This is a genomic window from Kosakonia sp. N21, from assembly GCF_050587465.1.
Classification (GTDB): domain Bacteria; phylum Pseudomonadota; class Gammaproteobacteria; order Enterobacterales; family Enterobacteriaceae.
In genome coordinates, this window is the sequence record NZ_JBOBHR010000001.1 from 515,802 (window position 1) to 573,472 (window position 57,671).

General features: G+C 54.4%; 45 protein-coding genes, 1 pseudogene and 1 riboswitch (2 of these 47 cut by a window edge). Of the genes and pseudogenes, 27 read left to right on the forward strand and 19 right to left on the reverse strand.

The window, feature by feature from the left end:
• The 6 genes from ACQ3G7_RS02330 to ACQ3G7_RS02355 all read left to right on the forward strand — a co-directional run.
• Nucleotides 1-523 carry the end of an extracellular solute-binding protein gene (locus ACQ3G7_RS02330; protein ID WP_430888685.1) on the forward strand. The gene continues 713 nt to the left of window position 1, outside the view, so the window shows 523 of its 1,236 coding nt (coding positions 714-1,236); the start codon falls outside the window, past its left edge; the stop codon is at nucleotides 521-523.
• Between the two features lie 56 nt (nucleotides 524-579).
• Nucleotides 580-1,887 (forward strand): carbohydrate ABC transporter permease, encoded by a 1,308-nt coding sequence (locus tag ACQ3G7_RS02335; protein WP_263100147.1) that lies wholly within the window; start codon nucleotides 580-582, stop codon nucleotides 1,885-1,887.
• A gap of 10 nt (nucleotides 1,888-1,897) precedes the next feature.
• Nucleotides 1,898-2,749, forward strand: a complete 852-nt coding sequence (locus ACQ3G7_RS02340; protein ID WP_263100148.1) for a sugar ABC transporter permease — start codon at nucleotides 1,898-1,900, stop codon at nucleotides 2,747-2,749.
• Between the two features lie 4 nt (nucleotides 2,750-2,753).
• A complete protein-coding gene (locus ACQ3G7_RS02345) occupies nucleotides 2,754-3,953 on the forward strand; it encodes a glycoside hydrolase family 53 protein (RefSeq protein WP_430888686.1) in 1,200 nt (399 codons plus the stop codon).
• Nucleotides 3,954-3,983: 30 nt separating this feature from the next.
• Nucleotides 3,984-6,041, forward strand: coding sequence for a beta-galactosidase (locus tag ACQ3G7_RS02350; RefSeq protein ID WP_430888687.1), 2,058 nt, complete (start codon nucleotides 3,984-3,986; stop codon nucleotides 6,039-6,041).
• 66 nt (nucleotides 6,042-6,107) lie between these two features.
• The gene (locus ACQ3G7_RS02355; protein ID WP_430888893.1) at nucleotides 6,108-6,419 is read left to right on the forward strand and encodes a PTS sugar transporter subunit IIB; all 312 of its coding nucleotides are present in this window, start codon (nucleotides 6,108-6,110) and stop codon (nucleotides 6,417-6,419) included.
• A 228-nt stretch (nucleotides 6,420-6,647) separates the two neighbouring features.
• On the opposite strand, the gene ACQ3G7_RS02360 is transcribed toward ACQ3G7_RS02355, so the two are convergent.
• Nucleotides 6,648-7,913, reverse strand: coding sequence for a maltoporin (locus ACQ3G7_RS02360; protein ID WP_430888688.1), 1,266 nt, complete (start codon nucleotides 7,911-7,913; stop codon nucleotides 6,648-6,650).
• Nucleotides 7,914-8,181: 268 nt separating this feature from the next.
• Here ACQ3G7_RS02360 and ACQ3G7_RS02365 point away from each other — a divergent pair, with 268 nt between their 5' ends.
• Nucleotides 8,182-9,255 (forward strand): LacI family DNA-binding transcriptional regulator, encoded by a 1,074-nt coding sequence (locus tag ACQ3G7_RS02365; RefSeq protein ID WP_263100152.1) that lies wholly within the window; start codon nucleotides 8,182-8,184, stop codon nucleotides 9,253-9,255.
• Between the two features lie 119 nt (nucleotides 9,256-9,374).
• Entirely contained in the window at nucleotides 9,375-10,346 is a 972-nt protein-coding gene (locus ACQ3G7_RS02370) for an Rpn family recombination-promoting nuclease/putative transposase (RefSeq protein ID WP_263100153.1), read from the forward strand.
• Between the two features lie 114 nt (nucleotides 10,347-10,460).
• Here the strand turns inward: ACQ3G7_RS02370 and ACQ3G7_RS02375 are convergent, their stop codons facing one another.
• Together ACQ3G7_RS02375 and ACQ3G7_RS02380 are read right to left on the reverse strand one after the other, a co-directional pair.
• Complete coding sequence (locus ACQ3G7_RS02375; protein WP_430888689.1) at nucleotides 10,461-10,721, reverse strand: hypothetical protein; 261 nt, start codon at nucleotides 10,719-10,721, stop codon at nucleotides 10,461-10,463.
• The gene (locus ACQ3G7_RS02380; protein WP_090133805.1) at nucleotides 10,696-11,226 is read right to left on the reverse strand and encodes a DUF2778 domain-containing protein; all 531 of its coding nucleotides are present in this window, start codon (nucleotides 11,224-11,226) and stop codon (nucleotides 10,696-10,698) included. Before ACQ3G7_RS02380 ends, ACQ3G7_RS02375 begins: the two co-directional genes overlap by 26 nt.
• Nucleotides 11,227-11,426: 200 nt before the next feature.
• Nucleotides 11,427-11,523: riboswitch (TPP riboswitch) on the forward strand.
• Nucleotides 11,524-11,557: 34 nt separating this feature from the next.
• Here ACQ3G7_RS02380 and thiM point away from each other — a divergent pair.
• The 9 genes from thiM to ACQ3G7_RS02425 all read left to right on the forward strand — a co-directional run bounded on the left by thiM (nucleotide 11,558) and on the right by ACQ3G7_RS02425 (nucleotide 21,028).
• Complete coding sequence (gene thiM, locus ACQ3G7_RS02385; protein WP_430888690.1) at nucleotides 11,558-12,346, forward strand: hydroxyethylthiazole kinase; 789 nt, start codon at nucleotides 11,558-11,560, stop codon at nucleotides 12,344-12,346.
• Entirely contained in the window at nucleotides 12,343-13,143 is an 801-nt protein-coding gene (gene thiD, locus ACQ3G7_RS02390; RefSeq protein ID WP_430888691.1) for a bifunctional hydroxymethylpyrimidine kinase/phosphomethylpyrimidine kinase, read from the forward strand. Before thiM ends, thiD begins: the two co-directional genes overlap by 4 nt.
• 151 nt (nucleotides 13,144-13,294) lie before the next feature.
• Entirely contained in the window at nucleotides 13,295-14,347 is a 1,053-nt protein-coding gene (fbaB, locus tag ACQ3G7_RS02395) for a class I fructose-bisphosphate aldolase (RefSeq protein ID WP_263100156.1), read from the forward strand.
• Between the two features lie 238 nt (nucleotides 14,348-14,585).
• On the forward strand, nucleotides 14,586-15,740 hold the full coding sequence (locus tag ACQ3G7_RS02400) for a mandelate racemase family protein (protein ID WP_430888692.1): 1,155 nt from the start codon (nucleotides 14,586-14,588) through the stop codon (nucleotides 15,738-15,740).
• A 104-nt stretch (nucleotides 15,741-15,844) separates the two neighbouring features.
• Nucleotides 15,845-17,473, forward strand: a complete 1,629-nt coding sequence (locus ACQ3G7_RS02405; RefSeq protein WP_430888693.1) for an ABC transporter substrate-binding protein — start codon at nucleotides 15,845-15,847, stop codon at nucleotides 17,471-17,473.
• Nucleotides 17,470-18,507 carry an ABC transporter permease gene (locus ACQ3G7_RS02410; RefSeq protein ID WP_430888694.1) on the forward strand — a complete coding sequence of 346 codons (1,038 nt, stop codon included), beginning with the start codon at nucleotides 17,470-17,472 and terminating at the stop codon, nucleotides 18,505-18,507. The genes ACQ3G7_RS02405 and ACQ3G7_RS02410 overlap by 4 nt, the downstream gene beginning before the upstream one ends.
• Nucleotides 18,504-19,409 carry an ABC transporter permease gene (locus tag ACQ3G7_RS02415; RefSeq protein ID WP_430888695.1) on the forward strand — a complete coding sequence of 302 codons (906 nt, stop codon included), beginning with the start codon at nucleotides 18,504-18,506 and terminating at the stop codon, nucleotides 19,407-19,409. Before ACQ3G7_RS02410 ends, ACQ3G7_RS02415 begins: the two co-directional genes overlap by 4 nt.
• Nucleotides 19,381-20,244, forward strand: a complete 864-nt coding sequence (locus ACQ3G7_RS02420; RefSeq protein ID WP_430888696.1) for an ABC transporter ATP-binding protein — start codon at nucleotides 19,381-19,383, stop codon at nucleotides 20,242-20,244. Before ACQ3G7_RS02415 ends, ACQ3G7_RS02420 begins: the two co-directional genes overlap by 29 nt.
• Before the next feature lie 10 nt (nucleotides 20,245-20,254).
• The gene (locus ACQ3G7_RS02425) at nucleotides 20,255-21,028 is read left to right on the forward strand and encodes an ABC transporter ATP-binding protein (protein WP_430888697.1); all 774 of its coding nucleotides are present in this window, start codon (nucleotides 20,255-20,257) and stop codon (nucleotides 21,026-21,028) included.
• A 51-nt stretch (nucleotides 21,029-21,079) separates the two neighbouring features.
• Here ACQ3G7_RS02425 and yegS read toward each other — a convergent pair whose 3' ends face one another.
• The 13 genes and pseudogenes from yegS to ACQ3G7_RS02490 form a co-directional block, all read right to left on the reverse strand.
• On the reverse strand, nucleotides 21,080-21,979 hold the full coding sequence (gene yegS / locus ACQ3G7_RS02430; protein WP_430888698.1) for a lipid kinase YegS: 900 nt from the start codon (nucleotides 21,977-21,979) through the stop codon (nucleotides 21,080-21,082).
• A gap of 267 nt (nucleotides 21,980-22,246) precedes the next feature.
• On the reverse strand, nucleotides 22,247-23,605 hold the full coding sequence (trhP, locus tag ACQ3G7_RS02435; protein ID WP_430888699.1) for a prephenate-dependent tRNA uridine(34) hydroxylase TrhP: 1,359 nt from the start codon (nucleotides 23,603-23,605) through the stop codon (nucleotides 22,247-22,249).
• Between the two features lie 117 nt (nucleotides 23,606-23,722).
• Nucleotides 23,723-24,463 (reverse strand): tetratricopeptide repeat protein, encoded by a 741-nt coding sequence (locus ACQ3G7_RS02440; protein WP_430888894.1) that lies wholly within the window; start codon nucleotides 24,461-24,463, stop codon nucleotides 23,723-23,725.
• A gap of 267 nt (nucleotides 24,464-24,730) precedes the next feature.
• On the reverse strand, nucleotides 24,731-25,453 hold the full coding sequence (gene baeR / locus ACQ3G7_RS02445) for an envelope stress response regulator BaeR (RefSeq protein WP_430888700.1): 723 nt from the start codon (nucleotides 25,451-25,453) through the stop codon (nucleotides 24,731-24,733).
• The gene (baeS, locus tag ACQ3G7_RS02450) at nucleotides 25,450-26,967 is read right to left on the reverse strand and encodes an envelope stress sensor histidine kinase BaeS (protein ID WP_430888701.1); all 1,518 of its coding nucleotides are present in this window, start codon (nucleotides 26,965-26,967) and stop codon (nucleotides 25,450-25,452) included. Before baeS ends, baeR begins: the two co-directional genes overlap by 4 nt.
• A complete protein-coding gene (locus tag ACQ3G7_RS02455; RefSeq protein ID WP_430888702.1) occupies nucleotides 26,964-28,379 on the reverse strand; it encodes an MFS transporter in 1,416 nt (471 codons plus the stop codon). Before ACQ3G7_RS02455 ends, baeS begins: the two co-directional genes overlap by 4 nt.
• Complete coding sequence (gene mdtC, locus ACQ3G7_RS02460; protein ID WP_430888703.1) at nucleotides 28,376-31,453, reverse strand: multidrug efflux RND transporter permease subunit MdtC; 3,078 nt, start codon at nucleotides 31,451-31,453, stop codon at nucleotides 28,376-28,378. Before mdtC ends, ACQ3G7_RS02455 begins: the two co-directional genes overlap by 4 nt.
• Nucleotides 31,454-34,576 (reverse strand): MdtB/MuxB family multidrug efflux RND transporter permease subunit, encoded by a 3,123-nt coding sequence (locus tag ACQ3G7_RS02465; protein ID WP_430888704.1) that lies wholly within the window; start codon nucleotides 34,574-34,576, stop codon nucleotides 31,454-31,456.
• Nucleotides 34,576-35,838, reverse strand: a complete 1,263-nt coding sequence (locus ACQ3G7_RS02470; protein ID WP_430888705.1) for an MdtA/MuxA family multidrug efflux RND transporter periplasmic adaptor subunit — start codon at nucleotides 35,836-35,838, stop codon at nucleotides 34,576-34,578. The genes ACQ3G7_RS02465 and ACQ3G7_RS02470 overlap by 1 nt, the downstream gene beginning before the upstream one ends.
• A 181-nt stretch (nucleotides 35,839-36,019) precedes the next feature.
• Nucleotides 36,020-37,372, reverse strand: coding sequence for a molecular chaperone (gene yegD, locus ACQ3G7_RS02475; protein ID WP_430888706.1), 1,353 nt, complete (start codon nucleotides 37,370-37,372; stop codon nucleotides 36,020-36,022).
• A 246-nt stretch (nucleotides 37,373-37,618) separates the two neighbouring features.
• On the reverse strand, nucleotides 37,619-38,275 hold the full coding sequence (locus tag ACQ3G7_RS02480; protein ID WP_430888707.1) for a hypothetical protein: 657 nt from the start codon (nucleotides 38,273-38,275) through the stop codon (nucleotides 37,619-37,621).
• 1 nt (nucleotide 38,276) lies between these two features.
• On the reverse strand, nucleotides 38,277-39,035 hold the full coding sequence (locus tag ACQ3G7_RS02485; RefSeq protein WP_430888708.1) for a RipA family octameric membrane protein: 759 nt from the start codon (nucleotides 39,033-39,035) through the stop codon (nucleotides 38,277-38,279).
• A 201-nt stretch (nucleotides 39,036-39,236) separates the two neighbouring features.
• Nucleotides 39,237-39,823: pseudogene (locus tag ACQ3G7_RS02490) on the reverse strand (integrase core domain-containing protein); the annotation flags it as partial.
• A 267-nt stretch (nucleotides 39,824-40,090) separates the two neighbouring features.
• Between ACQ3G7_RS02490 and ACQ3G7_RS02495 the strand changes: the two are divergent.
• Entirely contained in the window at nucleotides 40,091-41,083 is a 993-nt protein-coding gene (locus tag ACQ3G7_RS02495; RefSeq protein WP_430888709.1) for a hypothetical protein, read from the forward strand.
• 282 nt (nucleotides 41,084-41,365) lie between these two features.
• The gene (alkA, locus tag ACQ3G7_RS02500; protein ID WP_430888710.1) at nucleotides 41,366-42,214 is read left to right on the forward strand and encodes a DNA-3-methyladenine glycosylase 2; all 849 of its coding nucleotides are present in this window, start codon (nucleotides 41,366-41,368) and stop codon (nucleotides 42,212-42,214) included.
• 101 nt (nucleotides 42,215-42,315) lie between these two features.
• Here alkA and ACQ3G7_RS02505 read toward each other — a convergent pair whose 3' ends face one another.
• Entirely contained in the window at nucleotides 42,316-45,645 is a 3,330-nt protein-coding gene (locus tag ACQ3G7_RS02505) for a diguanylate cyclase (protein ID WP_430888711.1), read from the reverse strand.
• Between the two features lie 355 nt (nucleotides 45,646-46,000).
• Between ACQ3G7_RS02505 and udk the strand changes: the two genes are divergently transcribed.
• The 3 genes from udk to asmA all read left to right on the forward strand — a co-directional run bounded on the left by udk (nucleotide 46,001) and on the right by asmA (nucleotide 49,188).
• The gene (udk, locus tag ACQ3G7_RS02510; protein ID WP_061494053.1) at nucleotides 46,001-46,642 is read left to right on the forward strand and encodes a uridine kinase; all 642 of its coding nucleotides are present in this window, start codon (nucleotides 46,001-46,003) and stop codon (nucleotides 46,640-46,642) included.
• An 85-nt stretch (nucleotides 46,643-46,727) separates the two neighbouring features.
• Entirely contained in the window at nucleotides 46,728-47,309 is a 582-nt protein-coding gene (dcd, locus tag ACQ3G7_RS02515) for a dCTP deaminase (RefSeq protein WP_061494054.1), read from the forward strand.
• Nucleotides 47,310-47,334: 25 nt separating this feature from the next.
• Nucleotides 47,335-49,188 (forward strand): outer membrane assembly protein AsmA, encoded by a 1,854-nt coding sequence (asmA, locus tag ACQ3G7_RS02520; protein ID WP_430888712.1) that lies wholly within the window; start codon nucleotides 47,335-47,337, stop codon nucleotides 49,186-49,188.
• Nucleotides 49,189-49,254: 66 nt separating this feature from the next.
• Here the strand turns inward: asmA and ACQ3G7_RS02525 are convergent, their stop codons facing one another.
• A complete protein-coding gene (locus ACQ3G7_RS02525; protein ID WP_430888713.1) occupies nucleotides 49,255-49,839 on the reverse strand; it encodes an NUDIX hydrolase in 585 nt (194 codons plus the stop codon).
• Between the two features lie 83 nt (nucleotides 49,840-49,922).
• On the opposite strand from ACQ3G7_RS02525, the gene ACQ3G7_RS02530 reads away from it, so the two are divergent.
• Nucleotides 49,923-50,678 carry a DeoR/GlpR family DNA-binding transcription regulator gene (locus ACQ3G7_RS02530; protein WP_430888714.1) on the forward strand — a complete coding sequence of 252 codons (756 nt, stop codon included), beginning with the start codon at nucleotides 49,923-49,925 and terminating at the stop codon, nucleotides 50,676-50,678.
• Between the two features lie 25 nt (nucleotides 50,679-50,703).
• On the opposite strand, the gene ACQ3G7_RS02535 is transcribed toward ACQ3G7_RS02530, so the two are convergent.
• The gene (locus ACQ3G7_RS02535) at nucleotides 50,704-52,287 is read right to left on the reverse strand and encodes a TerC family protein (protein ID WP_430888715.1); all 1,584 of its coding nucleotides are present in this window, start codon (nucleotides 52,285-52,287) and stop codon (nucleotides 50,704-50,706) included.
• Nucleotides 52,288-52,978: 691 nt separating this feature from the next.
• Here ACQ3G7_RS02535 and ACQ3G7_RS02540 point away from each other — a divergent pair.
• From ACQ3G7_RS02540 to wcaA, 4 genes are all read left to right on the forward strand, one after another.
• A complete protein-coding gene (locus tag ACQ3G7_RS02540) occupies nucleotides 52,979-54,118 on the forward strand; it encodes a polysaccharide export protein (RefSeq protein ID WP_263100179.1) in 1,140 nt (379 codons plus the stop codon).
• A gap of 6 nt (nucleotides 54,119-54,124) precedes the next feature.
• Nucleotides 54,125-54,568, forward strand: a complete 444-nt coding sequence (gene wzb / locus ACQ3G7_RS02545; RefSeq protein WP_263100180.1) for a low molecular weight protein-tyrosine-phosphatase Wzb — start codon at nucleotides 54,125-54,127, stop codon at nucleotides 54,566-54,568.
• 2 nt (nucleotides 54,569-54,570) lie between these two features.
• A complete protein-coding gene (gene wzc / locus ACQ3G7_RS02550; RefSeq protein WP_430888716.1) occupies nucleotides 54,571-56,739 on the forward strand; it encodes a tyrosine-protein kinase Wzc in 2,169 nt (722 codons plus the stop codon).
• Nucleotides 56,740-56,848: 109 nt separating this feature from the next.
• Nucleotides 56,849-57,671 carry the 5' portion of a colanic acid biosynthesis glycosyltransferase WcaA gene (gene wcaA / locus ACQ3G7_RS02555; protein ID WP_263100183.1) on the forward strand. 23 nt of this gene lie beyond the right edge of the window, so 823 of the gene's 846 nt are visible here — the first part of the coding sequence; its start codon is at nucleotides 56,849-56,851; the stop codon falls past the right edge of the window.

The window sequence follows — 57,671 nt, forward strand, 5'->3', positions numbered from 1 at the left end:
CGGCCTGAACGCCATTGATTCCCTGTTTACCGAGAAAAAAGCCGCCGCGGTCATTAACGGCCCGTGGGCTTTCCAGCCGTATGAGGCTGCGGGCATTAACTACGGCGTTGCGCCGTTGCCCAACCTGCCGGACGGCAAACCGATGAGCTCTTTCCTTGGCGTGAAAGGTTATGTCGTCTCCACCTGGAGCAAAGACAAAGCGTTGGCCCAACAATTTCTCGAATTTATTAACCAGCCGCAGTACGTGAAAACCCGCTATATCGCCACCCGTGAGATCCCGGCGCAAAAAGCGATGATTGACGATCCGGTTATCAAAAACGATGAGAAAGCTAGCGCGGTTGCCGTTCAGGCGGCGCGGGCGACGGCAATGCCGGGCATCCCGGAAATGGGCGAAGTGTGGGGACCGGCGAACGCCGCGCTGGAGCTGAGTCTTACCGGCAAACAAGCGCCGCAGGCCGCGCTCGATGCCGCGACCAAACAGATCCATATGCAAGTCGAAGCCATGCAGGCCAGTAACCAGTAACCGCTTGTGGTAACAGAACGGGAGGGCCGCCTCCCGTTTGTGAAAAGGAGTCGTACGTGATTATCAGTCCCAGCGAAAATTTTGCCAAAGCGCGCGGCGCAGGGCGTCATGCGTGGTGCGGGCTGCTGTTGGCTATCGCGCCGGGTTTTGGCCAGTTCTATCATCGTCAGTGGCTGAAGGGAGCGATCTTCCTGGTGCTGCTGGCCAGTTTTATGGGCACATTTTACGATTTTCTGCGGGAAGGATTGTGGGGGTTATACACCCTTGGCGAAGAAGTCCCGCGCGATAACTCTATCTTTCTGCTGGCGGAAGGCATTATCAGCGTGCTGGTGATCGCGTTTGGCCTGACGGTCTGGTACCTCTCGCTGCGCGACGCCTGGCTGAATGGCAAGAAGCGTGATGAAGGCAAGCCGCTGAACAGCGTACGCAAACAGTATCAACTGTTGCTGAGTGAGGGATTCCCCTATTTGATGATCACCCCCGGCTTTATCCTGCTGGTTTTTGTGGTTATTTTCCCGATCCTGTTTGGTTTTGCCATCGCCTTCACCAACTACAACCTCTACCACACGCCCCCGGCAAAACTGGTGGATTGGGTGGCGTTTAAGAACTTCATCAACATTTTCACGCTCTCTATCTGGCGCTCCACCTTCCTGGATGTGCTGCAATGGACGGTGGTGTGGACATTGCTAGCCACCACCTTGCAGTGCACCGTTGGCGTTCTGCTGGCGATCCTCGTTAACCAGAAAGATCTGCGCTTTAAGCCGCTGGTGCGCACCATTTTTATTCTGCCGTGGGCGGTGCCGGGGTTTGTCACCATTCTGGTGTTTGCCGGGATGTTTAACGACACCTTCGGGGTGATTAACAACGCCATTCTCGCGTTCTTTGGCATTGCGCCAAAGGCCTGGTTAACGGACCCGTTCTGGACGAAAACGGCGCTGATTATGATGCAGACCTGGCTGGGCTTTCCGTTTGTGTTTGCCATGACCACGGGCGTTTTGCAGGCCATTCCGGACGATTTGTATGAAGCGGCGAAAATGGACGGGGCCGGAACCTGGACGCGGCTGCGCACCATTACGCTGCCGCTGGTTCTGTACTCCATCGCGCCGATCATCATTACGCAGTACACCTTCAACTTTAATAACTTCAACATCATTTATCTGTTCAACAACGGCGGTCCGGCGGTGGCAGGCGCGAACGCGGGCGGGACAGACATTCTGGTGTCGTGGATCTACAAACTGACGATGTCCTCTTCGCAGTATGCCATTGCGGCGACCATCACCATTCTGCTGTCGATTTTTGTCGTCGGCGTGGCGTTGTGGCAGTTCCGCGCCACCAAATCCTTCAAAAATGATGACATGGCATAAGGGAAGAAAAATGGCTAAATCACAAAGCATCCGCCGTGAGAAGTGGATCCGCCTGACGCTCTCCTGGCTGGTGATCGCGCTGGTGTCGCTGCTGATTATCTACCCGCTGGTCTGGACGGTGGGGGCGTCGCTTAACGCGGGCAACAGCCTGCTCAGTACGTCGATCATTCCGGAAAACCTGTCGTTCCAGCACTATGCCGACCTGTTTAACGGCCAGGTGAACTACATGACCTGGTACTGGAATTCGATGAAGATCAGCCTGCTGACCATGGTGCTGACATTAATCAGCGTCAGCTTCACCGCTTATGCATTTTCCCGTTTCCGCTTTAAGGGGCGGCAAAACGGGCTGATGCTGTTTCTGTTATTGCAGATGATCCCGCAATTCTCCGCGCTGATTGCCATTTTTGTGCTGTCACAGTTACTTGGATTGATCAACAGCCATATGGCGCTGGTGCTGATCTACGTCGCCGGCATGATCCCAATGAATACGTATCTGATGAAGGGCTACCTTGATGCCATCCCGCGCGATTTGGATGAATCCGCGCGCATGGATGGCGCGAGTAATTTCCGCATCTTTATCGAGATCATCATGCCGCTGTCGAAGCCGATTGTGGCGGTGGTGGCACTGTTCTCTTTCACCGGGCCGCTGGGCGATTTCATCCTCTCCAGCACCATTTTACGCACCCCGGACAAATTCACGCTGCCGATCGGGCTTTATAACCTGGTGGCGCAAAAAATGGGCGCCAGCTACACCACCTATGCGGCAGGAGCGGTGCTGATCGCCGTGCCGGTGGCGATCCTCTATCTGGCATTACAAAAATACTTCGTCTCCGGCCTGACCTCCGGCAGTACCAAAGGATAAGCACATGAAACGATTTACACCCGCTCTGCTTGCGGCATGTCTTTGCAGTTTTTCCGCAAGCCTCGTTGCCGCCGATACCCTGACAACACGCACGTTTACCAACATGCCCGCGGATTTTATTAAAGGGGCGGATATTTCCACGCTGCTGGATGCGGAAAAGCACGGGGCGAAATTTTACAACGCTAACAACCAGCAGCAAGACGCGATCGCCATCCTGAAAGCCAATGGCGTGAACTATGTCCGCCTGCGTCTGTGGCTCGATCCCAACGATGCGCAAGGGCAGGCTTACGGCGGCGGTGATAACGATCTCGCCACCACGCTTGCGCTGGCAAAACGGGCGAAAGCGCAGGGAATGAAGCTGCTGCTCGACTTTCACTACAGCGATTTCTGGACTGACCCGGGCAAACAGTTCAAGCCAAAAGCCTGGGAAAAAATGGATTACCCGCAGTTGAAAACAGCGATTCATGACTATACCCGCGACACCATCGCCCGCTTTAAGCAGGAGGGCGTGCTGCCGGATATGGTGCAAATTGGCAATGAGATCAACAGCGGCATGCTGTGGCCGGAAGGCAAAAGCTGGGGGCAGGGCGGCGGCGAGTTTGATCGGCTGGCGGGCTTGCTGAACGCGGCGATCGGCGGGCTCAGAGAGAACCTGAAAAACGGTGAGCAGGTGAAAATCATGCTGCACCTGGCGGAAGGCACCAAAAATGACACCTTCCGCTGGTGGTTTGATGAAATCACCAAACGTAACGTGCCGTTCGATGTGATTGGTCTGTCGATGTACACCTACTGGAACGGCCCCATCAGCGCGCTGCAAGCCAACATGGACGACATCAGCAAACGCTACAACAAAGATGTGATTGTGGTGGAAGCGGCCTATGGCTACACGCTGGCCAATTGCGATAACGCAGAAAACAGCTTCCAGGCAAAGGAAGAGAAAGACGGTGGTTATCCGGGCACGGTGCAGGGGCAATATGACTTTATCCACGATTTAATGCAGTCGGTCATTAATGTTCAGGGCCAGCGCGGTAAAGGTGTTTTTTATTGGGAGCCAACGTGGATTGCGGTTCCCGGAAATAGCTGGGCCACGCAGGCAGGAATGAAATATATCAACGACAAGTGGAAAGAAGGCAACGCGCGCGAAAATCAGGCGCTTTTTGATTGCCAGGGAAAAGTACTGCCGTCGGTACACGTCTTTAATTAATGTGGTGTGGTCATTTCCAGGATATTTAATATGAATAAATTTGCGCCTTTAAGCCCGAAGGTCGTCTCGCTATTGCACGGCGCGGACTATAATCCGGAGCAGTGGGAAAACTATCCCGATATTATTGATAAAGACATTGCCATGATGCAGCAGGCAAAATGCAATGTGATGTCTGTGGGTATATTTAGCTGGTCAAAACTCGAACCGCAGGAAGGGGTATTTAATTTCGCCTGGCTGGATACCATTATGGAGAAATTATATGCGGCGGGGATCCACGTATTTCTGGCGACGCCAAGCGGCGCGCGCCCGGCATGGATGTCGCAACAGTACCCGGAAGTCCTGCGCGTTGGGCGCGATCGCGTGTCTGCGCTGCATGGCGGGCGACATAATCACTGTATGAGTTCCCCGGTTTACCGGGATAAAACTTTCAAAATCAACACGCTGTTGGCGGAGCGTTATGCGCAACACCCGGCGGTGCTCGGCTGGCATATTTCCAATGAGTACGGCGGCGAATGTCACTGTTCATTATGCCAGCAGCGATTCCGCGACTGGCTGAAAGCCCGCTACCAGACGCTGGAGAACCTCAATCACGCCTGGTGGAGCGATTTCTGGAGCCATACCTATAGCGACTGGTCGCAGATCCAGTCGCCGTCACCACAAGGCGAGGTGTCAATTCACGGTCTGAACCTTGACTGGCGGCGCTTTAATACCGCACAGGTTACCGACTTCTGTCGCCATGAAATTGCACCGCTGAAAGCCGCGAACGCCGCGTTGCCGGTGACCACCAACTTTATGGAGTATTTCTACGATTACGATTACTGGCAGCTTGCTGAACCGCTCGATTTTATCTCTTGGGACAGCTACCCGATGTGGCACCGGGATAAAGATGAGACTCAGCTTGCCTGCTATACCGCGATGTATCACGACATGATGCGCACCCTGAAAGGGGGCAAACCGTTTGTGTTGATGGAGTCAACGCCGAGCGTCACTAACTGGCAGCCCACCAGTAAGCTCAAAAAACCGGGCATGCATATTTTGTCATCATTGCAGGCGGTGGCGCATGGCGCCGATTCGGTGCAGTACTTCCAGTGGCGGAAAAGTCGCGGTTCGGTGGAGAAATTCCACGGCGCGGTCGTTGATCATGTCGGGCATCTCGATACCCGCGTGGGGCGTGAAGTCTGCGCGCTCGGCGAGATACTTAACACACTGACGCCGGTGATGGGTTGCCGCACGGAGGCGCGGGTGGCGATCATCTTTGACCAGCAGAACCGCTGGGCGCTGGATGGTGCTGAAGGCCCGCGCAATTGCGGTATGGAGTATGAGAAGACGGTCAATGAACATTACCGTCCCTTCTGGGAACAGGGCATCGCGGTGGATGTGATTAACGCCGATGCGGATCTGAGCCGTTATCAACTGGTGATTGCACCGATGCTGTACATGGTGCGTGAGGGGTTCGCACAGCGCGCCGAGGCGTTTGTCGCCAGCGGCGGGCATCTGGTGACCTCGTACTGGACCGGGATCGTGAATGAATCTGACCTCTGTTATCTCGGGGGCTTTCCGGGACCACTGCGTAAGCTGCTGGGCATTTGGGCGGAAGAGATTGACTGTCTGGCCGAGGGGGAACGCAACCTGGTGCAAGGGCTGGCGGGCAATCAGGCCGGACTCCAGGGGCCTTATCAGGTGCGTCATCTCTGTGAGCTTATCCACACTGAAAACGCCCAGGCGCTGGCAACCTACCGTGATGATTTCTATACCGGACGCCCGGCCGTGACGGTGAATCATGTCGGGAAAGGCAAGGCCTGGCACGTGGCGTCGCGCAACGATCTCGCGTTTCAGCGCGACTTCTTCTCTGCGCTCATCGAGGAACTGGCGTTGCCGCGCGCCCTGGCAGTGGATCTGCCGCCAGGGATAGTGGCGACGGCGCGTACCGATGGTGAAACCACGTTTGTGTTTATCCAGAACTTTAGCGCCCAGCCGCAAAGTATCACCCTGCCGCCGGGTTATCAGGATTGTCTGTCGGCCTCCCCGGCCAGCGGTGCCATGACGCTGACGCCATGGGACTGCCGTGTTGTTAGCCGTAACGCGTAAGTGTTGTCTGTGCGCCTGCCCATTCGGGCAGGCGTTTTTTTATCTGCTGATTATCAGGAGACGATGATGGTGAGCCTTAAATCCTTTCTGCACTACTTCTCTCATCCGCAACCGGCAACGCCGGTCAGTACCGATGAGCTGCTAAAAATTCAGCGCCTGGCGCAGGCGTTTGGCGGGGCGGAGAATATTGAACAGGTGGATGCCTGTATTACCCGTCTGCGGGTGACGGTAAAGAATCTGGCAATTGTTGACTCACAGGCGCTGCAAAATGAGGGCGCGTTGGGAGTGATTATTCTCGGTCAACAGGTGCATGCGATATTTGGTAAACAATCCGATGCGCTACGTAAATTACTGGATGACCATTTCTCTGCGCGTTAAGAGATAAAAAAAGGGATACCCGTAATGGGTATCCCGAAATAAAAGAAAGCAATGGCAATATCACTCAGTTTTAGAGATAACGTAAATAATGATGTTCAGCGCGATGACATAAAATCATTCGCGTTATATTGTGGCGGCACAGCTATCACTCTCCAGACGATTACTGAAGTAAATAGTCAAAGTAACAGTGGCAGCGAACAAAAAGATAACGCGACGGATGATGTCTGTTTACCACCAGGCTTCAACTTGTACGCCAAAATTCCACGTATTATTTTTTGTTCCGTCTTCAAATGATTTCCCGTCTTCGGAATCGTTTAAATACGAGGCAAAAACACGCAGTTCCGGACGTGACATAAATTCCGGGCCATCCGCCAGACCCACGGCAAAGGTGTATTTCTCACCACTTTGTTTATAGTGCGTGCCGTTTTTGTAGTCATCTTTTTGGTAGAAGCTACCGACTTCGCCAATCAAACGCACATAGTTAGTCAGTTGATACTGCGCACGCCCGACCAGCGACACCAGACGGGTTTTGTCGGTGTATTCGGTGATGTCATTCGCCGCGCCATAGGTCAGCACGTGGTTCAACGAGAATTTGTCTGTAATCGGAATCAGACCGGTGTTGATCACGCGGTAACCGCTGGCGTCGTTCACATAGTGCCACATGTCATACCAGCCACCGCCCTGGGAGACCATATTCTGCGCCAGCCCTTTGTTGGCGTATTGCAGTACCAGTTTGTTATAACCGCCGAACATGTCCTGACTGATCTCGCCGGTGACCATGACGCCGTTGTCAGCATCGTACAGTCCACCGTACGTTTTTTGTTTGTTGGTGGGGTTGGGCATGGCGTAATCGACACCAAATTCGGTCCATGCGCCAGACCACGGTTTCCAGCCTGCGTAGCGCAGATCGAGATAGTTGATGTTGACGTTGTTGTCGTCATCGACGCGGTAGTCCACATCGTTGGCGTCCCCACGGATCCAGGCGAAAGAGACCGCGCCTGGGCCGACACTGTAGTTCTCGATACCGGCGCCGGAACCGGAGATGTTCCAGTATTTGGTATCAATGATGTGCAGATCGTGGCGCTGATAGTAGCGTTTACCGCCCCAAATCACCGCGTTGGGATCGCCGGGGATCAGCCCCTTAATTTGCAGATTTAACTGGCGCAAACCAAATTGGGCATCATCGCCAAAGGTGGTTTCGCTGTCGTTAGAGCCGTCGGAGACCATGCTGACCATGGTATCGAGATAAAAGCTCACCTCGTCTTTTTTATACACTTCCGAGCCCAGTTCGACTTCGCCGTAAGTATCGGCTTCGTTACCGAGGCGACCGAGCTTGTTTTTTTGCCACTCCACCATGCCGCCATCGCCCGACACGCCTACGCCGCCGCGCAGGTAACCGTGAAAGTCGATCGGCACAGAAGAGGCTGCCAGCAGTGAAGGTGAAGTCAGCGCAGTGGCTAACGCAAGGGTCAGAGTGCGTAGCGTAGTGTTCATATCATTCCTCTTATTGTTTTGTATTACGTTCACATAAACGATGTCATAAAATGCCTAAATGTAAAAACAGGCAAACTAACAATCACGAATGTGTGATTAACTGCAAATAAATCAGTCTTTTTTGTTACCAATAGCGAATTCATTAAGGAGGTTGTGTATTGTGAGCGTGATACTTTTGTGGTGGTTTATATGAGGGTGAAAGTGTGGTGAGCGTTTTTTTAGATGGCCCCTGTTACAATTGGCGCATAACAACATAAGGAACCGGACCATGAAGTCTAAAAGTGCCACATTAGAGGATGTTGCCCGCCATGCGGGGGTCTCCTACCAGACGGTGTCCAGGGTACTCAACAAATCTGCCAATGTATCCGAAGCCACGCGTCTCAAGGTGGAGAAATCCATTGAGCTGCTGCGTTACGTACCCAATCGTCTTGCTCAGCAACTGGTGGGCAAGCAGAGTCAGACCATCGGACTGGTGACCACTTCTCTGGCGTTACACGCCCCTTCGCAGGTGGCGGCAGCGGTAAAACGTTACGCCAATATGGATGGTTATCAGGTACTGATCTCAATGATTGATGAGAACGTCAATCATGACATTCAATCTGCGATCAATGAGCTGAAGTCGCAGCTGGTGGATAAAGTCATTATTAACGTGCCGTTAGAAACCGAGCAGGCGCAGCATATCGCGGCTGAGAACGATGACATTGTTTGTCTGTTCCTTGATGTCGATCCCTACAGTTCGGTGTTTAACGTTTCGTTTAACCCGGCAGACGGCACACGCGCCAGCGTCAAACATCTGTACGATTTAGGGCACCGGGAGATTGCGCTGCTGGCAGGGCCTGCGTCATCGGTCTCAGCAAAATTGCGTCTGAAAAGCTGGGTCGAAACACTTAACAGCTATGGCCTGAAGCCGGTGACGGTGTTTCACGGCAACTGGGATGCGCAAAGCGGCTACGCCGGTGCGTTGCAAATGTTGCGGGAGACACCCAATTTTACCGCAGTGCTGGTGGGCAACGATCAGATGGCATTGGGTGTGCTCAGCGCGTTTCATCAGCATCAGGTGGCGATCCCCGGTGAGAAGTCAGTGGTGGGGTATGACGATACCTATGAAAGTTCCTTTTTCTACCCGGCGCTGACCACCGTTTCGCTGGATCTTGATTTACAGGGTAAAGAAGCGGTGCGCCGCCTGCTCGACAGCGGGTATAGCGATACCACGCGCAGTTCATCTGTTTTGCCCGCCCGATTGATCGTGCGCCACTCCACCGGTACGCCGCAGGGACAGGGAACTAATTTGCAGGCGATTGCCCAGCAGTTGCAGGCAATTGCGCATCAGTTGTTGAAGTAAAAGGAAAGCGTAATCTCATTGTTTTTACTTGGTTTTTAGGAATGTGTTGTGTGTACATGCCTTGCCTCTGGTGCTATTCAGGAGCGTAACGTTAGCGCCAGAGAGGCAAAGGCCAGAACATGTCCAACAAGAAAAGCAAGCGAGGGAAAAACGGCACGCCGACCCCGCATGATGCTGTGTTTAAGCAGTTTCTGACAAACCCGGAGACGGCCCGGGATTTTATGATGTTGCATTTACCGGAACATCTGCGGGTTCTCTGCGATCTTCGAACCTTGAAGCTGGAGTCAGGAAGTTTTGTTGAGGAGAGCTTACGCCCCTATTACAGTGATGTGCTCTACAGTCTGAAGACCGTCGCGGGAGAGGGGTATGTGCATGTCCTGATTGAGCATCAATCAACTCCGGATCAATGCATGGCATTCCGGCTGCTTCGTTATGCTGTTGCGGCCATGCAACGGCACCTGGATACCGGGCATAAAAAACTGCCTCTGGTTATCCCGGTATTATTCTATACCGGTAAACGTAGCCCGTATCCCTACTCAACCAACTGGTTGCAACTGTTTGATTTACCTTCGGTGGCGGAAATACTCTATAGTCGTGATTTCCCGCTGGTGGATGTGACGGTGATCCCGGATGACGAGATCATGAATCACCGCAGTATTGCGGCACTGACATTGTTGCAAAAACACATCCATCAGCGTGACCTCAGTGAATTGCTGGACAAGCTTGCCACGCTCTTACTGACCGAATACATGACAGGACAGCAATTGGTTTCACTGATAAACTACCTCGTACAGGCTGGCGAAACATCCGACGCAGAAGCCTTTGTCCGTGAACTGGCGCAGCGGGTGCCACAGCATGAGGATCAACTGATGACTATCGCGCAACAGCTAGAACAAAAAGGCATTGAGAAAGGTATTGAGAAAGGCATCGAAAAAGGTATTCAGCTTGGAGAGCAGCGCGGTATTGAGAAGGGGCGCAAGGAAGAAGCGCTACGGATTGCCCGCACCATGCTTCAGAATGGCCTCGATCGCAACGTGGTGATGGAAATGACAGGCCTCGGCGAAGAGCAACTCGCGCAGATCCGTCACTGATTTCGCTACTGCAACCTGCCGTGGGCGATGAGCGTATCGCTGTCGCCGGATGCACATCTTCGCTGCCGCTTTATCTGCTGACCGGGACGCACTGTCCCTTTGACTTATGTTTGGCTACTGATATTTTCGCCGTACTTTCTGAATAATGAACATCAACAGCGCAGTAACAACGAGCATGAGTAGGAGCAGCACCCAAAGAAACGATGGATCAGCTTCGCCATCAGCAAATCCCAACCCGGTGCGGTTCAGAAAATCATTACTGATTTGAGACAAATAATCGACCAGTCCGCCCAGAGGGAACAGCACGATAAAGAATGAAGCCACAAAGCAGAGCAAACCGATCAGTATGTTAATTGTTAAATTTGCATGACGCATAATCAGTCCGCCCTGTTACGTCTATACGCCCATATGCCATTAATCCTTTACCTCCTGGCACTCGAACTTTTTTACGTGCAAGTAATGAGGTTCTGACTAACTGGAAATCAGGAATGTTATAGAAAGTTATGCATCCCCACGACTCCCCCTCACCATTTGGGCGCAACGGGTGAAGCCGGAAAGATCCTCTGTCAACGCCATTAACGAAAACGTGATCACTCATTGTGGAGGCATTGAACAATCCAAACCACTCATCGTGATTTGTTCCATTCCTGAAATCCTTAACAAATCGCTCGACCTGATTGGCAATACTCCCGGACGGGGCATCAACGATCCAGTAAGTGCCGACAGGCAAAGCCGCATTTCGTATAAATGCACACTCTGCGATGTTGGTTACTGGTGCTATCCCCGAAAACACTGGAAACGTTCCGACACCGTAAACATGAAGTTTAAGCCGTCTCCCGTCTGCGGATACGTCGTTGTAATCCATCCTGCAAATCTGCATAACATAAAACTCCCTGTAGATTTGCGGGTTATGTTACCGCCGATTTACCCAGACAGCCATCCTTAACCTCTGATTTTGGGACATATTTGGGACACAAGTTGGGACACAGCGCATTTTTAAGGGTTGTGTCTTTGGCTTCCCGCTGGCATGATCCTGAACAGGGATTAACGGGACGTTAATCGCAATTTTTTGATTTTAGAGTAAATGACTCGGGGTGCCCTTCCTTGTGAAGGCTGAGAAATACCCGTACCACCTGATCTGGATAATGCCAGCGTAGGGAAGTCAGATGCCTGCCCGGCATCCCTTCTTCACGCCGGGCAGGAGCGAATTTATGCAACCTGACCTGCTTGATCGTGCGCAAACTGCGCATGCGTTACAGCAATTCCGCCGCCGTTCTCCTCTTGTACACTGCATGACCAATGACGTTGTGCAAACCTTTACTGCCAACGTGTTGTTAGCGCTGGGCGCGTCGCCCGCGATGGTGATTGAACCCGAAGAAGCGCAGCAATTTAGCGCCATTGCCGATGCGTTATTGATTAACGTTGGGACGTTAACCCGTGAACGCGCCGATGCGATGCGTGCGGCGATTGACGGCGCGCGAGCGGCGGGCACGCCCTGGACACTGGATCCCGTTGCTGTCGGCGCGCTGACCTTCCGCACGCAGTTCTGCCAACAGCTTCTTACGTTGCAACCCGCCGCCATTCGCGGTAACGCCTCGGAGATCCTGGCGCTGGCCGGGATGAGTGCAGGCGGGCGCGGTGTTGACACGACCGATACCGCCAGCACGGCGCTACCCGCTGCACAAACGCTTGCACGGCAAACCGGTGCGATTGTGGCCGTGACCGGGGAGGTGGATTACATCACGGATGGCGAGCGCACCCTGATGGTCACCGGCGGTGATGTGCTGATGACGCGTGTGGTTGGCACCGGTTGTGCCTTGTCGGCGGTGGTGGCGGCCAGTTGTGCGCTGGAAGGCGACCGGCTGGTCAATGTGGCTGCCGCTTGTGCCTTTATGGCGCAGGCGGGCGGTCTGGCGGTGACGAAGAGCACCGGACCGGGCAGTTTTGTGGCTGAATTTCTCGATGCGCTGTATGCGATGAACGGGGAGGGGCAGCAATGAAACGGATCAACGCCTTAACCATTGCCGGAACCGACCCCAGCGGCGGGGCCGGGATCCAGGCTGACCTGAAGACCTTTTCCGCTTTAGGCGCTTATGGCTGTTCGGTGATCACCGCACTGGTGGCGCAGAACACCCGTGGGGTACAGTCGGTCTATCGCATTGAACCGGATTTTGTCGCCGCACAGCTCGATTCCGTACTGAGTGATGTACGCATTGATACCACTAAAATTGGCATGCTGGCGGAGACCGACATCGTTGAAGCAGTGGCGGAACGCCTGCAACGCTACCGGGTGCGCAATGTGGTGCTGGACACCGTCATGCTCGCCAAGAGCGGCGACCCGTTGTTATCGCCATCGGCGGTGTCGGCGCTGCGTCAGCATTTACTGCCGCAGGTTTCACTTATTACACCCAATTTACCGGAAGCCGCCGCGCTGCTGGATGCCCCGCATGCCCGGACAGAAAAAGAGATGCATGCGCAGGGGGAAGCGTTGCTGGCATTAGGCTGCGAAGCGGTATTGATAAAAGGCGGGCATCTGGATGATGCAGAGAGCCCGGACTGGCTCTTCACCCGCGATGGTGCACAGCGCTTTACGACGCCACGCGTGGCAACGAAAAACACCCACGGTACGGGATGTACGCTCTCTGCCGCACTGGCGGCGTTGCGCCCACGTCATAACGACTGGGCAGCGACCGTGACAGATGCGAAAAACTGGCTAACCGCGGCGCTGGCGCAGGCGGACTCGCTGGAGGTGGGACACGGCATCGGGCCGGTGCACCATTTCCATCAGTGGTGGTAAACCTCCATACGAAACGTGCCAGCAGATTATGCTGAAAAAAAGCGTCGGCGGTGGAAAATTGCGCGCATGAAGACCAGGATTATCTCTGCCCGGCGAAAGTCGGGTAAGGACAATCCATTTCGCCTTGCGCGAAGTTTACGGGAGCATAGCTATGACTGATATCGTGCAGCTACTTGGCAAAGACGCCGACAGCCTTCTGCAACACCGTTGTATGACCATCCCCGCCGACCAGCTCTATCTGCCAGGAAACGATTATGTTGATCGCGTGATGGTGGACAACAACCGCCCGCCTGCAGTGCTGCGTAATATGCAGACGCTTTACAACCACGGGCGTCTGGCCGGTACCGGGTATCTGTCAATTTTGCCGGTAGACCAGGGGATCGAACACTCAGCGGGCGCCTCGTTTGCGGCGAACCCGCTCTATTTCGATCCGAAAAACATCGTTGAGCTGGCGATCGAAGCGGGCTGTAACTGCGTCGCGTCCACCTACGGCGTGCTGGCTTCGGTCTCCCGTCGTTATGCGCACCGCATTCCTTTCCTGGTGAAACTTAACCACAACGAAACCCTCAGCTATCCCACGGAATACGACCAGACGCTGTACGCCAGTGTGGAACAGGCGTTCAACATGGGGGCGGTGGCGGTTGGGGCGACCATCTATTTTGGTTCGCTGGAATCGCGCCGACAGATTGAAGAGATCTCGGCGGCGTTTGAGCGCGCGCATGAGCTGGGAATGGTCACCGTATTGTGGGCTTACCTGCGCAACTCCGCCTTCAAAAAAGAGGGCGTGGATTACCATGTGTCCGCTGACTTAACCGGCCAGGCGAACCATATCGCTGCGACCATCGGCGCGGATATCGTGAAGCAGAAAATGGCGGAAAATAACGGCGGCTATAAGGCGGTGAACTTCGGTTACACCGATGAGCGCGTCTACAGCAAGCTGACCAGCGACAACCCCATTGACCTGGTCCGTTACCAACTGGCGAACTGCTATATGGGCCGCGCCGGGCTGATTAACTCCGGTGGCGCAGCGGGAGGCGACACCGATCTCAGCGACGCCGTGCGCACTGCGGTTATAAATAAACGCGCCGGCGGCATGGGCCTGATCCTCGGTCGCAAAGCCTTCAAGAAAAGCATGACGGACGGCGTGAAGCTGATTAACGCCGTGCAGGATGTCTACCTGGATGACAAAGTGACGATTGCCTGATGACAATTATCCCCTCTCAATGAGAGGGGGTATAAATATAAAACATAGTTTCACTTCACTAAAACCCTCTTCCCGATCTCCATCACACTTCCGAAACCTTTTGTGAAAACTGTCACGCATTGTCGTGCGCATGCCCAAAAAATGGCCAATGCTTAGCGGAAATTGTCCGAGGATGCGACGCATTTTTGTGCATATATTCTGTTATGAAACGGCTTTTCAAAAACACCAAGGACATGCAATGAAAATTGAATCTGTAAACGTCACCGTCTTTCAGCATCCCACGCGACGGGTTTCCGACAGCGCCGGGCACTCGCATCCGGGGCCGGAAAGCCAGGCGAAAATGGCGATGCTGACGATTACCGCAGACGATGGCAGCAAAGGGTATGCGTTTGCACCGCCGGAAGTTGTGCGTCCCTTTGTGCTTAATGCCTTTTTCCGCAAAGTGATGGTGGGCCAGGATCCATTTAACCGCGAACGCATCTGGCAGGATTTGGTGCACTGGCAGCGCGGTAGCGCCCATCAATTGACCGAACGCGCGCTGTCGTTCGTCGAACAGGCGCTGTGGGATCTGATTGGTCGCAAACTCAATATGCCGGTGTATAAACTGCTCGGCGGCTACCGCGATAAAGTCCCGGCCTATGGCAGCACCATGTGCGGCGACGAGCTGGAAGGCGGTCTCTCCACCCCGGAAGAGTACGCAGCGTTTGCCGAAACGCTGGTGGCGCGCGGCTATAAAGCCATCAAACTGCACACCTGGATGCCGCCCGTTAAATTCGCGCCTAATCCGAAAATGGACGTGAAAGCCTGCGCCGCGGTGCGCGAAGCGGTCGGGCCGGATATCGATTTAATGATTGATGGTTATCACTGGTACAGCCGTACCGACGCGCTGTACATCGGCAAAGAGCTGGAAAAACTCAACTTCGCCTGGTTCGAAGAGCCGATGGAAGAAGAGAGCATGTCGTCGTACGTCTGGCTGGCGGAAAATCTGTCGATTCCGATTATCGGACCGGAAAGCCTGGGTGGTAAGCATCACAGCCGCGCTGATTGGGTTAAAGCGGGCGCTTGTGACATCCTGCGCGCCGGGGCCAATGGCGTCGGCGGGATTTCGCCCACGCTGAAAGTGGCAAATCTGGCGGAATCGTTCGGAATGGACTGTGAAGTTCACGGCAATGGTGCGGCAAGCCTCGCGGTGATAGGCGCGATCCGTAATTGCCGCTGGTATGAACGCGGTTTGCTGCACCCATTCCTGGATTACGATCAACCGGCGGCGTATCTCAACACGATTGTCGACCCGATGGATGAAGACGGTTTTGTCCATTTGCCGCAGCGTCCGGGGCTCGGCGAAGACATTAATTTTGCGTATATCGAAGCCAATACCCTCAGTCACGACTGATAAAAAATAATAAATGCCCGGGAGCACTGACTTTCGGGCCGCGTAGGCCGGAGGAGGCGCAAGCCGCCATCCGGCAAAACGTACCCTACAAACGGTATACACAGATGAAAAAATCCTCCCTCGCCGGAGCGTGTTTACTCGCGCTCTCGCTGATGATGGGGAGTGGGGCGGCACGCGCTGCGACGCCGCCCGACCAGCTCATCATCGGCATGAACATGAACAACCTGCTCACCCTCGATCCGGCAGCCATGACCGGTAACGAAGTGGTCGGGATTGTGGTCAATCTGTATGACTCGCTGGTCGAACTGGATGCCAACGAGCTGACCAACGTCAAACCCGCGCTGGCGGAGTCCTGGGATATCAGCCCGGATGGCAAAACCCTGACCTTCCATTTGCGCAACAACGTCCGCTTTCATTCCGGCAATCCGCTGACCGCAGAGGATGTGGTGTGGTCGATGCGCCGCCTGCTGCATCTCAATCTTGCCCAGGCCTCGGTGTGGAAATCTTACGGCTTCAGCAAAAAGAATATTGATGAGCAGGTCTCCGCGCCGGATGCGTACACCGTGCAAATCCGCCTGCCGAAAGCCAACGATCCGCAACTGGTGATTTACTCGCTGGGGGCGCTGGGCAACCTGGGTGTGCTGGACAGCAAAACGGTGCAGGCGCACGAGGTGAATAATGATTGGGGCAACCGCTGGCTGACCACCAACGAAGCCGGTTCCGGCCCTTTTATGCTGGAAACCTGGCAGGCGAAAGATGTGCTGCGTATGAAGCGCAATCCGCATTACTGGCGCGAAGAGCCGAAACTTAACCGCGTGGTACTGCGCCACTTCCAGGAGTCGCAAACCCTGCGCCTGATGCTGGCCAAAGGCGATCTGGATGTCGCTAACAATATGGCGGTGTCCGACATCAATGCGCTGCGTAAAGATCCCAACGTAACCGTCGAGGCGGTGCAAAAGGGCACGGTCTATTACGTGGCGATGAGCATGAAAGAGCCGCACTTTGCCAACCCGAAAGTGCGCGAAGCGGTGCGTTACCTGATTGACTACCAGGGCATCAATAAAGCGCTGATGCCGGGCTATGGCGTCCTGCACCAGCGCCCGATCAAAGCCGGGATGCCATCAACACTGCCGGATCCTGGCTACCGGCTGGATATTCCGCGGGCGAAAAAACTGCTGGTGGAAGCCGGTTATCCGAACGGTTTTGACACCACGTTACGCGTACTCGCCGATCAACCGTTTCTCAATATCGCCATTGCGGTGCAGTCGACGCTGATGCAGGCCGGTATCAACGCCAAAATCGTGACCGGTACCGGCAACCAGATTTACGGCGCGATGCGTGAACGTAAATTCGACATGCTGGTCGGTCGCGGTGGCAGCGGGGTCGAGCCCCATCCGCACTCCAGCCTGCGTGCGCTGGTCTATAACCCGGACAACAGCGACGAAGCCCGCCTGACCAACTTCCAGGGCTGGCGCACCAGTTTTTACGATAAGCCGCTCAATGAGATGATCGATAACGCCTTGCTGGAGCGCGATCCGCAGAAGCAGAAAGCCGATTACCAGCAAATTCAGGTGCGTTATGACCAGTTGATCCCGGCGCTGATCCCGCTATCGCAGATGGTGGATTCCGTGGTGGTGCGTAACGAAGTGAAAAACTTCCAGTCGCACCCTTCCGCCACCACCTTCCTGCGTGAAGTGTACAAAACCACCGTCAGCGGAGGAGAGAAAGGATGAGTACGCTGCTGCTTGCGCCCGGTTCGCGGGCCAGACGTGTGTCGAAACGGTTGACCCAGGTGATCGTCACCCTGTTCGGGTTGCTGTTACTGACCTTTTTTATCGGTCGTGTGATGCCTATCGATCCGGTGCTGGCCATTGTCGGCCCGGATGCCGATCACAGCACCTACCAGCAGGTTTACCAGCAACTGGGGTTTGATAAATCGCTGATGACCCAGTTTGGTATCTACCTGAACAACCTGCTGCATGGGGATTTGGGCAATGCGCTACTGACCGGCAAACCGGTGATGGACGATATCGTGCGCGTTTTTCCGGCGACGCTGGAGCTGGCGACGATGGCGATTATCGTCGGTGCCGGGTTAGGTATTCCACTGGGTGTACTGGCTGCCGCTCGTCGGAACTCGCTTTCTGACTATGTGGTGCGCATTATCAGCCTGGCCGGTTACTCCACTCCTATCTTCTGGGTCGGCATGATGGGGTTGTTGCTGTTTTATGCCTGGCTCGGTTGGGTGGGCGGTGCAGGGCGGTTGGATCTGGGGCTGGATGGCGTTGTAGCGCACCGCACCGGGCTGATTACCGTCGATGCGCTGCTGGCAGGCAACGGGCAGGTGTTCTGGAATGCGTTAAATCATCTGGTGCTTCCGGCATCGCTGCTTGGCTTCCACTCACTGGCTTACATCAGCCGCATGACCCGCAGCTTTATGCTGGCGCAACTGTCGCAGGAGTTCATTATCACCGCGCGGGTGAAGGGGCTGACCGAGCGGCAGGTGATCTGGAATCACGCCTTTCGCAACATTCTCGTGCAGTTGTTAACGGTGGTGGCGCTGGCGTACGGCTCGCTGCTGGAGGGGGCGGTACTGATCGAAACGGTCTTCTCGTGGCCGGGGTTCGGCTCCTACCTTACCGGCAGTTTACTGCTTGGCGATATGAATGCGGTGATGGGCTGCGTGCTGCTGGTAGGGGTGATTTTTGTGCTGCTCAATTTGCTCTCCGACATGCTGTATCAACTCTTTGATCCGAGGACGAAATCATGACGGTCTCTTTTGATACGCCGGTTTCCTCAGCCCGCCACGAACGCACCCTGCGGCTCAAACGGGGAGTGGGGCGCGCGGCGGGTTTCCTCGGCAAGATGGCGCGTAACCCGCTCACGGCGATTGGCGGCAGCATCATCTTGCTGTTGTTGATGGTGGCGATTTTTGCGCCGTGGATTGCGCCCTATAACCCGCTGGTGCAGGACCTGGACAGCGCGCTCTCTCCGCCGAATGCGGCGCACTGGTTCGGCACCGACGAGTTTGGCCGCGACATCTTCAGCCGCCTGGTCTATGGCTCGCGCATCACGCTCTATATCGTGCTGCTGGTCTCGGTCACCGTCGGGCCTCTGGGACTGCTGCTGGGCGTGAGCGCCGGGTACTTTGGCGGCAAAGTCGATATGGTATTGATGCGCGTGACCGACATTTTTATCTCTTTCCCGAGCCTGGTGCTGGCGCTGGCGTTTGTCGCCGCACTTGGCCCTGGTCTTGAGCATGTGGTGATTGCTATTACGTTAACCGCCTGGCCGCCGATTGCGCGTCTGGCGCGGGCGGAGACGCTCTCTTTGCGTCAGGCTGACTTTATTTCCGCGGTGCGCTTACAGGGGGCTTCCCCACTGCGGGTGCTGTGGCGTCACATTGTGCCGCTGTGTTTGCCGTCGGTGATTATCCGCATCACCATGAACATGGCCGGGATCATTTTGACCGCCGCGGGGCTCGGCTTTTTAGGCCTTGGCGCGCAACCCCCGGAACCGGAGTGGGGCGCGATGATCTCCAGCGGACGGACGTACATGATGGAGTGCTGGTGGGTAGTGACCATTCCGGGGCTGGCGATTTTGATCAACAGCCTGGCGTTTAACTTCTTGGGAGACGGCTTACGTGACATCCTCGATCCTCGCAGCGAATAATGCACCGCTTCTCGATGTGCGCAATCTGCATGTTGATTTTGTCAACGGAGGCGCGATCACCCATGCGGTGCGCGGCGTCTCTTTTACCCTCGGCCAGGAAAAACTGGCGATTGTCGGCGAGTCGGGTTCCGGCAAGTCCACCGTCGGGCGCGCGCTGTTGCGTCTGCATCCGGCCAAAGCGCGCATTCGCGCGGATGCCATGCAGTTTGGCGACGTGGATTTGCTGAAGGTGGACGAAGCGCACATGCGCAGCGTGCGCGGCAAACGCATCTCGATGATTATGCAGGATCCAAAATATTCGCTGAATCCGGTGGTCTGCGTGGGCGATCAGATTGCGGAAGCCTGGTTGACGCATCACCCGGGGAAAAAAGCCGAGGCGAAAGCGAAGGTACTGGAAATGCTGGATGTGGTGCGTATTCGTCAGCCGGAGCGTGTATATCACCTCTATCCTCACGAGATCTCCGGCGGCCAGGGGCAACGTATCATGATTGCGATGATGCTGATCACCGACCCGGAACTGGTGATTGCCGATGAACCCACCTCGGCGCTGGATGTGTCCGTGCGTTTGCAGGTACTGGGGTTGCTTGACGATCTGGTGAAATCACGCGGGCTGGGGCTGATTTTTATCAGCCATGATATCAATCTGGTACGCAGCTTTTGCGACCGCGTGCTGGTGATGTACGCCGGGCGCGTCGTGGAATCCATTGCGGCGAACGATCTGGATAACGCCCAACACCCGTACACGCAGGGGCTGATTCACTCTCTGCCGGAAATTCACAACCGCCGTCCGGTGCTGCCCGTGTTGCAGCGCCAGGCCAGCTGGCTGGGCGAGTAAGGAGGGTAAGATGATTACTGTGCAAAATCTCAACCTGGCGTTCGGGGAAGGGGAAAAGCGTAACCAGGTACTCAGCGATGTCAGCTTCTCGGTGCAACAGGGGGAGATTTACGGCCTGGTGGGAGAGTCCGGTTCGGGTAAGACCACGGTGCTGAAGTGTCTGGCCGGGCTGTTCACGCATTGGGAAGGGGCGCTGGCGATTAATCAGCAGCCGCTGGAAAAGCGTCTCAGCCCGCCGCGTTGCCGACTGGTGCAGATGGTTTTTCAGGATCCCTATGGCTCGCTGCACCCGCGGCATACCATTGGCGATATTCTTGAAGAGCCGCTGCAAATCCACGGCATTCATGACAGAGACCGGCGGATCAACACACTGCTGGATAAGGTGGGGTTAAGTCGTGCTTTTCGCGATCGTTACCCGCATCAACTGTCCGGCGGGCAGCGCCAGCGTGTGGCTATTGCCCGGGCATTGATCCTCGAACCGCGTGTACTGCTGCTGGATGAGCCAACGTCGGCATTAGATGTGTCCGTGCAGGCGGAGATCCTCAATCTGCTGGCGGCGCTGCATCAGGAGTCGCAACTGACCTACCTGATGGTGACGCACGATCTGGGGGTCATTGCTCATTTGTGCCAGAAAGTGGCGGTGATGCAGTATGGCAAAATCCTCGAAACGCTCACGGTGGATGCGCTGGTCAGCGGCGCGGCGCAAACGGCGTATACGCAGATGCTGGTGAACGCCAGTCAGCAGTACAGCCGCGAAATGGCGCGGGAAGTGGCGGCGTATTGATGATCCGTCAGGCCGGACTGGCGCTGCCACCCTCCGGCCTGAAAACGCCCGCTAGCGCAATAACGGGCAATCCGGCGGTAACCGGCACTGCAAGGCGCCGGGGAGCACTTCAATGCGGAAATGCTCCCCGCGCAGCGGTTCACCGTCGAGATTAAAGGTCAGTTCGTGGGGGGCCTTCACCTCAAACCAGGCCGATTTTCCGTCAACAATATGCGGATTATCATCCGGTTGCGTTAACGTGGTGAACAGCGCAGGCAGGAGCTCATCGCCGGTAAAAATACGCAGTTGCAATAACCCATCGTTAATCAGCGCCTGTGGGCAAAGCTGCTGCCCGCCACCTGCCTGGCGACCATTGCCGATGCCAATCACCAGCGCATCGCCCTGCCAGTGAAAATTGTCGCCACGAATTTCGCAGCGATCCGCTTTCAGCATGTCTATGCGCATCAGACCGTGGATCAGATAGGAGACACCCCCGAGGGCGGCTTTGAGTTTTTCCGGTGTTTCGCTGGTAATGCGGGTGCCAAAGCCGCCGGTCGCCATATTGATAAAGCAGGTTTTATCGTTAACCCTGGCGATATCCACCGGCACCGCTTTGCCGACAATCGCCAGCTGCAATGCTTTGTCCAGCGCGTCCGGAATGGCGGCGCTGGTAGCAAAATCATTGGCGGTGCCGAGCGGTAAAATGCCCAATGCCGGAACATGCTCCCCTGCGCATTCCACCAGAGCGGTGGCCACTTCGTTAATGGTCCCGTCGCCGCCACCCGCGATCACCGTTGCGACGCCGAGCTGCTGCGCCTCTTTCACGTAACGTGCGGCATCGCCTTTTTCCCAGGTCACCCGCACCTGAATAGCCATACCTTCATTGCGCAGCAGCGTTATCGCTTCGCGCAGCGTTTCGTCACCGGCGCTTTTACCGTTGAGGATCAATAAGCTTGTGGGAAATTCATGCATCCTTTTTCACCCTGGCTGAACAACATCAGCAAAGTGTATGTCAGGAAACGGGGATGCGGAGGAAAAGCGGAATAATGGAGAAAAAAAATCAGCCTGCGTAAGGGAGATTACACAGGCTAAGGAGGTGGTTCCTGGTACAGCTAGCATTTATGGGTTATGTTTTTCAGCGAGGTGGATAATACCCATATTAACCGCAACGGTATGTGATCCGATTCTAAGAATCTTATCCTGCAATAAATAACCGTGCTTAACTATCCAGGACGCTGCTCAGGCGTGCGGATTTCGCGTTGACTGACCATCAAAATTGCGCATTAACAGAGCATATTCCAGCGCCATATCTTCCGGTACCGGCAGCCAGACGGTATAACCGTCGCCGGGTGCCACCGGCATCGCTTCGCCTTTGGCGTTTTCCATCTGTTCCAGCGTGAAGTTAACGTTGCCTTGCGGCGTCATCAGTTCCAGGCTGTCGCCAACGGAGAACTTGTTTTTCACCGCAACCGCGGCGAGATGGCCTTTGCGCTCGCCGGTGAACTCACCGACAAACTGCTGGCGCTCGGAGACGGAGTAGCCGTATTCGTAGTTCTGGTAGTCATCGTGGGTGTGGCGGCGCAGAAAACCTTCGGTATAGCCACGGTGCGCCAGACCTTCCAGCGTTTCCAGCAGCGAGGTGTCGAACGGTTTCCCGGCGGCAGCGTCGTCAATGGCTTTACGGTAGACCTGCGCAGTACGGGCGCAGTAATAGAACGACTTGGTGCGGCCTTCGATTTTCAGCGAGTGCACGCCCATTTTGGTCAGGCGCTCAACGTGGGCAATGGCGCGCAGATCTTTGGAGTTCATGATGTAGGTGCCATGCTCGTCTTCAAAGGCGGTCATATACTCGCCCGGACGCTGCGCTTCCTCAATCATAAACACTTTGTCAGTGGGCGCGCCGACACCCAGCGTCGGTTCAATGTTCTGCACCGGGATCGGTTCGTGAACATGCACGATATTACCGATAGCGTCTTCTTTGCCTTCCTGCACGTTGTATTCCCAGCGGCAGGCATTGGTGCAGGTGCCCTGGTTCGGATCGCGCTTGTTGATATAACCTGAGAGCAGGCAGCGGCCGGAGTAGGCCATGCACAGCGCGCCGTGAACAAAAATCTCGATTTCCATTTCCGGCACCTGGGTGCGGATCTCTTCAATTTCTTCCAGCGACAGTTCGCGGGAGAGGATCACACGCGTCAGGCCCATCTGCTGCCAGAATTTTACCGTCGCCCAGTTCACGGCGTTCGCCTGAACGGAGAGGTGGATCGGCATCTGCGGGAAATGTTCTCGTACCAGCATGATAAGCCCCGGATCGGACATAATCAGCGCATCCGGCCCCATATCCACCACCGGTTTTAAGTCGCGGATGAACGTTTTCAGCTTGGCGTTGTGCGGGGCGATATTCACCACCACGTAAAACTGCTTGCCCAGCGCATGGGCTTCGTTAATGCCGATTTGCAGGTTTTCGTGGTTGAATTCGTTATTGCGCACCCGCAGTGAGTAACGCGGCTGGCCAGCATAAACGGCGTCCGCGCCGTAAGCGAAAGCGTAACGCATATTTTTCAGCGTTCCCGCCGGGGAAAGGAGTTCCGGTTTAAACATGATGGTCTCATTCTGATGACAGGTCAGATAGCCTCACCGGGGTGAGGCTGCAGGGGAGTTCCCCTGATTTCAGGGCGGGAATTGTAGCGCCGGGGGGAGGGGGAGTAAACCTGTGCGTCAATCCACGCGTAAGTATTTACCGTCGGCGCTGACGTTATGACCAAAACCGCAGTTCATCGGGTCATCGGCATCGGTTTTTGCATTTAGTGTTTGCTTGTCTGCCGACAGCGTCAGCGAAATGGTGCAGTGCGCAATATCTTCATCGTCGTGCAGGTTGATGTCGCCTTTATTCTGTTTGAAGGTCACTTTCTCCGAGAATTCACCGATATTTGGCCCGTAATAGAGTCCCATAAGACCGAACGCGTAACCCGCCCAGTCGGCCTGATAGCGGTCATTGCCTTCTGCTTTCAGGGTCAGTACTTCCCACTCACCACGCCCGGCATATTGCCAGTATTCGCCAGCGGCGGACGTCGGTTTTGGCAGCGCGAGTAGCTTGTCCTGAATACGCGAAAGGTTATATTGCGACTTCTGATCGTCCGGCATGATTTGCAGCCAGGCTTGCGCTTTGCGGTATTCGCCCTGGCGGATAAACGTCAGCGCCACGTTATTGTAAGCGGTGGCTATCAGTACCTCATTGGGCTGATTTCCGCCGTATTCACACTGTTCAAGCCACGCGGTTTGCTGAATGAACGCCTCCCTCGCTTTGGCGTAGTTTTTGGCCTGATAGAATTGATTGCCCTGTCTGGCGTAATCGTTGATTTTGGCGCAGTCGGCGGCGATTTGCGCCTCGGTGATCTCCGCCTGGCAGCCAAACGCGGCAAACAGCAGCGCCAGCGCGCCGTAACCATATTTCCTCATCATCCTTTACCTTTTATTGACGACGCTATTAGCCGCCTGATCCGTTGTTATCAAACAGTCATTTTCGCGGTTGTCATCATACAGAGGGTAAGGAAATTGTTCGCGGGCAAATACCCTACCAGTAAAGATGGGGCAGACGGGGGAAGCGGCACGGTCAGCCGGTTTGCTGTGGAGAGAGAGCTGATGGGGCGCAATTAAAGAAGCGTTTACAGCACTGGCGCGCAAATAAGCGAGTGTCGGGCGGTTAAGCCCGCCCGACACTCGCGGTTACGCCAGTTTGCAGGCATCCGCTTCCCAGCGATAGCCCACGCCATAGACCGCGCGGATAAAGGACTGTTCTTCATCCAGCGCTTCCAGTTTGCGGCGCAGGTTTTTGATATGGCTATCGATCGTACGGTCGGTCACTACGCGGTAGTCATCGTACAGGTGATTAAGCAACTGTTCGCGGGAGAAGACCTTACCCGGTTCGCTGGAGAGGGTTTTCAGCAAGCGGAACTCAGCGGGCGTCAGATCCAGCAACTTGTTGTGCCAGCTTGCCTGGAAACGCCCCTCATCGACAATCAGCGGGCTTTCGTCGTCCATTGCTTGCAGTTCACGCTGCGGCTTGCAGCGACGCAGAATGGTTTTCACCCGGGCTACCACTTCACGTGGGCTGTACGGTTTGCAGATATAGTCATCCGCGCCAATTTCCAGCCCCAGCAGGCGGTCAATCTCTTCGATTTTCGCTGTCACCATAATGATGGGCACATTGGAGAAACGGCGAATTTCACGGCACAGTGTCAGGCCGTCTGTACCGGGCAGCATCAAGTCGAGCAGGATCAAATCCGGCGGCGTCTGTCGAACATAAGGAAGCACCTGGTCGCCGTGATTGATCAGCGTTGGCGCGTAGCTTGCCGCCCGCAGGTAATCGATCAACAACTGCCCAAGCTTGGGTTCATCTTCCACGATCAGAATGCGCGGCGTGTTTTCGTCAATCGGTAACTCAGTCATACGTCTCTCGATTTTTCGCGTTCAAGCGGTAGTTCAACTGTAATGCTAACCCCGCCAAAAGGCGAGTGCGCGGCATGGATAGCGCCACCGTGCGCTTCCACAATATTCAAACAGATAGCCAGCCCCAGACCTGAACCGCCGCTGGCGCGGTTGCGTGAACCCTCAGTGCGATAAAAGCGCTCAAACAGACGCTTAAGTTGCTCATCGTTCACACCGGGGGCGCTGTCGGCAAAACGCATTACCAGCTTGCCATCCTCGGTGGTGGCCTGAATATGCGTACGGCCGCCGCTGTCGGTATAGCGCAGGCTGTTTTCCAGCAGGTTATTGAAGAGCTGCATCAGACGATCGGGATCGCCAAAGACCGTGGCGCGCGCCGGTGCTTCAAGCGACAGGGTCAGGTTGCGGCTGGCGAAACGCTCGCGGAATGCGCCTGCTGCAATCTCCAGCAGCGTAATCACATCCACCGGCGTGCGCTGATACGCCAGCGCGCCTTCATCGGACATCGAAAGCTGGTGCAGGTCGTCCACCAGTTTGGTGAGCGTGCCGACCTCCGCCTGCAAGGATGCCACCGACTCCGGGGTGAATTGCCGTACGCCGTCCTGGATCGCTTCCAGCTCGCCGCGCAATACCGCCAGCGGTGTTCGCAGTTCATGGGAGATGTCCGCCATAAAATCGCGGCGCATCTGCTGGTTTTTTTCCAGCGTGCTGGCGAGCTGGTTAAAGTCCCGCGCCAGCCGGCCTAATTCATCATGGCTACCGGGGGTGACACGGGTGGTGAAATCCCCGGAAGCCAGCTTATGCGTCCCTTCGACCAGCCGTTTGACCGGTGCCAGCAAGCCCCTGGCCAGCGGGAAGGTCGCGATAGCGGCCAGCAAGGTGGCAAGCCCGACAATCAGCCAGCTGGTGCGCCGTTGTTGGCGGTCAAAATTAATATCGGTATTGCGCGTCAGGCGCTCAATCGGTGAAGCAATCACCCAGCCGACCGGTTGGTTATTCACCACAATCGCCCGGCGTGTGCCATCCTCCGGCACCGGTGAGCGTGGCCCCACCAGCACCTGGGATTGTTGATCAACCACCCAGAACTGGGTGCGCCAGCCGTGCGGCGGCATGCCTGGCGGCCCTCCCGGTGGACCTGGTGGGCCCGGTTCTCGCTCCGGTTCATCGTCGGGGCGGGGGGGCATTTCGTGATCCATGCCAGGCCCGCCATTATTACGACCCGGCCCGCCAGCGCGGTCGTCTTCGTGCTCATTATCTCTTTCGAACGAGCGCAGGATCTGAAAAATGACCCGATCGTTATTGCGCAAAAACTGCCAGCTACCATTCTGGGCATATTGTTCGGCCAGCGAGTCGCTCAGCATCTGCAAACGCTGCTCGTTACCGCGCTTGATATAGTCGATAAAGCCGCGTTCGAAGCTGATGCGCACCGCCCAATGCATGGTGATGAGCAACACAATGCAAGTGGTTAAAATTGCCAGAAACAGCTTGGCCGTGATGCCCGGCCGCCAGAATGTCATGATTCTCTCCTTTTGCGACGGGCAATGACGACGTTCTTGCTGGCATCATCCGGGACGCGGGCAAAGAGTAACGCCGGAAGTGCAATCACCACCGCCATACTGAAGTAAGCGTAAAGAAAAACGTGGTGCGCCACGCCGCTGTCCGCCGACAAATGCTGCGAACCAAATAAGCCCAACAGCAACCCGGCAACGGTCACGCCGATACTCATCGACAGTTGCATCACCATCGACAGCAGACTGTTGCCGCTGCTGGCCAGCTCATCCGGCAGATCTTTCAGCGTCAGGGTATTCATTGAGGAGAAACGCATGGAGTTGATCATCCCCTGGCAGAACAGCACCACCGGTAGCACGTAGTACCAGCCCAGCAGGGCGGTGGTCATAAACAGCAGGCTTATCAAGGCAAGGCCCAGCGTGGAGCAGACCAGCACCCGGCGGTAACCGAACCGGTTCACCACCTGCACGACAATGCGTTTCATGCCCATGCTGCCCAGCACCATCGGGATCATCATTAACCCGGCGTGAAAAGGCGAAAACCCGAGGCCGATTTGCAAAAATACCGGTGTCATAAACGGCAGCATGCCGCTACCTATACGCCCGGCGAAACTGCCCGATAGCCCGAGCGAGAACGAAGGTGTGCGGAACAGGCGCAGGTTAAACAATGCGCCATCGTTGCCTTTTGCATGCAGCAGATAGGTAATAAGCGCTACCGCGCCAACGCCTACCAGCAGGCCCAACATCCACGGCGACAGCCCCAGACCTTTATGCCCGTCGAGCGCCAGCGTCAGCGTCGCCATGCCGCAGGCCAACAGCACAAATCCCACCATATCAAAGCGGCGGGTTTGCAGGGTGTAGTTCGGCATCAGGCTCAGGGTGGCGATAGCCCCGATGATCCCCACCGGCAGATTAATCAGGAAGATCCAGTGCCAGGAGGCATACTCCACCAGAATCCCACCCAGCGCCGGGCCAACCAGCGGGCCAATCTGCCCCGGTAGCGTGACAAAGGTCATCGCCGCCATATAGTGATCGCGCGGGACGATTTTCATCACCGTCAGCCTGCCGACCGGCACCATCATCGCGCCGCCAACCCCTTGCAGTACGCGGGCCATAACCAGTTGGTCCAGCGTGGAAGCCTGCGCGCAAAACAGTGAGCCGGTCGTAAACAGCACAATGGCGATAAAAAAGATGTTGCGCACGCCTACCCGATCCGCCAGCCAGCCGCTGGCCGGTAGCATGACGGCTACCGTCAGCACATAGGACACCACCACCATATGCATATGCAGCGGACTCTCCCCCAGACTTTTCGCCATCGAGGGGAGGGCGGTGTTCACAATAGTGGTATCCAGCGACTGCATAAAAAAGCCAAAGGCGACGATCCATAGTTGCCAGCGGATGTTTTTGGGTAGTTCATTCATTCACTAACTGGCTCTCTCTCTTTACGGCTAAAACGCATGCGCAGACGGTCAAAGAACAGATAGACCACCGGCGTTGTGTACAGGGTCAGCAACTGGCTCATCACCAGACCGCCCACGATAGTGATACCGAGAGGCTGACGCAATTCGGAACCGTCTCCGCCGGAGATAACCAGCGGCAGCGCGCCAAACAGCGCCGCCAGCGTCGTCATCATGATGGGGCGAAAACGCAACAAACAGGCCTGGAAGATAGCGTCTTCTGCGCTAAGGTTACCCTGACGCTGCGCTTCAAGGGCGAAGTCGACCATCATAATGGCATTTTTCTTCACAATCCCGATCAACAACATAATGCCGATAAGCGCAATTAAGCTAAAGGGCGCGTTAAACAGCTCCAGCGCCAGCAACGCGCCCACGCCCGCCGAAGGCAGTGTTGAGAGAATGGTCAGCGGATGCACATAGCTTTCGTAGAGGATCCCCAACACGATATAGACCGTCGCAATCGCCGCCAGAATCAGGATCACCTGTGAGTTCATGGTTTGCTGGAAGATCTGCGCGGTACCGGCAAAACTCCCGCGCACGGTTGACGGCACGCCCAGTTGGGTCATTGCGCGGTTGATCGCATCGCTGGCTTCCGATAACGACGACCCGGTCGGCAGGTTAAAGGCGATGGTCGACGCGGCGGATAAACCCTGATGATTCACCGACAGCGGCGCGTTGGCCGGAAGCCAGTGGGCGAAGTAGGAGAGCGGGATCGATTTGCCCTCGCTGTTAATCACATACATTTTATCCAGTGCGCTAACGTCCTGGGTGTAACGCGGATCGACTTCCATCACCACTTTGTACTGGTTTAACGGCTGGTAGATAGTCGAAATCTGCCGCTGGCCGAAGGCGTTATTCAGCAGGCTGTTGGTCTCTTCGACGCTGATCCCGAGACGCGACATGGTGGCGCGATCGTAAACCAGGTTCATCTCTGCCCCGTTATCCTGCTGATCGGAGTTGACGTCTGCCAGTTGCGGCAGGGCGGCGAGGGCTTTACGGATCTTCGGCTCCCACTCACGCAGGGCGCTGAGATCATCCGACAGCAGCGAGTACTGGTAACTGGCGTTCGCCTGCCGACCGCCAACGCGAATGTCCTGCACGGCCACTAAAAACAGGCTGGCGCCCGGCTCTTTCGCCAGTTTGCCGCGCAGGCGATCAATCACCTGCTGGGCGGTTTCATGGCGCACACCGCGGGATTTCAGCGTAATAAACATCATGCCGCTGTTTACCCGCGAGCCGCCGGTAAAGCCGGTGACATTATCCACTGCCGGATCGTCGCGGATGATTTTCATAAAATCCTGCAACTTCACGCGCATCGCCTGGAAGGAGATGCTCTGATCCGCCTGGATGCCGCCCATCAGCACGCCGGTGTCTTGCTCCGGGAAGAAGGTTTTGGGTATGGTGATGTACATCCAGATATTCAGCGCGATGGTGGCAAGCAGCACCAGGCCGACGAGGCGGGCATGGTTAAGCACCCATTTCAACGAGCGCGCATACTGCTGTTGCAGCGCAATCAACAGGCGGCCTACGCCACGTTCGCGGGTGCGTTCGCGAGGTTTATGGCTCTTCAGCAACCAGCCGCACATCATCGGCGTTAATGTCAGGGAGATGGCCAGCGAAATGCCAATCGCCACGGACAGCGTGACGGCGAACTCCCGTAACAGTCGACCGGGTAAACCGGCCATCAGCAGCAACGGCAGGAACACCGCCACCAGCGAGACGCTCATGGAGAGAACGGTAAAGCCCACTTCCCGTGTCCCCTGAAGCGCAGCCTGAAGCGGTTTTGTTCCCGCTTCAAGGTGCCGCGAGATATTCTCCAGCACCACAATCGCGTCATCCACCACAAAACCGGTGGCAATGGTCAGTGCCATCAGTGACAGGTTATTGAGGCTGAATCCGCACAGGTACATAGCGGCAAACGTGCCGATCAGCGAAACCGGCACGGCCACCGCCGGGATCAGCGTCGCTCTGCCGGAGCGCAGGAACAGGAACACCACAAGGATCACCAGTGCCACAGAGATCACTAAGGTCTGCTCCACTTCCGCCAGCGAGGCGCGGATAGTGGGGGAGCGATCCTGGGCGATTTGTAAATCGATGGCCGCCGGAATGGTCTTTTGCAAACCGGGTAAGCGAGCGCGAATGCTGTCCACGGTTTCGATGATATTGGCTTCCGGTAATTTGCGGATCATCAGCAAAATCGCCGGCTTGGCGTTGGTCATCCCGGCGTTGCGAACATCCTGCACCGAATCGTTGACCGTTGCGACATCGCTTAAACGCACCGCCGAGCCGTTTTTGTAATGAATGATCAACGGTCGGTATTCGGCGGCGGTTTTCAACGCATCGTTGGTTTGTACCTGCCAGCGGTGCGCGGTATCTTCCACCGCACCTTGCGGTCGCCGCACGTTGGCGTTGCTGATAGCGGTGCGAACGGAATCCAGCGATACGCCCTGGTTAAACAGCGCCTGCGGGTTCAACCCAACGCGCACCGCAGGCAGGGAACTCCCGCCAACGTCCACATCCCCCACACCCTGAATCTGCGCGATGGTTTGCGCCAGTTGCGTGGAGGCAAAATCGTACAGCTCGCCCTGCGAATAGGTGTCCGACGTTAGCGTCAGGATCATAATCGGCGCATCGGACGGGTTAGCCTTGCGATAGGTCGGTCGGCTTGACATACCGCTTGGCAGCAAACTTTGCGCTGCGTTTATCGCCGCTTGCACATCGCGCGCGGCACCGTTGATATCACGGTCGAAGTTAAACTCCAGAATAATACGCGTACTGCCCAGCGAGCTGGTGGAGGTCATTTCGCTGACCCCGGCAATGCGCCCGAGCGAGCGTTCCAGCGGGGTGGCGATCGATGACGCCATGGTTTCCGGCGATGCCCCGGAGAGCGATGCGCTGACCATGATCACCGGAAAATCTACCTGCGGCAGCGGGGCGACCGGCAACAACCGGAAGCCGAGTATGCCGCACAGGGTGATGGCCAGTGAGATCAGGATCGTCGCCACCGGGCGGTAAATGAAGAGGGCGAAAAACTTCACTTACGCCTCCTCCTCATGCCGGGGGAAACGCTGTTTTGCCCACAATGCCAGTCGGTCAAACAGCAGGTAGATAACCGGCGTGGTGAACAGCGTCAGCACCTGGCTGACCAGCAGCCCGCCGACCATGCCAATCCCCAGCGGGCGGCGTAACTCCGCGCCAACACCGGTACTCAGCATCAAAGGCAGCGCACCCAGCAGGGCGGCCAGCGTGGTCATCAGAATCGGGCGAAAACGCAGCAGGCAGGCCTGGAAAATGGCATCGCGCGGCGACATCCCCTCTTCGCGTTCGGCGGCGAGGGCAAAGTCGATCATCATGATGGCGTTTTTCTTCACAATCCCGATCAACAGAATGATGCCGATGATGGCAATCACATCCAGCTCGCTCCCGGCAATCAGCAACGCCAGCAGTGCGCCCACGCCCGCTGTGGGCAGTGTCGACAGAATCGTAATGGGGTGAATAAAGCTCTCATACAGTACGCCGAGCACGATGTACATCGCCGCCACGGCGGCCACAATCAGCCAGACGGTACTGCCAAGCGCGGCCTGGAACGCCAGCGTACTTCCCTGGAACTGTGTGGTGATCGAGGTCGGGAAGTTGAGGGTTTTTTCACTCTCCATCACCGCCTGCACCGCATCTCCCAGCGAATAACCGTCCGCGACGTTAAAGGAGATGGTCGTGGAGGGGAATTGATCCAGGTGGTTGATACTCAGCGGGGCATAGCGCTGCTCGACTTTCGCAATCGACGAGAGGGGCACCACACCGCCATCGGTACTGGTGAGGCGTACGTTATCCAGCGCCGACAGGCCTGGCGTTTGCGCGGTATCGTGTTCCAGCACCACGCGATACTGATTCGCCTGGGTGTAAATGGTTGAAATCAATCGCTGACCAAAGGCGTTGTACAGTGCATTGTCCACATCCGACATGGTGATGCCCAGACGGCTGGCGCTGTCGCGGTCAACGTTGACATACGCCACCAGCCCTTTGTCCTGCCAGTCGCTGCTGACATCAGAAAGCTGCGGCAACGCCTGGAGTTTGCTGACCAGTTGCGGCACCCAGGTACTGAGGGCATCCAGCGAGTTTGCCTGGAGCGTGAACTGATATTGCGTGCGGCTAACCTGCGTGTCGATGGTCAAATCCTGGATCGGTTGCAGGTAAAGCGACACGCCCGGTACGTTGGCTACGGCCTGTTGCAACCGTTCGATCACCGGCTGAACGCGGTCGTCACGCTCATCCAGCGGCTTGAGGTTGATTTGCAGACGCGCGCTGTTCAGCGAGGGGTTTGTGCCATCGACGCCAACAAACGAGGTCAGACTTTCCACCGCCGGATCGCGCAGAATCACATCCGCCACCTGGCGCTGGCGTTCCGCCATGCTGGCAAACGAGGCCGACTGCGGGGCTTGTAAGGTTCCCTGGATGATGCCGTTATCCTGCACCGGGAAGAAGCCTTTCGGGATCACAATCCACAGCATCACGGACAGCAGCAACGTACCGATTGCCACGCTCAACGTCAGCCACGGGTGGTTCAGCACTTTGCTCAGCAAACGCCCGTAACCGGCTATCACGCGCTCAAAGAAACGTTCCGATGCACGAGAAAAGCGGTTCTGCTTACGCAGAGACTCGGCGCTCAGCATGCGGGCGCACATCATGGGCGTCAGCGTCAGAGAGACAATGGCGGAGATCAGGATCGCTATCGCCAGCGTAACGGCGAACTCGCGGAACAGGCGGCCGACGATATCGCCCATAAACAGCAGCGGGATCAGCACTGCAATCAGTGAAAAGGTGAGGGAGATAATGGTAAAGCCAATCTCACCCGCCCCTTTCAACGCGGCGGCCAGCGGTTTTTCGCCTTTCTCGATATAGCGCGAGATGTTCTCAATCACCACGATGGCATCATCCACCACAAACCCCGTGGCGATGGTTAGCGCCATCAGCGTCAGGTTATTGATGGAGAAATCAAGAAACACCATCGCGGCAAATGTGCCCACCAGCGACAGCGGAACGGCGACACCCGGAATAATGGTGGCGGGAATATTTCGCAGGAACAGATAGATGATCATCACCACCAGCGCAATCGCCAGCATCAGTTCAAACTGCGTATCGCTTACCGACGCGCGAATGTTGGTGGTGCGGTCAGATAGCACCTTAACGGTCACCGACTTCGGCAGGCTTTCGGTCAGTTGCGGCAGCAGTGTGCGGATGCTATCTGCGGTATTAATGATGTTGGCGCCCGGCTGACGCTGGACGTTCATCACAATCGCCTGCTGCTTATTGGCCCACGCGCCCAGCCAGCTATTTTCCGCGCCCTGTTCAACGGTGGCGATATCGCCCAGGCGGATTGGCGCGCCGTTCTGGTAGGCAATGATCAACTGGCGATACTCTTGCGCCGACTGCATTTGATCGTTGGCAGACAGCGTGACCGCACGGGCCGGACCGTCCAGACTGCCTTTCGCCGAGTTGACGTTCGCATTGCTGATAGCGGTACGGATGGTTTCGCTGGTCAGCCCGAGCGCCGCAACCGCTTGTGCATTCAGCTTAACGCGTACCGCCGGGCGCTGACCGCCGGACAGCGTCACCAGACCGACGCCAGACACCTGGGAAATTTTTTGGGCGACCCGGGTTTCCACCATATCTTCCACCTGGGTCATTGGCATTGCGGAAGAGGTGACCGCCAGCGTCATAATTGGCGGATCCGCCGGATTCACCTTGCTGTACACCGGTGGGTTAGGTAAGTCCGTCGGCAGCAGGCTGTTGGCGGCATTGATCGCCGCCTGCACTTCCTGCTCGGCCACGTCCAGCGGCAGGGTTAACTGGAATTGCAGCGTAACCACCGACGCGCCGCCCGAGCTCTGCGAGGCCATCTGTTTCAGGCCGGACATCTGGCCGAACTGGCGCTCAAGCGGGGCGGTGACCGCCGACGTCATCACATCCGGGCTGGCGCCAGGGTAGAGGGTGACGACCTGAATGGTGGGGTAATCCACTTCCGGTAAGGCGGAAACCGGCAGAAAGCGATAACCGATAATACCGGCAAGCAGGATCGCCACCATCAGAAGCGTGGTGGCGACAGGACGCATAATAAACAGGCGGGAAGGGCCGCCCGTTCTGCCTGGCGGGAGCAGTTGCATCAGGACTGCGCTCCTTTGGCCGGATGTTCACGTTTCGCCGGCATCTCCTGTGCGCTTTTTGCCTCTACTACTTCTACTTTTGCGCCTTCGGTCAGGCGGTCGATACCGTCAGTAACCACGCGATCCCCGGCGGATAACCCGGCGGCAATGACCACCTTCTGGCTGTCCTGAATACCCGGTGTGACAATGTGTTTGCTGACCTGGCTTTTGTCGTTCAGCACCCAGACGAAGTTGCCTTCATTACCCATTTGCAGGGCGGCGGCCGGGATCACCACGGCATTCTGCTCGGTGGCGACCAGCATCCGGGCGTTGACGAACTGGTTCGGGAACAGCGCGTCATCCTGATTGTTAAAGCGCGCTTTAAGCTTGATGGTGCCGGTGGTGGTATCAATCTGGTTATCCAGACTGAGCAGCGCGCCGGTACTCAACTTCTGTTTGTTGGTGCGATCCCAGGCTTCGACGGCCAGTGATTGTCCGGCTTTTTGCGCCTGCACCACGGTGGCGATATCGCTTTCCGGCAGCGTAAAGACCAGATCTATCGGGTGTGTTTGCGTCAACACCACAATGCCGGTGGTGTCGCTGCTGGTGATCTGGTTGCCGATATCCACCTGTTTTAAACCGACACGACCGGAGATGGGCGCGGTAATGCGGCTCCAGTCGAGCTGAAGCTGCGCACTGGCGACAGACGCTTCATCGGCTTTTACCGTCCCTTCGGACTCGCTGACCAGCGCTTGCTGTGCATCAAGATCCTGGCGGGAGACGAGGCTGGTTTTCACCAGTTGTTGGTAACGGGCGAGATCGCGACGGGCATTCGCCAGCGTGGCTTTATCTTTCGCCAGTTGGCCCTGCGCTTGTGCCAGCGCGACCTTGAATTCACTCGGATCGATTTCCGCCAGCAGGTCGCCCGCTTTCACCTGCTGACCTTCCTGAAAGTGAAGGGCCAGCAACTGACCGCTGACGCGGCTGCGCACCGTTACGGTGTTCACGGCGGTAATGGTGCCAAGGCCGGAGAGATAACGCGGCACAGACTCTGTCGTGGCGACAGCCGCCTGCACGGGCGGCAATGCTCCGCCACGCATACCGTGACGTCCGCCGCCGCCAGGTCCGCCACCCGGTCCGCCGGGACCCGGTTCCTGGGAAGCGGCTTGCCCGGTCGCGGTGGAAGAGGCGTCTTTATGACTGAAGTGATACCAGGCGGCGCCGATCGCCGCGATGACCACGGCCGCGACAATTGCGCGGCGAAACGTAACACTGCCTTTCATCGTAATGCGTATCTCATCCTGAAAACCGTTGCCGGAATAATACTAGTTTAGTAACGGTATGCCGTAGAAAAATGGAGGAAAAATGAAACACTGTCTGGAAACGTTTGTCAGGAATGGTAATTTGCGATAAGGCGATTATGGCGGAGAAAATAATGCCGGGTGAGGGACACCCGGCAGAAGATTAACGGAACAATACCTGCGCCCAACGTGCGAGACCGGCGGTAACGGAACCGAAGTCGTCGCCCCCGGCGATCGGGATACCCGGCAGGGTTTCCGCCAGCGCTTTTTTGATAATTGGCGAACGGGCGCTACCGCCGGTGAGATAAATCACCTCCGGTGTCTCCTGACCGCTCTCCAGCGCCAGTTGCACCTGCTCCAGAATACGCTGTAACGGCTGGCTGAGCGCCGCTTCCAGCCCCTGCTGGCTGATTGCCGCGGCCAGGTTGTCGCTGATAAACGGCAACTGCGCGAGGGTTTGCGGCTGTTCGGAGAGGGCGATTTTGCTCTCCTCCGCGCTGCGTACCAGGCGATAGCTCAGACGCTGACGCCAGACTTTCAGCAGTAAGGCGACTTTGTCGGCATCGAGGGCATCACGCAGCAGATCGTTAAGCAAACGACCATTGGCTGCGCTGTAGAACTCGGTTTGCGCCGGGACATCGTTGATGGCGACGGCGTTCCACCAGGGGAGGATCGGCAGCGCGATGCCTTTCTCTGTTTGCCCGCCCATGCCGAGTAATGGCATCAGGTTTTTAAATGCCAGCGCGATGTCGAGATCGTTACCGCCGACGCGGCAACCGCTGTGACCGAGCAGGCTGGCGGCGCGCTCTTGCTTCTCGCGCCATTGCGGTCCCATCAACAGCAGCGAGCAGTCGGTGGTGCCGCCGCCGATATCTACTACCAGCACGCGTTTTTCCGTGCTCAGCGTCGCTTCAAAATCCAGCCCTGCGGCAACCGGCTCGTACTGAAACACCACATCCCGGAAACCGGCGCGTTTTGCCGCACGTTCAAGGATCCCCTGCGCTTGTGCGTTTGCTTCATCGCCCCCCAGCCCCTGGAAGTTAATCGGGCGACCGATCACCGCCTGATCAATCGCCTGCGGTAGCTGTGACTCCGCCTGCTGGCGAATATGCAGCATCATGGCGCAGACCAGATCTTCGAACAGGGCAATCTGCTGCGGCTTCAGACCGCTGGCGCCGAGGAACGATTTCGGTGATTTAACAAAGTACACCTCTTGCGGATCGCTCACGTACTGGCGTAGTGACGCCAGACCGAACTGCACGCTGTTGGCGGCGACCTCAATATCTTCCTCGCGGTTAAAGCTCACCGCCCGACGCAGCAGCGCCTGGGTTTCGCTTCCCGTTGCCGGAACCTGATGATGGCGGTACAGCCATTCGCTAACGGCTTCGCGCGTGGGTGCGCACAACATGGACGGCAACAGCGAGCTGTTATTTTCCATGGTCAATAATTGCGGTGCGCCATCGCGCATCACGGCTACCGAGCAGTTCGCGGTACCGTAGTCAAAACCTACAAACATGTAATATATACTTTACGCAGATGAATTAATCACACCATGATAACAGGTTTTATATGAAGTCATATGAAGCTGATGCTGATCCCGTAAGGTTCATTGCTTTAATCGTATGGTACTTATCTACGCTACTGTACTGTTCTTGCTCATACGCTGAGTACTTAGAAAGTTTCAAGCCAACAGTTAAAACCTCATTTCTATAAAGTACTCTCGCCGCTTTTGGTTTGAGTACTTTTGAAATTTTGGAAATATTCACTTGCTTATATCAAAATAATCTTCATAGGGGATTACGACATGAAGAAATTTAGTAATGGTATCATCATATTGTATTATTAGAGGGGTGATTTGATGAATGTCATATTCTAACTCTTCACCTGAAGTGTTCGCATATTCATACATAGAATATGAGACTTCCGCTTGGCAATAGTAAGTTTCAAAATCGATACTCGGAGGTAAGTAATTTATATCAGTAAACTCATATTTTAAGTTCCATTTTAATCTTTTTAAATCAAAAAGTATTTTTTCTTTTTTAGATATTAATGCACAGATCTTATCTATGTAAAATTTAATCTCTGCCATATCAGTTTTAGATGTTGGGGAAGCAGTAAAAATAATAACGTTTGCTTGAAATGCGTGTAACAGATTTTGTATTTCATAAAGAGTAAACGTCAAATCTCTGGCTAAGGAGTGTGCAAGTTCGTATTTTTTTTGATTAAACCATTTCTTCGCAGCGTATACAGCTGCTACAGCCATAGTTACGTTTGCCAGAGCACTCAACCAATCACTAACAGATCCCCATTCGAACCCCTTAACATCCCTAAAAAGAATCTTTATAAGTATCAAGATTGCAACAATTAGCAATGCCATAACTGTCGTTAATAAACAAGCATTCCACTTTTTTTTGAACATTTTATCTTTCCGTGTGAGATGAGAAATCAACTTTATCAAGGGTAATTTTAAAATCTTTTGATGAAATGCGAAGTTCATCTTTTTTAAGAATGTCTTTAATTAATTGAGTAACTTGACTCAATAACTCGAAAATACAGTACATAATTAATACTGGGGAGAAAAATAAATAAATGGTTTCTTTCTTAATATCGGCAATGACATAAAATTCGAACATGTTATTTGAAATCAAGAATGAGCCAGCTAAAAATACTAGAAACCATAAAACTGCTATTCTATTTGCTATTGATAATATAGAGTCATGTATAGAATAGCGATTATGACCTTTTTTCATGTAAAAATGAATTTTGTGCAAATTCCCTGAAACATAAGGCTCTAAAACATTTATATGATACTCCCAATTATTCTGCCAGTACTTACTCGCTCTAATTATTCTTTTCCATATCATACTCATAATGAAGCCCAACATAGAAATGGCAGTTGCGGTAAGTAACAAAATGAATTTGGTGTTTTCAGAAGAGTCTTTGTCTAGGTAGGTAGAAAAGCAATATGCTAAAGTAATTGCAAGTATAGACAAAAATCCCAGGATAAACGTAGAACGCTGCCAATATAGATTAATTTCAAACTTTCTAATATCATGTGCTTTATCGAAAGCAATAGCTATTTTTTTTAAGTCCTCGTTATCAACTTTTAAACAATTAAAATATGATCTGCGTTTATTCAATAATTTCTCAAAGTAATCAACATTTTTTGATATGTACATTGGTATACCCTAATAAAAATCATTTGAATACTTTACTGGTATAAACATATTCAAGTAAACACTATTTTCACGCTCCCTACAATGGGGAGGTTTGTTGAAGGAGTGGGTGCGGTGTGAACCTGATAGCATCCGAACAAATCCCATTATTTCGCTGTTGTAACATGCTCAGTTGATTGAGAACATTTTGTAAATAGACCCGTTTTAGTTCCATGCATTTTTTGAGATCCCGGCCAGATAATGTTGTAGTCGGTATTCCTGCGGTGTCAGATTGTTCAGTGATTCATGTGGACGTTCGCAGTTATATTCCGGCAAGCATTTTTTCGTTACTCACCGTACTTCATTCTGTGTTCTGAACAGATAAAAATCGAGTATTTCTGTTCGATATGTTCGGTTAAAGCGTTCTATAAAAGCATTCTGCGTTGGTTTGCTTGGCCTGATAATCCCAGTTTTACGGCATGTTTCTCTGCCCATTCAGCAAGCATCAGAGAGATAAATTCCGGGCCATTATCCATGCGAAGCATGACGGGATATCCCCCGGTTGGCTGCGATCCTGTCGTACTCGCTGGGCTGGCAGATTCAGGTCTATTTCAATCGACACCGCCTCACGATTAAAATCATCAACGACATTGAACGTAAGAAAAAGACGACCGCAAATCAGAGAGTTGTGCATGAAATCAACGGACCAGCTCTGGTTTAATGCTTCAGGCGTAGCCAACGGTACTGGATTACGCACAGGCAGACGCTGTTTACCTTTGCGGCGAAAATTCCTTCAGCAGACAGTAAATTTTAGATGGTGATAAGTGGCTTCGGAGTATTTATCCACATGATTGATTATCCCTTGATAGGGGCAATCACTAGTTGATCCTCCCTCATTTTCGTCAGAAAGGTATTGGAAGCCAGTAGACATGCATTGTGTGTTATTTTTTTAGATTGCCTACCATATATTGTGTGATGATCATTAATTAATCATTGTAACTATTGATTCATTGAGTGTAGGGGTGTATGTTTACTCAGTGCTGTTCATCTAACCAGTTTCTTCATCATAGGAGAAGTTGATGTCTGATAAAAATGAGTTCTTTTCCAAATTTTTCGAGATAGCAAAACGAAAATCATTCTCCCCTAAACAAGAGATAAGTCCTGAAAATTTCAAAGAGTTAGTTGGCTATTATGAACTCGATGAGAATGTTTGTTGTCAGGTAAAAACAAAAAAAGGATTCTGTCATAAGAATCATATGACTGGTTGGTTAGGTGTTACAGTTGATGGTGTCGAAGCTCTGATTGGTGGACATTGTGCTCAAACCTATTTTATGGCTGATTCACGGTTCAGTTTGGAAACTAAGCGTATCCGAACTGAATTAACCCGCAGGGAGTATGTTAACGAGCTACAAAGGTATAAAAATAATGCGGATATAGTATCAAATGAACTTTCGGATTTAAGAGCTAACTTAATCGCTATTAGAAAAATAGTTGATGTTGTCGAGAAAACTATGCCGGATTGTGTTTTGCGATTTATTGAATCTGCACAACGTACGAATAATTGGGCGGTGAATATTGATGTTCTTTACCCTGAAAAGAATGAAGGTCAAAAACCTACCTGGCATGTTCACGCATTGCCAACTCTAAAGTCGGTTAGTTCGACTCGTGAAGTTATTAGCTTGATTACACGTGTTAAATATCTAATTGAAACTTTTGAACAGTTCAAAAAGACTGATGTTTCTGAATTGCCGACACCTAAACTAAAACATTATGCTTATGAATTACGTGAAAAGAAAAACTATGCAAAACTATACGATAAACTTAGTAATGAGACTAAGAAATTCATTGATCCAAAAAATTTAGATTTGTTGCTGTTTGTTTGTGATAATTATGAAGATAAGTTTTTAACTGTTAAATCTATTTTTGGAATAATAGGTTCTAAAGTTAACTCTGACGCATATGTTAATCTCAGGATTAAAAGGGTTGAGGGTAGAGTTAGCAAAAGTTTTAATAACTACCCGGTAAGAACTAATCAACAGGTTATTAAATATAAAAATAATGCTTTAGTCTAATGTTATAACTCTATTTCTAGTAAACGCCTGCATAGATCAATATGCAGGCATTTTTGTTTCGAGAATCAGTAAATAATTAGCATATTACATCAAAATATAGGATTCACTGCGTGGATATTTTCGTAAACCTGTTGTCACCTGCAAACACGTTTTTATCCCCATGCCAGTGAAGAAGGGGGGCGACTTTAGCCGAATGCGCGGCGGGCGACAACCGGAATATGAAAGCAAGGCGGAGATTGCCTGAGTTGTTTATGCTGTTAGCGTCAATCGTCAGGAGTCACTATGTATAAATTGCGCTGGCAGCCGCCTTATGACTGGGCGTGGATGTTGGGATTTTTAGGGGCGCGTGCGGTGGCGGGCGTCGAGGAGATTTGTGATGGGCGCTACGTGCGGTCCTACGCCTGTGCCGGGCATCGCGGTGTGATCACCGCCGAACCGGATGATGCGACGGCGACCTTAACGGTTACGCTAAGCGATGGATTGCAGCCGGTGGCGGAACACTGTTTGCAACGGCTGGCCTGTTTGTTTGATTTGCAGTGCGATCCGCAGGCAATCGGCGCTGCACTGGGGGAACTGGGCGAGGCGCGCCCTGGTTTGCGCTTGCCGGGATGTATGGATCCCTTTGAACAAGGCGTACGGGCGATTCTGGGGCAACTGGTTAGCGTAGCGATGGCGGCGAGGCTGACGGCAAAAGTCGCGCAACGTTACGGCGACCCGCTGGCGGACGCGCCGGGCTTCATCTGTTTCCCGACGGCGCAGCAACTGGCAAACGCCGATCCGCAGGATCTGAAAGCGCTGGGTATGCCACTGAAGCGTGCGCAGGCGTTAATTTTTCTCGCTCAGTCCGCCTGCGAGGGGCTGTTGCCGCTGACCCCGCCAGAAGATGTGGAACAAGGGGTGAAGATGCTGCAAACGTTTCCCGGCATCGGGCGCTGGACCGCCAGCTATTTTGCTCTGCGCGGCTGGCAGGCGACGGACATTTTTCTGCCGGACGATTACCTGATCAAGCAACGGTTTGCCGGGATGACGCCTGCACAAACCCGCCGTTATGCCGAACGCTGGCAGCCGTGGCGGTCGTATGCGTTGCTGCATATCTGGTATACAGAGGGCTGGGAACCGTTGAAAGAGTAAGGCTGTTTTCTGGCCATTTTGCCTCCGGTCATGCTCAAACGGCCTGAGGCAAGACCCCTTATTTTCCCCGGCGAGACGATAAGATTGCGTCGTTCAGCGCATTAATTTATCGCGAAATAACTGGTATTCAGCAGCAAATCCAACGGCTGCGCCTGCGAGATAATATCGCCGTAAATCATATCAATACCGATGCCGGACAAGGTGTCCATCATCAGCGGCTGGCTGGTCGGGCCGGCAATGCTCTTCAGGCCAAGACGCTGGGCATGCCCCTGAATAATGGTCACCATCATTTCATCCATCAGATTACCGTGGACATTGGTCACCAGTTCCGGCTCCAGCAGCAGGTAGTCGGCCATGTGCGGCGTGAGGTAGTTAAAGACTTCCAGGTCATGACCAACATGGCTGAGGATAATCCGGCAGCCTGCATGGCGCAGACGTTTCAGATTATCCACGATGGTTGCACCTTCACGCATTAACACATCGGCATGGATCACCAGATGCAACAGGCGTCCTGGCATCGGCCCGCGCGCCAGCAAATCGAGTAATTCGTCCACCAGCGGGGTACTGCTCAACCCGGCGACGGAAAGGGGCAGGGCGATACCAAGACCTTTACCGGCAACGGCGGTCGCATGATTACGGAAAAATTCGTGAAAGACCCGGCGATCGAGGGCGCGGATCAACTCAGGCTCATTTAAGCCGGAGCGGAAGGCGTGTTCTTCCATGACATCGCCCTCACTGGTCCATAAACGCAGGGAGATAAGCCAGAAGTTACAGGATTCCGGCACGCGCGGAGACGCCACGCCGCGGGCAATCAGCAGCAGATGGTTGTCTTTGATCATCCGCCACTGCTCATCCAGCGACATCATGCTGCGTTCATGGGGCTGCATGCCTTGCTGCGGCTCGTACACCGTCACCATGCCGCGACCGTTATTCTTCGACGCATAAAGGGCGATATCCGCCTGCGACATCACATCAGTCAGTTGATGATTGGTGTCGTCAATGAGGGTGATGCCGGAACTGGCGCCAATACGGTGCTCGCGCCCTTCCCATACAAAGCGATACTCGTTGATGGATTCAACAATGCGCCCGGCAATATACCGTGCGCTCTCAATGTTCGCGTCAGGAAGCAGCAGACCAAACTCATCACCGCCAAGGCGGGCAAGAATATCGGTGGAACGCAACATGCTGAGCATCAGCGATGAAATCTCGCGCAGCAGCGCGTCACCGGCCGCGTGCCCGGCACTGTCGTTGACCGCTTTAAAACGATCGAGATCGATAAAGACCAGCGCGTGACGCTGGCGGAACTCCTGCACGGTCACCAGCAGGCGTTTCAGGTGGTTTTCGAAACTGACCCGGTTCGCCAGATGGGTGAGGGCGTCGTGTGATGCGCTGTAGCTGAGCTGACGCAGCATCTTACGTGATTCGGTCACGTCCTGAATAACCAGCACCGAGCCGATATTTTGCCCGTCCAGCGTGCTCAGTGGCGTAATGCTGTAATGAATATCGAAGTTACCACCTGTTCGACAATGCAGTACCACATCCTGCTCGATATCCGAACGTGACATATCGCCGCTGTGAATATTCTCCATCACCGGGCCGTTGCTGCCAAAGGTGATGCGCAGAACGGTCAGCAGCGGCTGCCCCATCGCCTGTTCCTGCGACCAGCCGCTCATTTTCTCTGCCACCGGGTTCATAAAGGTGACGTTCATCTCCACATCGGTACAGAGCACCGCTTCGCCGATGGAATCGAGCGTGATATGCAGGCGCTCTTTCTCCTGAAACAGCGCATCGTTAAGCTGCTTGACCTCGGTCATATCCATATTGACGCCAAGCAGGCGTTCAACGTCGCCGCTTTTACCCAGAACGCGGTTCGCCAGGGTGCGGATATGGCGTATGCCGCCTTTTACGCTGATACGAAACTCCAGCTTAAAGGCGATACGTGCGACCAGCGAATCACGGATAACGCGCTCGGTTTCCGCCCGGTCTTCCGGCAGGATGCGCTCATACCAGAGTTGCCAGGTGGGTTTGATGTGCGAAGGGACTTCATACATTTCGAACATCCGCTTATCCCAACTGATGATGTCCGGCTCCAGTTCCCACTCCCAGATGCCGATTCCCCCCGCTTCATTCGCCAGGGTAATACGTTCCATCAGGCGTTTGTTGACCCATTCGGTCTGTTTGAGATCGTTAATGTCTTCAATCTGGACGATATAGTAGAGCGGCGTACCGTCAGCGTGCCGTACCACAGAAACGGCAAGCAGCGCCCAGACTAAATCGCCATTGCGGGTGTAATAGCGCTTCTCCATGGAGTAGCTGGAGATTTCACCGCGCGCCAGTTGTCCAAGCTGTTCAAGGTCGGCATTGAGATCTTCCGGCCAGGTGAGCTGTTGAAAGTTCATTAAGCGCAGCTCGTCCTGGCTGTAGCCGAGGAATTGGCACAGCGCTTTGTTCGCCTGTAGCCATTGCCCATCGGTCCCCACCAGCGCCATACCGATGGTGGCGTACTCCATGGCGTTGCGAAAACGCTCTTCGCTCTCGGTGATATGCTTGCGTTCAGCGCGGAAGGCATACATCACCATGGTCATGACGTTCACGGGCAGTAAGATCATCAGGAACGGTAACCAGGGCGCATTCATCATTACCCCATTGCCTGCACCCTTAATGAGAACGGGGTTCAGGGCGATGATCAGCGAAACCATCATCACGGTGCAGAGGAAGACCAAAAACGCTTCTACGCGCGGCAGGCGCACTGCGCTCCACATCAACAGGACGATCACTGCGGTGAAGGGCCAGGGCAGATAATGCAGCGCCAGCCAGCTTAGCGCCAGCGTCACCACCAGGGTGGCGAGGGTCTCCAGCAGCAGTTGCGGTTTACGGTGGCGCAATAAATAGTGCGCTTTAAACAGCAGGCCCAGCGGCACCAGCGCCAGCGCGCCAATCGACTCCGACAGTACCCATACCAGGAAGGTGCGCAGGAGATTGTCGCCCGGCACCACGATGCAGGCCAGCAGACCGCCGATCAGCGGGGGAATGAGCGCGCTGCCAATAGCCAGACGCACCCAGTCGTTGAGATTCTGTAATGGGTTATACCAGGGCAGCAGTTTACGCAGCAGTATCGCGCCGATCACTGCTTCCACAATGTTGATGGCGGTATAGCGGAGATCGACAAAGTCGGGGGAAAACAGAAAAATTGTCGCAGCGACATTGCCCAGCGTACAGGCGAGCGCGATACCGGGCCACATTCGCCCGGCGTGACGATAAAACGCCACGGTCATAATAGCGGTGGGTAACCACAGCGGGGCGATGGCGGTGCCAAAACGAATCAGCTCCAGCGAGAACAGGGTAAAGATAAAAGAAAGCAGCCCTAAACTGATGAGTCGCAGTCCAGGATATGGAGTGGTAACCAAAACGCGCTGGTAGTGTTTCTTCATTTACCGCTTAGTCCGCAAACCCTGTGCCGTCGGGAACGGAGTCCGGACGTATAAATTTGAATTTCGGATTATGCTAGTACAAACAATTTACAATTCCTATGGCGGGCGCTCATAATTTGACATCATAGTGTTATTAATTACTTAGTCCGTAGAAAAAAGGCGCGTCACGCTTCATTTGTGAGCGTTTTAATTTGCGAATAGTCAGCGGGAAAAGCAAAAATAAACCACTTTGCGAGCGCCATCCCTCCTGCGCGTATTCGACTGGTATCGCGACCACGAAATCCCTATAATTGCCGCGTTTGACGCTTTGGCGTCGTCCTTCCTTTACATCCAGGTTAATCAGGTCGCTAAATTTATGACTGATAAGTCCCATCAGTGCGTCATTATCGGCATCGCCGGCGCATCCGCTTCAGGTAAAAGTCTCATTGCCAGTACGCTTTATCGCGAACTGCGCGAACAGGTTGGTGATGAACATATTGGCGTTATTCCGGAAGACAGTTACTACAAAGATCAAAGCCATTTGTCGATGGAAGAGCGCGTAAAAACCAACTATGACCATCCCAGCGCGATGGATCACAGTCTGTTATTCCAGCATTTACAATCCATTAAACGCGGCGAAGCCATTGAGTTGCCCGTTTACAGCTATGTAGAACATACCCGCACCGCTGAAACGATCCTCATCGAACCGAAAAAAGTCATCATCCTGGAAGGGATCCTGCTGCTGACCGATTCGCGCCTGCGCGGTGAAATGAACTTCTCTATCTTTGTTGATACCCCACTGGATATCTGCCTGATGCGCCGTATTAAGCGCGACGTGAATGAGCGTGGGCGTTCGATGGACTCGGTGATGGCGCAGTATCAAAAAACCGTACGTCCGATGTTCCTGCAGTTTATTGAACCTTCCAAGCAGTACGCCGATATCATCGTGCCGCGCGGGGGCAAAAACCGCATCGCCATTGATATCCTGAAAGCCAAAATCAGCCAATTTTTTGAATAATACATGTTAGGCTGTAACACTCAGTATTAACCGCTGCCCCCTGAGGAATCTTCAGGGGGATATCGCACCAAAAGGAGAATGTGCCATGCGTCTTTGTGACCGCGATATTGAAGCCTGGTTGGATCAAGGCCGTCTTGCTATTACCCCGCGTCCCCCGGTAGAGCGTATTAATGGCGCTACGGTGGATGTCCGCCTTGGCAACAAATTCCGCACATTCAGTGGCCATACGGCGGCATTTATTGATTTAAGCGGCCCAAAACACGAAGTCAGCGCTGCGCTTGATCGCGTGATGAGCGACGAGATCGTGCTCGCCGACGGAGAGGCGTTTTACCTGCATCCCGGCGAGCTGGCGCTGGCGGTAACCTATGAGTCCGTTACCTTGCCTGCGGATTTGGTCGGCTGGCTGGATGGTCGTTCGTCGCTGGCCCGTTTGGGGCTGATGGTGCACGTTACCGCGCATCGCATCGATCCTGGCTGGTCGGGTTGTATTGTGCTGGAGTTTTACAACTCCGGTAAATTGCCGCTGGCGCTGCGTCCTGGCATGCTGATCGGCGCATTGAGCTTTGAGCCGCTGTCGGGCCCGGCCGATCGCCCCTATAACCGCCGCGAAGACGCGAAGTATCGCGATCAGCAAGGCGCGGTCGCCAGCCGCATTGACAAAGACTGAGTGACGTAAGCCCACTGAGGATGCCATGAGAAGAGTGTTAACCACGCTGATGATTTTACTGGTCGTGCTGGTTGCCGGCCTGTCGGCGTTGGTATTGCTGGTAAATCCCAACGATTTTCGTGCGTATATGGTGCGCCAGGTCGAGGCGCGTAGCGGCTATCAGTTACAGCTTGATGGCCCGCTGCGCTGGCACGTCTGGCCGCAGCTTAGCATTCTGTCCGGGCGGATGACTTTAACCGCCCCGGGAGCGCAAACGGCGGTGGTTAAAGCCGACAATATGCGTCTTGATGTGGCGTTATGGCCATTGCTGTCGCATCAGTTGCAAGTCAAACAGGTGATGCTGAAAGGAGCCATCATTCAGTTGACCCCGCAAAGCAAAGCGGCGGTGCAAAAAGATGCCCCGGTGGCGCCGAAAGAGAACGCGCTGCCAGATGTGGCAGACGATCGCGGCTGGTCATGGGATATTGCCGGTTTGCAGGTGGCGGATAGCGTGCTGGTGTTCCAGCATGATGATGATGATCCGATAACGGTGCGCGATATTCGCCTGCAAATGGAGCAGGATGCGCAGCATCAGGCGGCTCTTGATTTCTCCGGGCGCGTTAATCGCAACCAGCGCGATTTGACGCTTTCCCTGAGTGCGAAAGTCGATGCGCAGGACTACCCGCACAACCTGAATGCCGTGGTAGATAGCCTGAAATGGCAACTGCAAGGCGGCGATGTGCCGTCGCAGGGAATTACCGGGGAAGGGCGCTTACAGGCGCAGTGGCAGGGCGCACAGCGTCGTCTCACACTGAGCAACCTGAGCCTGAGCGCTAACGACAGCGCTTTTACCGGTAATGGTAGCGTGACCTTTGCCGCTCAGCCCGTCTGGGCGCTTGATTTGAATTTTGACACCCTGAACCTGGATAATTTACTGGCCCCGGAAACCAGCGAAGCCGCCAGCAGCGATGTTCAGCAACAGGGGCAGCAGGCGCAGAACCGGTTGCCAAGACCGGTGATTGCCAACAGTCAGGATATGCCAGAGTACAACGGCTTACGCGGCTTTGTGGCGCAGGTCGGCGTGACGGCGAAGACGCTGCGCTGGCGTGGGATGACGTTTAACGACGTCAATGGGCAATTTGCTAACCAGCTTGGCTTGCTCACGATCCCGACGCTGGAAGGGAAAATGGGCAACGGGCGCATTGCCTTGCCGGGGACGCTGGATGTGCGCGGTGAGCAGTCCCGGGCCGTTTTCAAGCCGCGACTGGATGACGTGGAAATCGGCAATATCCTTAAAGCCTTTAATTATCCTATTGCGCTAACGGGCAGCCTGACGCTGGCGGGGGATTTCTCGGGTCCACGCATTGATGCGGATAATTTCCGCCGCCACTGGCAGGGCGAAGCGCATGTCGATCTGAAAAACAGCCGCATGGAAGGGCTGAACTTCCAGCAGTTAATCCAACAGGCGGTGGCGCGCAGCAGCGATGTGCAGACGCAGGAAAACGATGATACCGCCACGCGGCTGGATGATTTCACGACTGACATTGCGCTGGATGAAGGGCAAATGACCTTCAGCAATATGCAGGGCAGTTCTGCGGTATTGTCGCTGACCGGCGAAGGGCAAATGGATCTGGTGAAAGAGCAGACGGATACGCGCTTTAACGTGCGCGTTCTGCAAGGCTGGCAGGGCGACGGGGCGTTGGTCGATTTCCTGAAAAATACGCCAATCCCGCTTACTGTCTACGGTCAGTGGCAGTCGCTTCACTACAGTTTGCAGGTCGATCAGTTGCTGCGTAAGCATTTGCAGGATGAAGCGAAACGTCGGCTGAATGACTGGGCTGACCGTAATAAAGATCGCCAGAGCGGCAAAGATGTGAAAAAACTGCTCGACAAAATGTAGGTGCATCTCCGGCCAGGTTCCCTGGCCGGATAAACGCAACGCCAACCGGCAGCTATAGCATCAGTCTTACAGGATCCCTTCCAGCGCCAGGTGTTGTAACAGCATAATGGTTTTGCCATCGGCAATGTCGCCGCTGCGGATCCCCGCCAGCGCCGTGGCAAAATCCATCTCCACCACTTCAATATCTTCCCCTTCGTCAATCAGCCCGCCGCCCTCGCTGATACGTCGACTGTCGTCATACTCGGCGATGAAGAAGTGCAGTCTCTCCGTCACCGAGCCCGGGCTCATCCAGGCTTCAAACACTTTTTGCACCTGGTCAATGCGGTAGCCGGTTTCCTCTTCAGCCTCGTGCTTAATACGCTCCTCAGGATCGAGTGCATCCAGCAGTCCGGCGGCAGCTTCCAGCAGAAAGCCGTGATGCTGGCTGACAAACAGCGGTAAACGAAATTGCCGTGTCAGAACCACGCTGCGTTTGGCGCGGTTATACAGCAGGATCACCGCGCCGTTGCCGCGGTCGTAGACTTCGCGGGACTGACGTTGCCATTCACCGTCGCGTCGGCGGAAATTGAAGGTGTATTTGGTGAGTTTTCCCCAGTTTTCGGAAAGCGGTGTTGACGAGATAATGCGTATTTGTGCATGTTCAGATTGCATGGTTGCTCCTCAGGTCGTAGAATCGCCAGCATAACGTGCACTTTCGTGCATCATCAAGTAATTTCGTGCAAATGGAGTTCACCATGCTCACCTCGCAACGTAAGCAATTGATTCTGACCCGTCTCGCCGAAGAGGGGCAGGTGTTGTCCCGAAACCTCAGCGAAGCGTTTAGCGTGTCGGAGGATACGATCCGGCGTGATTTGCGTGAACTGGCGGCGGAGGGGCTGCTTCAGCGAGTACACGGTGGGGCTTTGCCCGCTTCAGCCGCGGTTGTCACCTTTGCTGAGCGGCAGAGTCTGCAATCTGACGCCAAACGGCGGATTGCGCAAAAAGGCGCGCAGCTGGTCTCGCCAGGGCAGGTGGTGATGATTGACGGCGGCACGACAACCGCTGAGCTGATCACCTTCTTCCCGCCGGACCTGAAACTGACGGTCGTCACGCACAGTCCGGGTATCGCGGTGGGACTGGCACAACACCCGTTGATTACGGTGATCATGATTGGCGGTCAGTTGTACAAGCACTCTATCGTGAATGTGGGGGCGGCGGCGTTTGAAGGGATTGCCAGAGTGCGCGCCGATCTCTTTTTTATGGGCGTCACGGGCGTGCATGTGGACGCCGGGTTGAGTACCGGCGATTTTGAAGAGTCGCGCATCAAGCGGGCCATGGCGGATCGTGCGGCGGAAACGATTGTACTGGCATCGCCGGAAAAACTGCACACCGCATCACCGTGGGTGATTGGCGATATTTCGCTGGTCAATACGCTGGTCGTTGACGCGCAGACTGACGAACGCAGTCTGGCGCCATTTGCTCAGCGGGGCATTGCCATTGTGAAAGCCTGACGTTTGCCGGGTAAACCCCGGCGCGTCAGACCTCGTAGTCGAGATCGTCTTCGTTTTGCAGTGGAATAAGCTGCACTTTCTGCACGCGGTGGCTTTCAACTTCCAGTGTTTTAAGCAGGAAGTCGCCGACCTGAACCTCTTCGCCGGGCTTCGGCACACGTTGCAGATACTCCATCAGCAGGCCGGCAATGGTGTGGTATTCACGCTTCTCGTCGAGGGGCAGGGGAACATACTGCACCAGATCTTCCAGCGGCATATGGCCGTTGGCGGTCCAGCTTCCGTCGCTGTTTTTCTGAATATCATGCCGGGCATCGATCTCTTCCACTTCGTTGGGCAGATTACCGGCGATGGTTTCCATCACGTCGCTAAGAGTGACAATGCCTTCGACTGAGCCAAACTCATCCACCACGAACGCAAAGTGCGTACGCGCATTGCGGAACTGCTCCAGTGCCTGCAATAGCGGCAGCGCTTCCGGGAACACCAACGGCTGGCGTATCAGCGCTTTCAGATCCAGCGGTTCGCCGCGCAGGGATTGCTGCAACAGGTCAATCACGTGCACCACGCCCAGCAGGTCATCCTGATCTTCACCGCCGGTCACCACCACGCGGGTGTGCTGATTTTTATCCAGCAGGGCGCGGATCTCCGCCTTCGGCGCGCGCAGATCGATATGCTCAATATCGTGACGGGAGGTCATGATACTGCTGACGGTACGCTGGTTAAGATTCAGCACCCGCTCAATCATGCGCCGCTCTTGCGGGTTAAAAATTTGACTGTCATCGTTGTCGCGCAGCATCGAGGCCGTGTCAGCGTCCAGCTCTGCATCCTCTTTGCGACCGCTTAACAGGCGCATCACGGTTTCGGTGGTGCGTTGACGCAATGTCTGATTAGCAAACAAGAAACGACGACGGTTAAAGATGGCCAACTGGTTAAGCGCTTCAATCATCACCGAGAAGCCAATTGCCGCGTACAGGTAACCTTTGGGAATATGGAAGCCGAAGCCGTCCGCCACCAGGCTAAAACCAATCATCAGCAGGAAGCTTAAACAGAGAATGACAATGGTCGGGTGACTATTGACAAAGCGGGTGAGGGATTTACTGGCAAGCAGCATCAACGAAATGGCAATAACCACCGCAGCCATCATCACTGCCAGATGATCAACCATACCTACGGCGGTGATCACTGAGTCAAGTGAGAAGACGGCGTCCAGCACCACTATCTGTATCACGACAGCCCAGAATTTCGCCCCGCGACGCTGCGTAGGGTTGTCGCTGTCTTTCCCTTCCAGCCGTTCATTCAGTTCTACCGTGGCTTTAAATAGCAGGAATAAGCCGCCGACCAGCATAATCAGGTCACGGGCGCTGAAGCTTAAATCCCGGACGGTAAACAGCGGATTGGTTAGCGTGACCAGCCACGAAATAGAGGCCAGCAACAGCAGGCGCATCAGCATGGCGAGTATCAGGCCGGTGACACGGGCGCGATCGCGCTGCGCCGGAGGTAATTTTTCCGCAAGAATTGCAATAAAAACCAGGTTATCAATACCCAGAACCAGTTCGATTACGACCAGCGTAACCAGTCCGGCCCATATTGACGGATCGGCAATCCATTCCATCGTTAACGTAACACCTTCAGTGATATGACAATTGTCACAGCGCGATCATGGATAAAGCTGGCGCAAAATGCAATGCCAGCCTGCGATTTATCTTATTTTAACGGCGAGCTGGAATATATTTTAATTCTATTTCCTTATTGTTATTGTGATTAATCATTAGAGAAAAATAAAGGAATTAGGATATTTCGCACAAGTAGTTCGGGATTCTTTGCTTGTCAATATACGTAAAATCCTAAAAGCTGAAAACTTTGCCCTTAATATTATTCTTAAAAAGATGTTTATCACAGGATGCTACCTTGCCTGCTATTCGCTTAGCTGCAACAATTCTCCGTGCATCATTAAATATACCAGCGCTGTTATTTTCAGCATTGTTTATCAGTGCTGAAAACACCACCCACAGTATTTTATCTGACCTGTCTCATGTCGTCGTCAGAAGAGGATAAAAAGGATGTCTGGCAAGAACTTAGCGTTGAATCAGTGGTTTGGTTACTGAAAGCCAAGGGCGGTAGCGTGCCCGACAGTCGTCAACCTGTGCAGATTATTCTGTAATCGCATGTGGTTGAATAAGCTCTTTTTAGGACTGATGCCAGTTATATTTCTTCGCGATTAACTGCATTCTGAATCTGTGTACAGCTTGAGCGCTTATATAAATCGCACAGGATAATTACTCTGCCAAAGTGATAATTAATCAATGATGAAATCTAAAACGAAATTGATGCCATTATTGGTGTCCATAAGCTTGATGAGTGGCTGCACAATTTTTCCCGGTAGCAATATGTCTACGATGGGAAAGGATGTGATAAAACAGCAGGATGCAGACTTTGATTTAGACCGTATGGTGAACGTTTATCCATTGACGCCGCGTCTGATTGAACAATTGCGCCCGCGTCCGAATGTCGCTCAGCCGAATATGTCGCTGGACCAGGAAATTGCCGCCTACCAGTATCGTGTAGGACCAGGAGATGTACTGAATGTCACCGTTTGGGATCACCCGGAATTGACGACCCCGGCCGGTCAGTACCGCAGCTCCAGCGATGCCGGTAACTGGGTTCAGCCCGATGGCACCATGTTTTACCCCTATGTGGGTCGCGTGCAGGTGGTTGGCAAAACGCTTAGCGAGATCCGTAGTGATATTACCAGCCGTTTAGCGCAGTACATTGCTGACCCGCAGGTGGACGTTAATATCGCCGCATTCCGCTCGCAAAAAGCCTATATCTCGGGCCAGGTTGGCAAATCCGGTCAACAGGCGATCACCAACGTACCGCTTACCGTGCTCGATGCTGTCAACGCGGCAGGCGGTCTGACCGATAACGCCGACTGGCGCAACGTCATCCTGACCCACCAGGGGAAAGAGCAGCGCATTTCGCTGCAGGCACTGATGCAAAACGGTGATTTGAGTCAGAACCGGTTGCTCTACCCGGGTGACATTCTTTTCGTTCCGCGTAATGACGACCTGAAAGTGTTCGTGATGGGTGAAGTGAAAAAACAGAGCACCCTCAAAATGGACTTCAGCGGCATGACGCTGACCGAAGCGCTGGGCCAGGCCGAAGGTATCGATCTGACGACCTCCAACGCCAGTGGTGTGTTCGTGATCCGTCCGCTGACCAGCGAAAACGGTCGCGGTGGCAAGATTGCCAACATTTACCAGCTGGATATGTCGGATGCCACTTCACTGGTGATGGCGACGAATTTCAGACTCCAGCCATATGACGTGGTGTACGTCACAACAGCTCCGGTGGCGCGCTGGAATCGTCTTATCTCCCAGTTGCTGCCGACAATCAGTGGCCTTCGCTACATGACCGATTCGGCCAGCACCATCCATAAATGGTGATGCGCAATGTTTAATAAAATTCTGGTGGTATGCGTGGGGAACATTTGCCGTTCCCCGACGGCAGAGCGGCTGCTGAAAAAATACCAACCCGCATTACGGGTGGAGTCGGCGGGTCTGGGGGCGCTGGTAGGACGCAGCGCCGATGCCAACGCCGTGAGTGTGGCGGCGGACAATCAACTTTCTCTGGAGGGGCATAGCGCGCGGCAGGTTTCAGGAAGAATGTGCCGTCAATACGACCTGATTCTGGTCATGGAAAAACGCCACATTGCCTCGCTGTGCGAGATTGCCCCGGAAATGCGTGGAAAAGTCATGCTGTTTGGCCACTGGGATAACGAACGGGAGATTCCCGATCCGTTTCGCAAAAGCCGTGAGGCCTTTGAAGCCGTTTACACCTTACTTGATCAGTCTGCCCGCCATTGGGCGCAGGCATTGCAAGCTCAGCAGGGATAACAATGACAGAGAAAACACACCATTCGCACCATGCCGCCCCGGTGGTGGGCAATGACGAAATCGATATTGGCCGTTTGTTCGGCACCATCGTTGAAGCTCGCTGGTGGGTACTTGGCATCACGGCCGTGTTTGCGCTTATCGCCGTCGTGTATTGCCTGTTTGCGACGCCTATTTACAGCGCCGATTCGCTGGTGCAAATCGAGCAGAACACCGGCAGTTCGCTGGTTCAGGACCTGAACAGCGCACTGTCGAACAAACCGCCCGCGTCGGAAGCGGAAATTCAGTTGATCCAGTCACGCATGGTGCTGGGCAAAACCGTTGACGATCTCGATCTCGACATTTCAGTGGTCAAAAATACCTTTCCACTGTTTGGCGCCGGTTGGGACCGTCTGATGGGACGTCAGAATGAAACGGTAAAAGTCACCACCTTTACCTTACCGAAAGGGAAGAATGACGATACCTGGACGGTGAAGGTGCTCGGCCCGAAACAGTACCTGTTAACCAACGACAGCGGTTTTGAGGCTCGCGGTGAAGTGGGGCAGTTGTTGAGTAAAGAGGGCGTCACCATGATGGTGGGCGCAATCCAGGCCTCCACCGACAGCGAATTTACCGTGACCAAATTCTCCACGCTGGGGATGATCAACAATCTGCAAAACAACCTGACGGTAACGGAAACCGGCAAGGACACGGGCGTATTGAGCCTGAGTTTTACCGGGGAAGATCGCGATCAAATTCGCGCCATTCTCGACAGCATCACCCGTAATTACCTGGCGCAGAATGTGGAGCGCAAGTCGGAAGAAGCCGCGAAGAGCCTGGTTTTCCTCGACAAGCAGTTACCTGAAGTGCGCCAGAACCTGGACATTGCGGAAAACAAACTCAACGCCTATCGCCAGCAACAGGACTCTGTTGACCTGCCGCTGGAAGCAAAATCCGTTCTCGACTCGATGGTTAACATTGACGCTCAGTTGAACGAGTTGACCTTTAAAGAAGCGGAAATCTCCAAACTCTATACCAGGGCTCACCCGGCGTACCGCACGTTGCTGGAAAAACGCCATGTGCTGGAAACCGAGAAAGCGAAACTGAATACCCGCGTGACGGCGATGCCGAAAACGCAGCAGGAAATTGTCCGTTTGACCCGTGATGTGGAATCCGGGCAGCAAGTGTATATGCAACTGCTGAACAAGCAACAGGAGCTGAAGATCACGGAAGCAAGCACCGTAGGTGATGTGCGCATCGTGGACCCGGCGATTACACAGCCGGGCGTACTGAAACCGAAGAAAGTGCTGATCATTCTTGGCAGCATCATCCTCGGCCTGATTGTGTCGATTGTCGCTGTACTGCTGCGCTCACTGTTCAACCGTGGCATCGAAAGCCCGCAGATTCTGGAAGAGCATGGCATGAATGTGTATGCCAGCATTCCGCTGTCGGAGTGGCAAAAAGCACGGGATAGCGCCAAAACCGCGAAAGGCAGTAAGCGTTACAAACAGAGTCAGCTGCTGGCGGTGGGTAACCCTACGGATCTGGCCATTGAAGCGATACGCAGCCTGCGCACCAGTCTTCACTTCGCCATGATGCAGGCGAAAAACAATGTGCTGATGATGACCGGGGTCAGCCCGTCAATCGGTAAAACGTTCGTCTGCGCCAACCTTGCCGCGGTGATAAGCCAAACCAATAAACGCGTACTGCTGATCGACTGCGATATGCGTAAGGGGTATACGCACGAGCTGCTGGGGACCGACAACATTAATGGTCTGTCTGATGTCCTGGCCGGGAAAGGGCCGCTGGAGAACTGTGCGAAACCGACCTCCATCAGCAACTTTGACCTCGTGCCGCGCGGGCAGATCCCGCCGAACCCGTCAGAACTGTTGATGAGCGAGCGTTTTTCACAACTGCTGCAATGGGCCAGCAGCCAGTATGACCTGGTGCTGATCGATACACCGCCGATCCTCGCGGTAACGGACGCCGCCGTGGTAGGCCGCCATGCCGGCACCACGCTGATGGTTGCCCGCTATGCAGTGAATACGCTGAAAGAGATCCAGACCAGTTTGAGCCGTTTCGAACAGAACGGTATTGAAGTGAAAGGCGTGATCCTGAACTCGATTTTCCGCCGTGCAACCGGCTACCAGGATTACGGTTACTACGAGTACGAATACAAATCCGATTCGAAATAACAAGACCCTCACCTCTACCCTCAATGCGCTCCGCCCTCCCCCTGAACTAAGAAGGGGAGGGCGGGAGTGAGGGCACAAGCGGCATGTTGAACGTATTAGGGATCGCATCATGAGCACAACAGCAAACCCGTTAATTTCCATTTATATGCCAACCTGGAACCGGCAGCAGCTGGCGATCCGCGCCATTAAATCGGTGCTGCGTCAGGATTATCCGCACTGGGAAATGATCATTGTTGATGATTGCTCCACGACCTTCGGGCAACTGCAACAATTTGTCGAGGAACTGGGCGACCCGCGCGTGAGCTACACGCGCAACGCATTTAATTCCGGCGCGTGCGCGGTGCGTAACCAGGCGATTTTGCAGGCGAAAGGGCAGTACATCACCGGCATTGACGATGACGACGAGTGGACGCCAAATCGTCTGTCCGTGTTTCTGGCGCATAAAGATCTGCTCAACACGCGCGCGTTTTTATACGCCAATGATTATGTCTGCCAGGGCGAAGTGTACGCGCAGCCAACCAGCCTGCCGCTGTACCCGAAATCGCCGTTTTCCCGCAAGCTGTTTTACAAGCGCAATATTGTCGGGAATCAGGTGTTTACCTGGGCATGGCGCTTTAAAGAGAGCCTGTTCGATACGCAACTGAAGGCCGCTCAGGATTACGATATTTTTCTGCGCATGGTGGAAGAGTACGGCGAACCGGCGAAAATCGAAGAGGCCACGCAGATCCTGCACATTAACCACGGCGAAATGCAGATCACCTCATCGCCAAAGAAATTTTCCGGTTATTTCCACTTTTATCGCAAGCATAAGGCCAAGTTCGACCGCGCCAGTAAAAAGTACCAGTTGTTTACCCTGTACCAGATCCGCAATAAGCGCATGAACTGGCGTACGTTGTTAACGCTGTTTTCCCTGCGTAATGGCAAGCGCCTGG

Bases quoted from the DNA above. Each gene is read 5' to 3' on its own strand.
- ACQ3G7_RS02340 (WP_263100148.1), top strand. From the start codon at position 1,898: ATGGCTAAATCACAAAGCATCCGCCGTGAGAAGTGGATCCGCCTGACG.
- ACQ3G7_RS02345 (WP_430888686.1), top strand. From the start codon at position 2,754: ATGAAACGATTTACACCCGCTCTGCTTGCGGCATGTCTTTGCAGTTTT.
- ACQ3G7_RS02350 (WP_430888687.1), top strand. From the start codon at position 3,984: ATGAATAAATTTGCGCCTTTAAGCCCGAAGGTCGTCTCGCTATTGCAC.
- ACQ3G7_RS02355 (WP_430888893.1), top strand. From the start codon at position 6,108: ATGGTGAGCCTTAAATCCTTTCTGCACTACTTCTCTCATCCGCAACCG.
- ACQ3G7_RS02360 (WP_430888688.1), bottom strand. From the start codon at position 7,913: ATGAACACTACGCTACGCACTCTGACCCTTGCGTTAGCCACTGCGCTG.
- ACQ3G7_RS02365 (WP_263100152.1), top strand. From the start codon at position 8,182: ATGAAGTCTAAAAGTGCCACATTAGAGGATGTTGCCCGCCATGCGGGG.
- ACQ3G7_RS02370 (WP_263100153.1), top strand. From the start codon at position 9,375: ATGTCCAACAAGAAAAGCAAGCGAGGGAAAAACGGCACGCCGACCCCG.
- ACQ3G7_RS02375 (WP_430888689.1), bottom strand. From the start codon at position 10,721: ATGCGTCATGCAAATTTAACAATTAACATACTGATCGGTTTGCTCTGC.
- ACQ3G7_RS02380 (WP_090133805.1), bottom strand. From the start codon at position 11,226: ATGCAGATTTGCAGGATGGATTACAACGACGTATCCGCAGACGGGAGA.
- thiM (WP_430888690.1), top strand. From the start codon at position 11,558: ATGCAACCTGACCTGCTTGATCGTGCGCAAACTGCGCATGCGTTACAG.
- thiD (WP_430888691.1), top strand. From the start codon at position 12,343: ATGAAACGGATCAACGCCTTAACCATTGCCGGAACCGACCCCAGCGGC.
- fbaB (WP_263100156.1), top strand. From the start codon at position 13,295: ATGACTGATATCGTGCAGCTACTTGGCAAAGACGCCGACAGCCTTCTG.
- ACQ3G7_RS02400 (WP_430888692.1), top strand. From the start codon at position 14,586: ATGAAAATTGAATCTGTAAACGTCACCGTCTTTCAGCATCCCACGCGA.
- ACQ3G7_RS02405 (WP_430888693.1), top strand. From the start codon at position 15,845: ATGAAAAAATCCTCCCTCGCCGGAGCGTGTTTACTCGCGCTCTCGCTG.
- ACQ3G7_RS02410 (WP_430888694.1), top strand. From the start codon at position 17,470: ATGAGTACGCTGCTGCTTGCGCCCGGTTCGCGGGCCAGACGTGTGTCG.
- ACQ3G7_RS02415 (WP_430888695.1), top strand. From the start codon at position 18,504: ATGACGGTCTCTTTTGATACGCCGGTTTCCTCAGCCCGCCACGAACGC.
- ACQ3G7_RS02425 (WP_430888697.1), top strand. From the start codon at position 20,255: ATGATTACTGTGCAAAATCTCAACCTGGCGTTCGGGGAAGGGGAAAAG.
- yegS (WP_430888698.1), bottom strand. From the start codon at position 21,979: ATGCATGAATTTCCCACAAGCTTATTGATCCTCAACGGTAAAAGCGCC.
- trhP (WP_430888699.1), bottom strand. From the start codon at position 23,605: ATGTTTAAACCGGAACTCCTTTCCCCGGCGGGAACGCTGAAAAATATG.
- ACQ3G7_RS02440 (WP_430888894.1), bottom strand. From the start codon at position 24,463: ATGAGGAAATATGGTTACGGCGCGCTGGCGCTGCTGTTTGCCGCGTTT.
- baeR (WP_430888700.1), bottom strand. From the start codon at position 25,453: ATGACTGAGTTACCGATTGACGAAAACACGCCGCGCATTCTGATCGTG.
- baeS (WP_430888701.1), bottom strand. From the start codon at position 26,967: ATGACATTCTGGCGGCCGGGCATCACGGCCAAGCTGTTTCTGGCAATT.
- ACQ3G7_RS02455 (WP_430888702.1), bottom strand. From the start codon at position 28,379: ATGAATGAACTACCCAAAAACATCCGCTGGCAACTATGGATCGTCGCC.
- ACQ3G7_RS02465 (WP_430888704.1), bottom strand. From the start codon at position 34,576: ATGCAACTGCTCCCGCCAGGCAGAACGGGCGGCCCTTCCCGCCTGTTT.
- ACQ3G7_RS02470 (WP_430888705.1), bottom strand. From the start codon at position 35,838: ATGAAAGGCAGTGTTACGTTTCGCCGCGCAATTGTCGCGGCCGTGGTC.
- yegD (WP_430888706.1), bottom strand. From the start codon at position 37,372: ATGTTTGTAGGTTTTGACTACGGTACCGCGAACTGCTCGGTAGCCGTG.
- ACQ3G7_RS02480 (WP_430888707.1), bottom strand. From the start codon at position 38,275: ATGTTCAAAAAAAAGTGGAATGCTTGTTTATTAACGACAGTTATGGCA.
- ACQ3G7_RS02485 (WP_430888708.1), bottom strand. From the start codon at position 39,035: ATGTACATATCAAAAAATGTTGATTACTTTGAGAAATTATTGAATAAA.
- ACQ3G7_RS02495 (WP_430888709.1), top strand. From the start codon at position 40,091: ATGTCTGATAAAAATGAGTTCTTTTCCAAATTTTTCGAGATAGCAAAA.
- alkA (WP_430888710.1), top strand. From the start codon at position 41,366: ATGTATAAATTGCGCTGGCAGCCGCCTTATGACTGGGCGTGGATGTTG.
- ACQ3G7_RS02505 (WP_430888711.1), bottom strand. From the start codon at position 45,645: ATGAAGAAACACTACCAGCGCGTTTTGGTTACCACTCCATATCCTGGA.
- udk (WP_061494053.1), top strand. From the start codon at position 46,001: ATGACTGATAAGTCCCATCAGTGCGTCATTATCGGCATCGCCGGCGCA.
- dcd (WP_061494054.1), top strand. From the start codon at position 46,728: ATGCGTCTTTGTGACCGCGATATTGAAGCCTGGTTGGATCAAGGCCGT.
- asmA (WP_430888712.1), top strand. From the start codon at position 47,335: ATGAGAAGAGTGTTAACCACGCTGATGATTTTACTGGTCGTGCTGGTT.
- ACQ3G7_RS02525 (WP_430888713.1), bottom strand. From the start codon at position 49,839: ATGCAATCTGAACATGCACAAATACGCATTATCTCGTCAACACCGCTT.
- ACQ3G7_RS02530 (WP_430888714.1), top strand. From the start codon at position 49,923: ATGCTCACCTCGCAACGTAAGCAATTGATTCTGACCCGTCTCGCCGAA.
- ACQ3G7_RS02535 (WP_430888715.1), bottom strand. From the start codon at position 52,287: ATGGAATGGATTGCCGATCCGTCAATATGGGCCGGACTGGTTACGCTG.
- ACQ3G7_RS02540 (WP_263100179.1), top strand. From the start codon at position 52,979: ATGATGAAATCTAAAACGAAATTGATGCCATTATTGGTGTCCATAAGC.
- wzb (WP_263100180.1), top strand. From the start codon at position 54,125: ATGTTTAATAAAATTCTGGTGGTATGCGTGGGGAACATTTGCCGTTCC.
- wzc (WP_430888716.1), top strand. From the start codon at position 54,571: ATGACAGAGAAAACACACCATTCGCACCATGCCGCCCCGGTGGTGGGC.